The following is a 57,671-nucleotide window of genomic DNA, read 5'->3' as shown; positions in this document are numbered from 1 at the left end:
GAAGCACTTGACAATTTTAATGATAATAGAGTGATGACTCCTATCACAAGTAATCCTGATAAAATAAACATACCTTGAGTAAAGGCAACAGTTCCAAGAATCATCGGTCCTACAAAACCGCCTAATGCTGCAAATGAATTGACTAGGGCTATGCCAACTGGTGCAGTGGACTCAGTGAAGAAAAATGTCATATAGGCAAAGAAACATCCACTGAAACCGTATAACCCGAATGATGTAATCGTTAACATCAGCACCATCATAAAGACACCATCTGAAAAGCCGCACCCGATAAATCCGGTAACTGCTATCAGGAGACAAACAAGCAAGTGTGGTTTATGTGCATTCGTCCGATCAGAATTCCAGCCAACAAATATAACCGCAGGTATACCGACTAACGAAGGAATCATCGCTAACCAGCCTATTTCTAAATTGGTTGTTGCATTTTCCGATAAAGATTTTATGATGGTTGGCATCCAGAATGACAATCCATAGATAGATGTGTACCCAGCGAAATAAAAAAGTGACAACTTCCAGATTTTCGAATCTTTCAGCATATCAAGCTTAGTGACTTTATTCATTTTCGAGCTTACTTTTCTTTCAGCACTCAACTCCCCTTCTAACCAAACGCTTTCTTCCTTAGATAACCATTTAGCGTTAGTGGGCCTATTAGTTAAATAGAAAACAACAACAACTCCAATAATAATGGCCGGAATGCCTTCAAGGATGAACATCCATCTCCACCCTGCCATACCGAACCAGGAAATATTGTCAAGAATCCATGTCGACACAGGTGCACCAATCAATCCGCCAATCGGTAAGGCTAAAAGCAGGGCCGCTGTTGCCCGTCCTCTTTCACGGGCCCTGAACCAATATGTTAAATACAAAATTATACCAGGGAAAAATCCAGCTTCGGCGACACCTAATAAAAAACGAAGAATGTATAAATGCATCGTTGTTTGCGCAAAACCTGTTAATATGACAACAAGTCCCCACGAAATCATTATACGGGCAATCCATATCCGAGCTCCCACTTTATGCATGATCATGTTGCTTGGAACTTCAAAGAAGAAATAGCCAATAAAGAAAATACCGGAAAGCAATCCAAAAACCTCAGCGGATAAGGCTAATTCTGCGTTCATTTGTAAAGCAGCATAGCCTAAATTGACCCTGTCCAAGTATGCAATGCTATAAAGGATCAAGATAAATGGAAGAATGCGTCTCATCGTTTTATTAATCGTTCTTTTCTCTATTTCACCACTGAAATGATTCATGATTATTTCCTCCCTTTTCAAGCTACCCTTTCCCAAAAAACATACGATTATAGCGGACCTTTCCTTGCTCCCCGACTCTCTGGTTCAATCCCGATACCACCAAATTCAATACCACCTCCCCTCCATTTACATTCATTGAACCCAACAATATTATTAAACGAGTCCATATCCACAGGATGAAATAACCCTTCGTTCATGAAAGTTACTGATTGGATAGAGATCTTTAGGAAACTTTAACCACCCTTTTCACCCATTTTTAGAAAAACCTCTTGATTTCATTGGATTAACATCCCCTCATACATGATCCGGAACGTTCGAAAGCGCTTTCATAATGTCCCAAATGAAATGAAGGAAGCGTTGTGATTATTCATAATTTACGATAGATTAAATAGACTATCCGCTCACTAACTAGATTGTAGTCTGATATTAAACTATATAGGAATATTCTGTCAATTATCCCTCGGATATTTTTCCATGATTGATCCAAGTAAGAAACAGCATAGGGGAGAAAAGACTCGTGAAGAAATTTTAAAAATATCCTTAAAGCTATTTAGCGAAAAAGGTTATGATAAAGTTACAGTTGACGAAATCGTGAAAAAAGCCGCACGTCAAAAGGGTCATTTTACCAACACTTTTCAGCAAAATCGGATATTTTTTTAGTAGGGTTCACAGAAGTCCATGAATACTATTGCGAAGTCTTCCATTCTTTCCCGGATGATACGGAAATTGATGTGTTTTTCTGGAAGAAGAAAATGAAAGTGATTTACTTGTCCGCATTAGATAAAACAGCTGACTGTTAAATGAATATTAATCCTAGCAATCTCACTGAACGGTGTGGTAACTCCATTATTCTATAAAGTTCATACATTTTTATTATTTCACTTGAGTGTCATACAGATTTAACGAGGAGTCGAAAGCTAGTTATATGAAACGATTTTTCTTTATCATCCTATATGCAATATTATTTGGTTTTTCCCTGCAGGCCTTCCATTTCAAGCTTGACCACCCTATTGCAGAAGATATCAGCCGGCTGATGCCAGTTAAAATGAAAGCGATAAATGCAGAAGATAGTGAAGAAGCAATCAAAAAGGTCGTTTTGGAAGCTGCAAAAAATGATGATCCCATTTCCATTGCCGGTATGCAGCATAGCCAAGGGGGACAGACACTAAATCCAAAAGGCATCCTGCTTGATATGAAGCAATATGATAAGATCCTTGATTTGGATGTAAAAGAAAAACGCATCACGGTAGAAAGCGGAGCAACCTGGGCTGATCTACAGAGATATATCAACCCATATGGACTTGCACTGAAGGTCAGTCAATCCCAAAACATTTTTACCATAGGAGGTTCTTTGAGCGTTAATGTCCATGGCCGCGATATCCGTCATCATGCCTTGATAGAAACCGTGGAATCTTTTAGATTGCTTAACGCGAAAGGACAAATCCTGACGGTGAGCCGCGAAGAAAATCCTGAGCTCTTCTCTTCGGTTATTGGCGGATACGGTTTATTTGGAGTGATACTTGATGTGACACTCCACCTTACCGATGACGAACTTTATAAAATTAAAACTAAATCACTCCATTATGATGAATATACATCGTATTTTAAAAGAGATGTTCTTCAAAACGATGATGTCAAAATGCATCTGGCAAGAATATCTGTTGCTCCTGGCTCCTATTTGGACGAAATGTATGTAACGGATTATTATAGGGCAAATGACCAAGCACAGCTATCAAACTACAATACTCTCAAACGGGAAACGATCGTTGCCGTGCCTAAATTCTTTCTTGGTCTATCGCGTTATAATGACTGGGGTAAAAAAAGGTTTTGGGAAACTCAGGAGACTTACACGGCCAATATTGATGGTAACTTGGTTTCCAGGAACAATGTGATGCGGTCGGATTCTGCCTTTATGGATTACAGCAATCCCTCCAAAACTGAAGTGCTGCAAGAATACTTCGTTCCGATTGATCAATTTGCTGATTATATCGATGATCTAAGAAAAACTTTATTCGATGAAAAAGATTTTAATTTATTAAATATTACAATTCGTTATGTGGAACATAATGATGAATCACTCATGTCCTATGCCAAAGATGATATGTTCGCTCTTGTAATGCTCATCAATCAAGGGACAGATAACGAAAGTAAGGAAAATACGGGAAGGGTCATCCGCGACATGATCAATGTGACGCTTGACCAAAATGGCAGCTACTATTTGCCCTATTACGGGTATCCAACCAAGACACAATTATTTGAAGCCTATCCGCGTACTAAGGAATTCTTTCAATTAAAAAAGAAATATGATCCTGATAACCGCTTCATGAATCTTTTCTATGAGGAGTACCATCCATGAATTATAAACGTTTCGTTTTTTACCAAGGCACTGTTGGAATGGCTGCCAGCATGATCTTCCCTTTTTATATTTTGCTAATCAAAAATGTAGGTACCAGCTATTCGCAATTCGGATGGGCATATGGCATATTCTCACTGACTGCAGCACTTAGTTACCCTTTAATCGGAAAATTAACGGATAAAGCCGGTGACAAAGCATTTCTCCTTATCTATTCATGGGGGATGGCACTTATCCTTCTTGCCTTTCCTCTCGCATATGAAATTTGGCATGTCTATCTCCTGCAGATTATTATGGGGGTTCTTGGGGCTGTTCAAAAAAATACTGAAAAAACGGTACTTGCAAGGTATGTTAGGAAAACAACTGCGGGTAAGGAAATTGGAAACTACCATGTTTGGACATCCATTGGTGCTGCAGCTGCCGTGATTGCAACCGGATATTTAGTCGACTTTTTAACGATTGGAAGCATCTTTTATCTTGCATCCTTAATGTTTGCCTGGAGTGGATTTATTATAATGAAGATGGAGAAAAAAGCTTCACTATCTAATGAAGAATAAATAAAAACATAAGGATTTATTGCTGGTTAGCGATAATAACTTTTTAGTAAAAGAAGCATCTGCTTAAACCTCAGCAGATGTCTCTTCCACAAAATTGAAGTAACTTAATAGCGTCTATACAGAATCTAGTTTTCATAAAAAGGCTTTTAGTTCTGATGCTGTCTCTATCAATCATTCCATTTTACAAAGATAAATTAAACCTGCTTCCCTTTAATCACTTTCGCATCGCCATTTTTACGAATTCTAAAAGTACTGCGTTTATTTGTACAAAGCTAACGGACCAGAGCATATATAATAAAATACTACTTTCTTATCAACTTTTTCATTAATTTTTTGTCTAAAAAAACTAATGACATCATAATTATACCCATTCCAATCAACTGATTAATAGACAACGCTTCATGTAAAAAGTAAAAGCCTAAAATCATTCCGATGACAGGCACTATATAATTACTAAATGAAGTAAATAAAGCGCCTTCTTGCCGAATCAGCCTATTAAATAATGCATAAACAACACCCGCATGGAATATGCCTAAAATCGCTAAGTAGATGGATTGAGATCGTTCTATATCCAATTTGAAAGATTGCTCAAACAAAAGGGACATGGGGATTAGAAATGCACTGGCAATCAGTAAAACATTTCTCATATGAATAACGGAAGACCCCTCGTTTAATTTCTCCATGATAATCAATGATAATCCAAAACTCATGGCAGCCAATATCAATAGGATACTACCCTGAATACTGTTAAAAAAGTCTTGGAATCCTTGTGTTGGCCAGGATAGGAAAGCAATACCTGCAAATCCGAATAGGATACTTGTAATCTCCCCCCTTGTGCTTTTTCTTTTGAAAAATGCTATTAAAAAGAGGATGGTAAAGACAGGAACCATTCCAATCAGCATCGCTGCGATACTGCTAGGCACCGTTTTCTGCCCCTGTGCAATAAACGCGAATGGCAGTACAACTTCGAAAACCGCAATGATTATATACCATTTATAATAACTCCTATTTACTCTGCGCTCTTCTTTTGATAAAAAAAACCCAATGAAGAGTAAACAGATACCACCGATACATGCTTTGAAGGCTGACAAAGTAATAACCCCAACATCATCTATAACTAATGCAATAAAGAAGAATTGAGATCCCCATATACCACTAATCAAGAGTAACAACACATATTTATTCATTCACTTTACCCCCCTTTTCATCAATGGCTCGGCAATAGCCTTACTAATATGCTTTGACCGATTTCCACCAAAATAGTTCGTGCCGATTACACCAACAAGAATAATCATTGCACCTACAACGTGATAATAGTGAATGGTTTCATGTAAGAAAATTACCCCAGCTATGATCGTAATCAATGTCGCTAAATTACTAAAAACGCTCATTTTAGAGGCAGGTAATATAGATAATGCATAGTTTGATAAAAAACCAGTAAGCAGTGACGATAATGCACCAAGATATACGATTGAAATAAGAAATGAACTACTTGTTAAGGGTAAAAAAAAGCTACTAATTGATTGATTAATTATATGGTTGATGATGGCCATACTATTAAAAGCAACAAAACCAAAGAACGTCATCACATAAGTTAATGTAAATAGTGAATATTGCTTTGTTAATGTCCTTGCTACCACATTATAGAGAGCGGCAGCAATCGAGGATAATAAGATCAGGATCGTTCCTTCCAAACTATGAGCCTCAAGTTGCAAGTCGTTCATGACAAAGATAAAGATGACCCCCATCACTGAAAAATAAAGGAAAAATTTTTGACTTTTACCCGCATATTCTTTCAAAAATAATGAAGCTGATAATAACGTGAAAATTGGTATAGTCGCTTGGATAATACCCGCCTCTGAAGATGAGGTATATACGAGACCAAACACTTGAAAGGTAAAGAATGAAATTGGATAAAGGAGCACCAACGGAAGAATTTTCAAAGTATCCTTTGCACTCATTTTCACTGATGTCCTCCGATACAGCTTATAAATTATCGCGGTCAAAAAAGCCATCGTAAATCGATGCGCCAATATATCTAGCGGACTCGCTTCCATTAATGATATTTTTGTGAAAATAAATGAAAATCCAATAATAAAAGCATATAGTATCGCCGCAAAATAGGCTTTTTTTTGTTCTGGCATATTGAGTAAATCCTCCTTTTTAACACCCGGCCGGTTGTTAATATCGTATTAAAAGCTTCACTACGATACAATACAAATAAGAAGCATCTGTAACGGTACAGTTTTTAGGAGGAATTCATGTTAAAATACGAAGCTTTGTTTAATGAATTTGAATCTCTGATCCAAAATGGACAGCTCAAAGCGGGCTTTAAACTCCCATCGATTCGTCGATTAAGCGAACAACATCAATGTAGTAAAAGTACAGTCTTGAAAGCCCTGCAAGAATTGGAAAAGAGGCATTTAATCTACGCGGTTCCTAAAAGTGGATATTATGTCGTTCAAAAAGAATTTGATGGTAAAAGTGAACCAACAGCGGAAATCGATTTTGTTACCTCCGCTCCCTCTTGGCATCAATTTCCGTATCATGACTTTCAACATTGTATCAACAAAGCCATCGATACCTATCAGCAAGAATTGTTTATCTATGGCACCCCAAAAGGACTACCCTCTTTAATTAAAGTGATACAAAAACAATTAGAGCAGTATCAGGTTTTCGCAAAAGAAGAACAGATTTTCATTACTTCTGGCGTGCAACAAGCCCTTTCCTTATTAACGTTCATCCCATTTCCTAATGAACGTACCCATATACTTGTTGAACAGCCTAGTTATCATCTGTTTGTGGAGCAATTGAAAGCGTACAAGATTTCCGTGCTAGGAATCCAACGAACAGCAGCAGGTATTGATTTTGGGGAATTAGAGCGGATTTTTAGCAGTCAGAAAATTAAATTCTTTTATACGATGCCCCGTTTCCATAATCCGTTAGGGACTTCTTACTCTAAAAAGGACAGAGAAGAGATACTAAAACTTGCTGTAAAGTATGGTGTCTATATTGTAGAAGATGATTATTTAGCAGATTTCGAAGAGAATATGAAGGTAGACCCCATTTTTTCCGGGGATACTCATCACATGGTCATTTATTTAAAAAGCTTCTCTAAAATAATGTTTCCAGGATTGCGCATAGGTGTTGCCGTATTGCCTAAACCATTAGCGGTCAGCTTTCAACTATATAAAAGAACAGCGGATATTGATAGTTCAATGATTTCACAAGCAGCATTGGAAATCTATATAAATAGCGGTATGTTTGAACGCCATAGAAACAAAGTACGTCTGTCCTATCTAGGGCGTGCAAAATTGCTATATGATGCTCTAGAAAAGCACTCTGCTCAAGGCTTTTATCGCCCATCATCCATATGTATGAACGCTCATATCGTACTGCCTCATCGTTTAAATAGTGCTTACCTCATCAAAAACTTACAAAATCAACAAGTACTGGTAGAGACGATAGGTCAAAATTATATAGATGGTTTTCACCAGGAAAAAATAGTAAAGATAAACGTGTCCAATACAAATATACAAAAACTTGACCAAGGAATAGCTCTCATTTTTAAAGAATTGAATAACAAGCAAAATTATTACTTATAGAACTTTTACAAATGTATAGTCACTTTATAGCAAAAAATAGTGGAAATTTATTTTTTGCTATTGTAATAATGAAAACATGGGCAAATGAGCACAAACAAAAGAGAGCCAATCAGAATTGGCTCTCAACAATGTTTATCTTATCAGTCCACTTTATTTATAAAATTTTATACGATCCTCAAGTGGTTTGAACTCTTTATCACCCGGTTGAGCTGTTGGATTTCCAAATGGCATTTGCGCAATCAATTTCCAGTTACTTGGAACATCCCATTCTTTTTTCACTTCCTCATCAATTAGAGGATTATAATGCTGTAAAGTTGCTCCCAATCCTTCTGCTTCGAGTGCAGTCCAAACAACTAATTGATGCATGCCTGATGTTTGTTGTGACCAGATTGGGAAGTTATCGGCATAGGTTGCAAATTGTTCTTGAAGTGATTTCACCACAGATTCATCTTCAAAGAATAATACTGACCCATATCCCGCTTTAAAGGAATCCATTTTTTGTTGAGTACCAGAGAAATCTCTATCTCCAACAGCTTTCCTTAAAGCTTGCGTCGTAATATCCCATAATTTATCATGTGCCGAGCCTGTCAAAACAACAAGGCGGGAGGATTGGGAATTAAAAGCCGATGGTGTGTGTTTTACCGCAAATTCAACTATTTCTTTAATTTTCTCATCCGATACTTGGACTTCTTTATTGATTCCATAATATGATCGTCTCTCTTTAATCGCGGTGTAAAAATCTTTTGTCATGATTCATTCCTCCAGAGCATTTTTTCTATTTCAAATGATTATTCCATTTTTTATTTCTACCTATTTTAGTATGGGCATAAACCAATATATAATTCGCAAAAGGCTATCATTTATTCTTTAATGAATTCCTTGGTGCTTCTTACTGTATCAATGGGACGGACCAACTTTTCGATTTGATCCCTTTTCGGTTCTAAGAACGGTGGTAAAGATAACTTTTCCCCAAGCGTTTCATATGGCTCATCCCCCATAAATCCAGGACCATCAGTGGCAAACTCGAATAAAATTTGCGGCGCCACTCGCACGTAAAGCGACTCAAAAAAGTGACGATCAACATAACCGGAAGTATGAAATTGGAAGCTTTCCATTCTTTTGATCCATTCTTCAAGAACGGAACGGTCTTCTACACGGAAGGCTGTATGGTGAACAGTCCCAAAACCCTGCCGTGCCTGAGGAAGGATCGAATTATGTTCGACAATTACTTGTGCACCATTCCCACCTTCCCCTACTTCGAATAAATGAAATGATCCTTCAGTGTCTATTTCTTTGAATAATAGGACTTTTTCCATCATTTCTTTAAAGTATTCGAAGTTGGCGATGCGAATGAAAATTGGTCCTAATCCTGTAATTGCATACTCCAGGGGAATCGGTCCTTTTTGCCAAGGGATTCCAGCTGCAATCCCTTCATTGTTTTCATCTGAGATCAATTGATATTGCTGATCATCAAAATCAACAAAAGAAATGATCTTTTTACCAAATTGTTCTTGGATTCCTGTATTCCCCACTTCTAATCGATCGAAGCGCTTAACCCAATAATCTAATGCTGCATCATTCGGTACACGGAAGGATGTTTTTGAAATCTCATTAGTCCCATGCACTCCTTTTGGAATACCAGGAAAGTCGAAGAAAGTCATGTCAGTACCTGGACCGCCTACATCGTCAGCAAAAAACAGGTGATACGTTTGGATATCATCTTGGTTAACTGTTTTCTTGACTAAACGCATGCCTAATATATTTGTGAAAAATTCATAATTCTTTTCTGCACTGCTTGTTATGGCCGTTACGTGGTGTATTCCTTTTAATCCGTTCATATTTTATTCCTCCCATTAAAACAATTCAACTTTTGGATGTTCAGCTTCTTTCTTAATTCCCTACATTTTTCCTTCAATAAGAGTGGCCTATTCATTAAAGGAGGTTTATTATCTCGAATTAATATATCTTTATTTAAAGATAATTTATCATGAATAACATTTGTTGTCAACAACATTACCTCAAATTAATATATCTCAACTTCAAAATAATTTAAGGCAAAAAAAAACGCCCTTGTCCATTTTCATTTCTATAATTTCCCCTAAAGCAAATACCATTTTTGAATATAGGTTACTGCTATAGCTATAAGTCGCGGCAAAGACGATCCATCACTTCTTTGGCAAAATTGAATCAGAATTAAATGTGTTTTAATACGAAAGCCCCCAGGAAAAAACAAATCCTTTACGTGAGGGCTATTTCGTTTTGTTTTTTTATTTTACTTGACGCAATTCCCCTTGTTTTTCGGATGAAGAATTTGTACCATCATTTACTTTTGACTTCTTAGAAGAAAGATAAACTCCTGCGAAAATAATAAGCAGGCCAATAATTACATTAGGATTAATCGCTTCTCCCAGCAGGACATAGCCCCAAACCATAGCGGTTGCAGGAATAAGATATGTGACCGTTGCGGCTAACTCTGGGCTGCCATTTTTATTGATGTAGAAATAGATCAGCTGTCCTAGCCCAGAGCCAAAGCACCCAAGTCCGACTATGGATAAAACCGTTAGCGGTTCCAACAACATCACTGGCTTAATCGGCTCTGTTATCAGCATCCCGATCAAACCGATAACGGCACCCGTGAGCAGCGTAAACGTCGTAATGACCAATATGCTGGTATTGGAAAGAAATCTTTTCGTAAATTGGCCGGCAAAACCATAACAGGTGGACGCTAGCAGCATTGTCCCAATCCCAATGAATTCCTTGCCGAAAAGCTGACCGACTTGAAAATCCATCAATACTAGAATTCCGAAAAAACCGATAAGAATGCCCACCCATTGTCGGGCGGTTAAAACATATGAAAAAATGATAAATCCGATGATCCCCGTCCAGATCGGAGTGGTTGCATTAAGAATCGATGCCGTGCTGCTGTTAATCTCTGTTTCACTTAAAGCTATTAATCCCCATGCTAATCCACAATTGAAGATTCCGACAACGACCAGTGCTTTCCACGGCAATTTCCAATTGATATTCCTGCGCTTCAACCATAAAATGGGAAGCAGCATAACAGCACCTGCCAAACAGCGGAGAAAAACAATTCCCCAAATGCCCGCTGGCGGGAGCAGCCACTTCATAAAAACAAACGATAAACCCCATATCAAACTAAGGCCGATTAAAGCCCCGTATAATCGAAGCATGATGTTCCCCCTTCCTACTTTCTTATTATGACAAACATTGTTATGGATTTCATATAAAATATAAGATGAACTTGAAATTTATTTTCTGCCAAAATCGGTATAGAGCAGGATAAAAATGCCACAGATTTCGAATCAAATAAATGTTTTTTCATATCATAAAAAACTAAAGAAGCTGGAGCTCATTAAAGAAGGCAAGCCAGTCTATAGGCTTGCCTTTATCTGAAAAATAAAGTAAAAAAACTTAACATGTTATTTCGTTTCTTCTTCCTACCGCCCGTTTAAATTCTGTGCTAAGTTTTGAGGTAATACTTTACATGTTCACCCATCACTGTGCCGGTACAACATTTAAAAATTCACAATATTCATTGCTAATATATCGAATTTATCGACAATTACAATTCCATAATATGTACTTTCAAATACCATATCTAATAGTTTATTATTGGAGAATTGTCCATTAAGTCTCCTTTACCCAGAATCATTTACCATATAATGCCGCGCTTTTGTTCAATACATCCTTACAAAATGAAAATTTTTCAAAAAATTACTGCGAAATAAAGTGTTTTTAAAAAAATCGGGCGAGATATTATATGCCCTCTCTAGCGTAATCAAATAGATTATTTTTTCACGCTTCTATGGTTTTTATTTATCGCAAAAAAAGTCTGGCAAACTTTTTTATAGTTGCTAGACTTACGTTCATTTTTAAGATTCACCCCCGATATAAACGATATAAACGGCAGATTTTGATGATTACTGATCTGTATTATATGAACTATAAATGGATGGTATTGAAAGTAATAATAATTTATGAAATAGTCACTTGTTCGAACATTACTCTTCAGGTGCTTGGTCTATACTCGCTGTAGCCTCGTCTCCAATAAATACAAGGTAAAAGTTTATTATTTGCCCGACTTGCTGCAACGTATAAGATCCGAGAAAATTCTAAGGTCGTTTGACGATAGACTCAACTTGAAGGGTGGTATTCTGTGGATGATTGATTATCCCCATTGGCTGAATGGAACAGAAAGCACCTGTTTTATTGATTGTTAATGTACCCTTCTCCCATATCTTCAGGTTTCACCTTACCTGTTCGGACTTTTTGGGCAAGTTCACGGACATCCTTGGCAATTTCCTTAATTGATTTTTCATCGGAATGATTAATAACGGAAATACAAGGTTCGTTCCTCCGTGCCCATCATTTAATAGGCTGCCAGGTCCCGCAGTGCCTTTTCGACTTTTTCAGGATTCACCATGAAGGATTTCTCCAATGCTGGGGAATATGGCATCGCTGGAACATCCGGGCCTGCCAGTCTCATGATTGGAGCATCCAGATCGAAGAGGCAGTTTTCTGCAATAATTGCCGATACTTCACCAATGATGCTCCCCTCCTTATTATCTTCAGTAATCAATAGGACCTTTCCTGTTTTCGATGCAGCTTCAATAATGGCTTCTTGATCCAATGGATAAACGGTTCGCAGATCAAGTATATGAACGGATATGCCATCACTGGCAAGTCTTTCAGCTGCCTGAAGCGCAAAATGAACACAAAGGCCGTAAGTAATCACGGTAACGTCCTCGCCCTCACGTTTTACATCCGCTTTACCAATGGGTAAAACATAATCATCAGTCGGCACTTCTTCTTTAATAAGGCGATAGGCACGTTTATGTTCAAAGAAAAGGACTGGGTCCTCATCCCGAATTGCCGCTTTCAATAACCCTTTCACATCATAGGGCGTAGATGGCATGACAATTTTAAGTCCTGGCTGATTGGCAAAAATGGCTTCAACAGATTGTGAATGGTATAACGCGCCATGTACTCCCCCGCCGTATGGAGCCCTGATGACGATAGGGCATTGCCAGTCATTATTGGAGCGATAACGAATTTTTGCAGCTTCTGAAATGATTTGGTTGATTGCAGGCATGATAAAATCAGCAAATTGCATTTCTGCAATCGGCCTCATCCCATACATGGCCGCGCCAATGCCCACTCCTGCGATTGCTGATTCAGCAAGCGGGGTATCAATGACCCGCTGTTCCCCGAATTGTTCGTATAAACCAGATGTCGCTTTAAAAACGCCGCCTTTTTTCCCTACGTCCTCCCCTAAGACAAATACACGGGAATCACGTTCCATTTCTTCTCGCATAGCCATTATAACGGCATCTATATAAGATATCACTGCCATCTTCTTTCCTCCTTACTTATCTGCATAAACGTATTTTGAAAGCGTGTCTTCATTTGCAAATGGAGCATTTTCCGCATAATCCGTCGCTTCGTTCACAACTTCCATTATTTCCTCGTTCATTTGTTTCTCTAGTTGATCATCCATGATCCCTACAGCTTTTAAATAGGCCCCGAATGTAATGATTGAATCTATTTTTTTTGCCTCCGATACTTCTTCAGGCGACCTGTATTGACTATCATCATCGTCGCTTGAATGGGGTGTCAACCTGTATGAAACCGTTTCAATCAAGCTTGGTCCTTCACCACGCCTTCCCCTCTCAGCCGCTTCTTTCACCACCCGGTATACTTCGATCGGATCATTTCCATCAACCGTCACCCCTGGCATGCCATAACCAATGGCTCGGTCCGACACTTTGCTGCAAGCCAATTGTTTTTCGATAGGGACGGAAATGGCATATTGATTATTCTCGCACATCAAGATAACCGGAAGTTTATGTACACCTGCAAAATTCGCTCCTTCATGGAAATCACCTTGGTTTGATGACCCTTCACCAAATGTAACGAATGAAACGATATCTTTTCCTTCCATTTTTGCAGCGAGTGCAATCCCCACTGCATGCGGCACTTGAGTAGTAACTGGCGAAGATCCCGTTACGATGCGATTCTTTTTTTGCCCAAAATGCCCAGGCATTTGCCTTCCGCCTGAATTCGGATCTTCCGCTTTTGCAAAACTGGATAACATTAAATCTCTGGCGGTCATCCCAAATGCAAGCACTACCCCAAGATCCCGGTAATAGGGAAGGATATAATCCTTTTCACGATTTAAAGCAAACGCAGCACCCACTTGAGCTGCTTCTTGTCCTTGACAAGAAACGACGAATGGAATTTTTCCAGATCTGTTCAACAGCCACATCCGTTCATCTATACGTCTTGCCAACAACATCACTTTATACATCTCTAGCACATTTTCATCACTCAGACCTGCTTGCAGATGACGGTTTTCAACCATATGTCATCATCCCTCCTAATAATCAGAACATTTTACTTTAAAACCCAAATGCTGGTCCTCATACTGGCACCCTTTTCAAACGGGAGTGCTGTATCACGAAACACTATTGTTTCTCTTTAGCTATCTCTTTGTCTCGCAAACTAAATTCGCTTATGTTTTCTCGAAGGAAGAAAAATCTCCATTATGTAAACATGCTTTCTATTTAACACCCATACATTCTCATTTACGTTATCATCTAGTATTATTACCTGGTACTAATCCAATTCAATATTATCCTAACACTTTTTATCACATATTTTCAACTAATTTCACTTTGTAAAACAGATCAATTTTCTTGTCTAGTGAATTAAGAACATGAAAAAATGTGTTGTTTGAATTTCCTAAACGACTTTGCCTGAAGTACAAAGCCTATTTATGTACGAACCAAAGTCAAGAAAAACACCGGAATGATGAAAGCGTTTTTTTTGTTGACTAAGTTGAAAAATAGATGTAAATTAAAATAATTCATAAAAATAAATGTTCAGTTTGGAACAGTTTAATAAAGAAAGAATGGTGATGTTGAGTGAAGAATGAAAAACAAATAATTCGATCAGTACAACTATTGCGTTCATTTTGGAACGTGCAGAAAAATATCATGCGATTCGTTCAAAAGACAGCGGCAGAAAATGATTTAACAGTTCCGCAATACTCCATTTTGATGACCATTTCCCCTCATAAGGAGACCACTCAAAAAATAGTTGGGGAGAAAACGTTTCTTCCAAAAAGCACACTGAGTCAAGCGGTCGATGGCCTTGTTCGGGCAGGCATGCTCCAACGAGAGCATGTGGAGGGCAACCGGCGTGAGATTCAGTTGTCAATCACCGAAAAGGGGAAAAATACATTAAAAATGATTCATTTTCAAGAAAGCAGTATCCACCAAATATTTCAATCGGCGATTGAATTGCTTTCTGAAGAACAGTTTGAAGAGTTGCTTGAAACGCATCTTCAAATTACAAACTTTTTAGAAGCTCAAGCAACAGAAAAAGGAGAGTGTACAAAATGATAAAAATACTGAAAAATTTATCCGTTTATAAGTGGATTATTTCAGCAGTTATCGGTCTGGTTTTTATTCAATCGATGTCGGACCTCTTTTTACCTACACTCATGGCGGATATTATTGATAAAGGCGTCGTTCGAGGTGACACTCCTTACATTTGGAAAATCGGTGGTTTGATGCTGTTGGTTTCAGCACTTGGCGCTTGTGCTTCCATAATCGCAAGCTACTATTCGTCCAAAGCAGCAATGGGAATGGGACGGGATCTCCGGCTGAGAGTCTTTAATCATGTAGAAAAATTTTCGTTACAAGAATTTGACGAAGTCGGTACCGCGTCATTGATTACACGGACGACCAATGATATAACACAAGTCCAGCAAGTGGTTATCATGATGCTACGTATGGTAATCAGTGCACCCATCATGTTAGTCGGTGGAGTGATCATGGCAGTATCCATGGATGCAAAATTATCCCTTGTCATTGTCGTCACTATGCCTTTTTTGATTGGTTCCATCCTGCTTATTCTATCCAAAGGTGTACCTCTTTTTCAAAAGGTGCAAAAACGATTAGACCGGTTAAACCTTGTATTAAGAGAAAATTTAACTGGAATTCGTGTCATTCGTGCCTTCAATCGTGAAACACAAGAAAAAGAACGTCTTAAGAAAGCAAATAAAGAATTGACAGATGTCTCGATCAAAGTCAATAAAATCATGGCGTTCATGATGCCTGTAATGATGCTTGTCATGAACTTGACGGTTGTTGGTATCATTTGGTTCGGAGGAGTTCGTATTGATAACGGCGGCATGCAGATCGGGGACTTAATGGCCTTTATCCAATATGTAATGCAAATTATGTTCGCCCTTGTAATGGCATCCATGATGTTCGTTATGGTTCCACGCGCGGCCGTATCCGCAACGAGGATAAACGAGGTCCTTGACATGAAACCTTCATTCTTAGATGAAGGGACAGAAAAGGCAGATCGTGAACACGGTACACTTGAATTTGAACATGTGACCTTCAGTTACCCAGGGGCAGAAGAGCCTGCATTATCGGATATCAGTTTTTCTGCAAGACCTGGTGAAATCACCGCAATAATCGGTGGAACTGGTTCAGGGAAAACGACGCTCGTCAATTTGATCCCTCGCTTCTATGATACTTTAAGTGGGACAATTCGCGTCAATGGTGTTGATATTCGTAATTCATCACAAGATGAAGTTCGGTCAAAAATTGGCTTTGTACCACAAAAGGCTGTCCTCTTTACAGGTACCATTGCTGAAAACATTCGCTTTGGAAAACAAACCGCCACACAAGATGAAATTGAGCATGCTGCCCGTATCGCGCAAGCTGAAGATTTTATCAGTAACATGAAAGACGGCTATCATGCAGAAATAGAACAAGGAGGCTCAAACCTATCAGGAGGGCAAAAGCAACGGCTTTCGATTGCACGGGCACTCATTAGGAAACCTGATATTTATATATTTGATGATAGTTTTTCTGCACTAGACTTCAAGACAGATGCCAACCTTCGTGCAGCCTTGAAAGATGAAACGAAAAATGCGACGGTACTACTCGTTGCACAGCGGGTCAGTACGGTCGTTGACGCTGACCGAATCATTGTATTGGACGAAGGACACATTGCGGGTATGGGAACACACCAAGAATTGCTAAGTACAAACGACATATACCGTGAAATCGCCTTATCACAGCTCTCAGAGGAGGAAATTGCATGAGTAATCAAAAAAAACCTCAAAGCGGCGGTCAGATGGGGCATGGTCCTGGTGGCGGTAACATGATGATGATGGGTCAAAAAGCAAAAGATTTTAAAGGAACACTAAGACGTCTCTTGGCCTATTTAAAACCGCGGCGCAACAAATTGATTGCCGTGTTCTTCGCTGCAATCATGAGTACGATTTTCATGATTGTCGGACCAAAAATCATGGGAACGGCGATTACGGAATTATTCGAAGGGGCTTACGGGAAATTTCAAGGAATACCTGGAGCAGCTATTAATTTTGATAAAATTGGCCAGATTCTTCTACTACTTGCTGGACTGTATGTCTTAAGCAGCCTTTTCAACTATGTACAACAATACATTATGTCCAGTGTTGCACAAGAAACGGTATATGATCTACGGGAAGATGTTAATAAAAAGCTCGAGAAACTTCCTCTCAAATATTTTGAAGGACGTCCTAACGGGGAAACACTTAGCCGAATGACAAATGATATTGATACAATCGGGAGCACCCTTCAACAAAGCTTAACGCAGTTCATCACATCAATCGTCACGATTTTGGGGATTATCATCATGATGCTTTCCATTAGCCCGTTATTGACATTAATCTCGATAGTCAGCTTACCTTTGTCAATATTTGCAATCCGGCCTATTTTAAAAAGATCCCAAAAACATTTTGCCGATCAACAGCGTACACTTGGGCAATTAAATGGGCACATTGAAGAGATGTACACTGGCCATCAAGTCGTTAAAGCATTCGGACATGAAAAAAAGGCAAGTGCCCAGTTTACTAAGGTTAATGAAGAATTGTATAAAGCGGGAAGAAAGGCACAGTTTATATCTGGAATCATCATGCCCATGATGTTTTTTATCGGAAATTTGAGCTATGTCCTCATCAGCGTTGTCGGCGGAATATTGGTAACGCAACGTTCGATCTCAATTGGTGATATTCAAGCATTCATCACATATTCAAAGCAGTTCACCCAGCCGATCACACAAACAGCCAACATCGCAAACATTATTCAGTCAACGGTTGCAGCAGCTGAGCGTGTCTTTGAGCTACTTGATGAAGAAGAGGAAATGAAAGAAAAAACCACAGCTAAAATAAGGAGAGCAAATGGTGCTGTCACTTTTGAACATGTCGACTTTGGATATGGGGAAGAAATGTTAATTAAAGATATGAACATCGATGTTTCGTCTGGACAGACGGTCGCAATTGTTGGACCGACTGGTGCTGGAAAAACGACTATGATAAATCTCTTGATGAGATTTTATGAACTAAATGGCGGAAAGATTAAAATTGATGGTCTGGATACACGGAATATGTCCAGGAATGATCTTCGTAAGAACTTTGGGATGGTGCTTCAAGATACCTGGCTCTTTAATGGCACGATTAAGGATAATATTGCATATGGAAAAAATGGAGCAACAGATGAAGAAATTTTTACAGCTGCTCGGACGGCACATGCCGACCATTTCATTCGGACACTGCCAGATGGTTATGAGACAGTTTTGAACGAAGAAGCTTCGAACATCTCACAAGGACAAAAGCAGCTTTTGACAATCGCACGAGCTGTTCTTGCAGATCCACCAATCATGATATTGGATGAAGCTACGTCGAGTGTGGACACTCGGACCGAAGTCTTTATCCAAAAGGCGATGAACAGACTGATGGAAGGACGGACTAGCTTTGTCATTGCCCATCGTCTCTCAACGATTAAGGATGCAGATTTAATTCTCGTTATGGATCAAGGAAAAGTGATTGAGCAAGGAACGCATTCGGAACTATTAGAAGTAAATGGTTTCTACGCAGAACTTTACAATAGTCAGTTTACTGAAAATGTAGCTGGTTAATAAGAAAGAGGCTCGATTTCCATTCGGAATCGAGCCTCTCTTTATAATATTCTTACCCACAACCACTCCATGCTTACACCGATTAGTCACCCATAAATAAGCGAAAACTTATAAGCTGTATCAATATCCCCTTTTATTTCCCTTTTTCATAAATTCCCAATCTACCTTAATATTTTTTCTGACCCTTTGAAGAAGATGAAACACCGCTTCCGTTTCTTCCAAAGAAAATCCAGATAATGCAACCTTGTCGGTATACTCCCCTTCTTTCTGTAAAAAGGGATAGACCTTTTCACCTTTATCAGTAGGATATAACTTTTTATTTTTTTTGTTGCCCTCATCATTTTTCTTTTCGATAAAACCTAGAATTTCAAGTTTTTAAATGGCACGAGCTGCTGTCGTTCGGTGACCTTTATCATTTCTGCTAACTTTTCTTGAATGATTCCTGGATTTTCACATATTCGGACAAAATACAAATACTGCCCTTTTGTAAGGTCAAATTCTTTAAATTCGATATTACTTATAGAGTCCAATGCCCTTGCTATCATTCCAATTTCACGGAGTATTTCCTTCATTCAAAAAGCCTCTGACTTTTTGTTGTATTTTCAACAAAAATAATTTCATTTATACTATAAAAAGGATATACATTTATTATGACTTGTCTTATTAAATAAATCTAGAAAAGGGATGAAGAACATTGGATTCAAAAAGAATAACTACTGAAAATGATTTAAAAATAGCCTTTCATATCAGAAAAGAAGTATTTGTCGAGGAACAAGGTTTCCCATTAGAATTTGAATTTGATGAATTTGATACACTTATTGCTTTATCTGAACACATATTAGTCTATTATAATGAACAACCAGTCGGAACTGGAAGGTTAAGAGTTGTTGATGGTTTAGGTAAATTGGAGAGAATTTGCATCTTGGAGCCTTACCGTAAATTTGGTCTAGGGAAAATAATACTTAAAACGTTGGAAGAAATTGCAAAAGAACAAGGTATTACTCAGGTTAAATTACATGGGCAAACACAGGCAGAGGGCTTTTATAAAAAACTCGGCTATCAAACTTCATCCGATGTCTTTATGGAAGATGGCGGTCCACATCTTTTAATGAAAAAAGAATTAATTAATGAATAAGTATGTTAAATGTAAGTAAAACAAAAATTAACCTCTATCTGATGGGGATCAGACTATTAACCCTTGGTTGTTCTTTAACTATCCAATCAGACCTTGGAACATCACCATTTGGCGCCCTTTTGGACGGGCTTTCCATACAAGTCTACCTTACTGTCGGAAGCTGGGAATTCATAATAGCCTTTATCATGATATTTTTAAATTCGCTTTTAAAAAGGCAAAGACCAGAATTTTTGGTCTGCAGACAGCTTTTATAACAGGTCTTGGTAATTGAATATGGCTTTGGTACAGCCAGAACAAATACTCAATAAACTTGTCTGTTTAGCTGTTGGGTTAACTGTTATAGGACTAGGAACGGCTATCTACTTACATGCAAATTTTGCTCCTATAGACCGTTTGATGTTGATCATTCAAGATTTAACTGGAATGATTATATTTTCAAAAACATTAATTTATCTTGTTTTGGTAATCACATTCAATGGATCAATTGGTATCAGGACTCTATTAACCGGTTGTTTAGGAGGGCCTTTTCTCAATTACTTTATCCCATTAACTAGTAGTTTATTAAATAACCCCATTCCATCAGCAAATAGAGATAAAGATAAAGATAAAGATAAAGATAAAAACCATTCTATATAGGACGGTTTTTATCTTTATTTTTCAGTTTCATTCCACAATCTGTCCCTTTTATGAAGCAACTAAAGCTTAATTTCTCACTTTCCATCGAGGAAATAGGCTTATTTATATTTGGATTTCCTTAACGTTGTAAATCCGCGTATTTCCGGTTCAAGCTAAGGAACCGTAATAACTTCAAGCCCTTTATAACACGAAATGTTATAAAGGGCTCCGCCTTTTCATTACACAACGGGTGCTTTTTCATGAACAAGCGGGTGAAGCGCTTGAGTCTCATCAATGTAAACAAAAGCATCATATCTATTTGACAATACAGAAGGTACATAGTTTCCATATTGTTCATATTCCGGTCTGTATACAACCCCAATCGCCCGATGTCCAATCCTATCTTGGAATAGCTGCCGATTTTCATCATTGAAAATGAGCAACTTATCATACGCCCCCGAAAGGTGCATAGCCTCCTCCCAACTTCCCTTCATTGCCGGGGGTACTGTTTTTATTTCAAAATCCATGCCCCACTCGTCTGCTGCAATTACAGTTCCCCTGTAGGTTCCGAAACCTGTGATAAATACATCTTCAGTTGGGTTTTGCTCACGAATGACCTGGCCGACATTAATCATCCCGGAATCTCTCATATCAGTAGCACTGGCATCGCCAACATGGGTATTATGTTCCCACACAATCGCCTTGCCTTCAGAACCGTAAAAATCCATAATTTCATTAAGTACATCCACCATATGCATATCTCGAATATTCCATGATCTATCGTCATGAACTACCATTGTCCTGTAATAATTTTCTGCATTATACGCCACCAGTGCATTCACTTGAAGATTCAAATTCAATTCTTCGTGATGGGGGTATTTTTCTTTTTTTCGCTGAATAGTTGTCAGTAATTCGGCTACTTCCTCTATACAGTCTTCCGAATAAATGCCTGCCGAAACTGCGTACTCTTCGTTATTCCGATTGAATGGCTCAAAACATGTGAACGCCTGTCTGGCAGCATCGAGGTCAGGTGAATCAATTTGCTTTAAGTAATGGATGACTTCATCCATGGATTCCCAAAGACTATAGATATCGATTCCATAAAATCCAATTTTCGTTTGATTTTGTCCAGACTCATTGTATTGTTTCATCCATTCGATCAAGTCGATTATTTCCTCGTTTGCCCACATCCAGGTCGGCCAGCGGTCAAAACTCTTAAGAACATCCTGTGCGGATTTAGTTTCTAGGTCATAACCTTTAACATATCTATTAATTGCCTGGCATGCGGGCCAATCGCCTTCAACGGCTACAAAGGTGAACCCTTTTTCTTTAATCAGTGTTTTTGTTATTTCAACTCGGGCCGTGTAAAACTCGGATGTTCCATGTGATGCCTCACCCAGCAAAACAAATTTTGAATTTTTAACTTGTTGAACGAGCTTATCCCAATCAGCTTCACTTGTAAGCGGGACTGAATGTTCGATTATTGACTGAACCAGATTATGATGCACTGTTTTTCCTCCTATTCTTTTCACGACCATTATCGTTTGTATTCAGCATTATAAGAATTTGAACCTGCGTGTACTGATAATAGTGTATCAGCGTATCCTACTAGACGATTTACAAGTTCATCACAAATGGAGTAAACCAGCTGAAAATTTTCTTCCTCAAATAGAGCATAGTCATCCAGAATAACCGTAGTGTTAATGAACATATCTTTGTTTCCATATAGATTGTAGTGAACTATAACCTTTCCAGCAGCGCCTCCAGTAACTGGATCCTTAAAGCCGGGAATAAAAACAAACCATTCTTCAGCAGTAGCAGACCTGAAGTTTTTTGTGAAAGACATTCGCTCGGTTACATTCTGTATCTTTTTTAAATCTTCCGGGTTTATATCCTTGATCTTATTCATTCCATAGCCACCCTTAACACCCTTGTTAATAATCATCCGTTATAGATTTTCCTTAAGGGACCAATCCTATAAATATTATTATGAAAAAATGACTTTCCCCGGAAAAAAGCACGCCTGAACCGCCTAGACTGACATAAACTTCAGGAGAACCAAATTATTTGCCATATACTTATTATTGTTCAGATTCTTCATTAATTTTAGGTAAGAATCGGTCGGTCAGAATATCACTTAATATCACTGCCCAAAAGGGGACAAACTATATTTGAAATAAGAAAGGAGATGTGAGACATGACAAAAAAATTTAATAAAGGAAGCCGAAATCAAAATTCACCGCAATTACACGGACAAGCTCCTGTTAGTGGGGACAACAGTAAAGGAAATAAAAGAAATAAAGATCAAAGTTCAAAAAGAGATAGTGGAATTTAAATGAAACAAACCGGTCATATTGAAGTGAACCCAAAAAGTTAGACACTTTATTTAATTAGACAGCCTTGAGGGCATGAACCCGGTAAACTACTGGGCTCATGCCTTTTGATTTCGCTTAGATTCGTCGGTGATTGAAGTGGATATAATCTTCTAGTTCTTGTTTAAAATGCTGTCGGTGATCGGCATTCGGAAGGGCTGAAAATTTTATGCATATTAAATCTGACCGGAAAGTGGGATTTGAAGCAGGCCTTCACAACAGGTGGCATGCCAAGTTCGCACTAATCCTATGTGGGAGCGAATAAAGGCTGTTTGCATACGGAGACATCTCCTGCGACAGTGTTTGCCGTGATTGTGATGAATGATGCTCAGGGGATTCGGCGCCATACAGGTGCTAAGCTTGTGAATGATCTTGAAGATAATCTGCGAAGTTTTCTGGAGAGTTTCCGAGTTTTGAGTTTGTGGAGCGTGAGAAAGAACTAAATGAACTGCTCGGACATTAGCCTGTGGAAGTGGGAGCTGATGAACTGCTTGGAGTTGTACTTGGGTTTATGTCGGGTAAATTGGAGGATGGCAAGCCCTCAAAAATCAAACGGCTGAAAACGGTGGATAAGCCTTCATATTCTAAATCTTGAAGTAATGTATAAAAATTTCATAACGCTTATATTAATACGTTCCTATGCTATTAAAATAGACGAACAATAACTTAAGATAATGGGTTTTTAACAGTTCAAAACCGAATAATTTATCTCAATGAATTTAGAGCCGAAAATGACCTAGGCCTCTCTGCTTATTAGAAAGGCTTAGGTCATTTCATGTCCCCAAAATCAGTTCTTCCGGGACATTTTCATAGCGAAAGAGTACATATCCGATCTGAATAATCCTTTATAATATTCTACTAAGTTACCATCAGAATCAAAAATCATCCGTTCTGTAATCAGCAAACACATCGTTTCTTTTATCCCCAAATGTTCTGCATCTTCTTTTGTTGGAAAGCCGCAGGTTATAATTTGTTCCGCTTCACAAAAGTTAATGTTCAGATCTCCTTCGAGTGCGTCATACAATACGGTGGTACTTAAATCGAATTTCGTCAATTCTTTTCCTAGGTCCAAAGAATAATAATGCAATTCAATGGCTATGGGGACATCCCCCTGTAGTCGCAGCCTTTTAATATGGTAAGATTCATCTTCAAAACCATTTGCATCAGCTATATTTTCAGGCGTCATTACACGGCCATGATCCAGTAATTCAATCCCCATGCCTTTAGTGGTTTCAGTGAAACTTATCATTTTAAGCCATTCCTGTACGGGTTTAAGGGAAACGAACGTTCCCTTCCCATGCCTTTTTTCCAATATCCCCTCACGAACCAGGATGGATACGGCTTCCCGTACAGTGCTTCTGCTGACTGAATACATATCCATTAGTTCCCTTTCACTCGGGATTTTGTCTTTATAATAACCTTCTAAAATCTGATTTTCCAATATGGTTTTTAATTGAGCGTGTAATGGGATTGGATTTTTAAAGTCTAACTCCATAAAATTTCCTCCAAACAGAAAAAGACATCGTAATGTTCGTATCAGTTCTTATATTGTAAACCAAATAGTTATAATTTTCAAACATGCCAACACTCACTTTTCCTTATATTGGGATTTGACGGATTATCCATTGTTTCTTTTCCAATACAACTCACATTCAAAAACCGTTTTCTATGAATGAATAAATAAGCCCCGATTAGTACTCGTATTCAGGGTATCCTATATGCACCCTTCACCACAAGTGGAAGATTAAACAATAAAGTACGAGATTATGGAAAGCAGCAAAGAGGTAATGGTCATGGCTAAAAGAGGACGCATGGCTTTTGTGCGCAGTGCCTGCAGGCTTACATTCAGTCCAAGACCGATCATGGCCATTGTCAATATGAAGGTAGTCGTATTGGAAATACCATCCATTACGATTGGAGACACAGTAATATAAGTTCCAAACACATAACTTCCAATTAGACTCATGATTATAAAACCAACGAGGAACCAGGGAAAATCAATTTTGGCATCATGGCCCATTTTCCCGGATGTACGTTTTTTCATCCAATACATAAAAATGAAGCATAAAGGGATAAGTAAAAAGACACGGCCCAATTTTGCGAGGAGTGCAATCGCTAGCGCATCTTCACCAGCCGGAGCTCCTGCCAATGCAACATGGGCGATTTCATGAAGACTGATTCCAGACCATATACCATAATCCAAAGCGGACATCGGTAGGATTGGACGTAAAAGGGTATAAACAATGGAGAAAAGCGTTCCCATTAAAGCGATTATCCCGACGCCTATGGCTGTATCTTCTTCCTTTGCTTTCACGATTGGAGATATTGCCGCAATAGCCGCTGCACCGCATATCCCAGTTCCAACAGCAAGAAGAAGGGAAATGGAGGCATCTGCCTTAAACCACTTTGCAATCAGGACCATCACGACTATGGCAAATGTTACTGTCCCTATGTCACGTACCAACAATGGCAAACCCTGATTGAAAATCACATCAATATTTAACTTCAATCCGTATAAAATAATGGCAAAACGCAAAAGTTTTTTAGCGGAAAATTCAATTCCCGTCCGGAATTTTTCTGGATAACCAGCGATTTGACGATAAATCACGGCAATGATGATCGAACACGCAAGAGGACCGATTCGATTGAATCCTGTAATCTTGGACAGCCCCAAGCCTAAAAGTGCTATAAAAAAGGTAAAAGCGATACCGCCCATCCATAAAAGCACCTTATTTTGAAGAGGTGAATTCGAATTTTGCTGTTCCTGACACGTTTCTTCCATTGGCTCATATTTTTCTAATTCCATACATTCCTTCCCCCTTCCCAGATAACCTGAATCATTAGGATCATCCCCTACTTTCAATCGTTTGAAAAAGATCGGTCTCTTCTATATTAGTAGGTGAATTCCCTTTGATAAAATACTCGGATTCCTTTAAAAAAGGCAAGTTCGGCTTTTGGTTTCCCCACAGTTCAGGAACGGCTAGAGTCTGGGAACGATGATATCTTAAAGCTCGGATCTTTTTCTGTAAAGTCCCTGCTATATTCACTCTTGTGATTCTGCTCAGCCCGTTTTCCTTTAACCATTCATCATAAAACACATGCCAAAGGACAAAGTACAGACTTTGAACTTTAAAAGGTGGAAATACTGGATCTGGATAAAAATCGGGATCACCGGATTTTAGAAAAGCAAATTCGGCAGCACGGCCAATCGCACAATGGTCTGGATGCCCGCCATATTTCTCATGGAATGTTACTAGTGCATTCGGTTGAACCTCACGAATCACCTTTACGATTCTCACCGCCAATAAATCGAAGCTTTCAAATTCAATCGTTTTATCCCTTACGTGTAAAAATCGCAGGTCGCTGATCCCCAATTCTTCACAAGCTCTTTTTAACTCCTCTACCCTTAGTTCAGGCAATGCCTCCCTTGTAGTAAGAATGGGATTTCCCATGCGCCTGCCCATTTCGCCTTTTGTCGCACATAGTAAAGTTATATGAACACCTCTTTCAGACATTTTGGCAATGGTTCCGCCACACAGGAATGATTCATCATCGGGATGAGCAAGAACCACCAATAACCTTTGTTGTGATTGCATATTTCCTCCTACTTCGGATTCAACAGTTTTCCCACACTGTGAGACCCAATATGAAAAAATGGACATGGGATGTCAAAACGATTAGACATATCATGCCCATCTTCAAATTCGTCTATAAATATAGCACCCTAAAGCTAATCATCTTTTATGGTTAGCATAATTCATATAAAACGGATTTAACCGTTTCTATGACAAAGCGTAAATCTTCAACGGTCGAAGATAAAGGCGGTGCAATGATCAATACATTTCCATATCCAGGAACTGTATCACCATTCCGGCCGATGATAAGGCCCTTTTCCTTGCAAGCCCCTATTATTTTACCCATGAACACATCGGAAACAGGTGTTTTTTTCTTTTTATCTTCCACTAATTCAATGCCATATAAAAATCCAACACCACGTACTTCCCCTACTTTATCCAGTGCTGTCAATTCAAAGAGCTCACTGAGTGTCGATTCACTGAGTTCAGATACTCGTTGAACGATTTTTTCATTTTCTATGATTTCAATATTCTTTAGAGCAACTGCGCAAGATGCTGGATGGCCTCCATATGTTGACACATGCCTGAAATGATTTAACTTTCCATTCTCTTTGAATTTCTCATATATCCTAGAATTCACTGCAGTTGCTCCAAGTGGAAGATAACCGCTGGTTAAACCCTTTGCCATCGTTACAATATCAGGTTGGACACCATCGGAGTGCATGAATCCAAACATTTTTCCGGTTCTTCCAAAACCTGAAACCACTTCATCCACAATCAAGAGAACATCATGCTTCTTACAGATTTCTGAAACTCTTGTTAGGTATTCTTTCGAAGGAATGAGGACCCCGCCACCAGAGATGAATGGTTCAAGAATAACACCGGCTACCGTTTCGGACCCTTCAAAATTAATTACCTGATCGATATATTCGGCTGCTAGCAAATCGGAGTTTTCAACGTTTTCCCCAAATGGGCTTCGATAACTGTACGGCGGTGGCACATGCAGGAAACCTGGAACCGCCGGGTCATATTTCACTCTCCGGTTCGCCTGTGCGGTCGCGCTTAGCGCCCCGAAAGTATTACCATGATAAGCTCTATACCTAGAGATGAATTTGTATTTACCTGGATTTCCATTTTGTGAATGATATTGCCTGGCAATCTTGAAAGCTGTCTCATTCGCCTCAGAGCCGCTGTTCGTAAAAAAAGTGGTATAGGAGCCCTTTAAATGTTCACTTATTTTTGCAGATAATTCGATTGCCGGCTTATGGCTTAACGTTAAAGGGAAGTAAGATAAGTTAATCATTTGTTCATAGGCTGCCTGCGCGATTTCTTTTCGTCCGTGACCAAGATTCAAGCACCATAAACCGGAAACCCCATCTAAATATTTATTACCTTTAGTATCTGTGAACCATGAACCGGATCCTTCTGTAGCCATCATGGGAGCATCCTTCTCATTATAGCGATGCATCGCATGCCATAAATGGTCTTTATCCATTTGAACAAGGTCTTTCGTTTCAGTTTCCATCTTCACTATTGAAACCCCCTTATTTTTCATTAATTGCAATTAAGTTAAGTTCCAATGCTGTTACAGATCTTTAGAGCGAATCGGTGATGGAACGATAACCCAAATTCAGGTCATCGCACAAGTCATATCACTCTTTTCGAACCATTATTTATCCCAGTTTTTATGATCTAAATGAGAATATTTTTCTAATAATCTAGTAGGCATTTTTAATGCATCTTTTCTAAATGGAGGAGCTAATTGTGTTCCATCCACTTGTATATCAATGACAGTCGGTTTGTTTGATTTTATTGCTTTTTCAATGACAGAACCCAATTCCTCAGGTTTTTCCACTCTAATGCCGACAGCACCCATAGATCGGGCAACTTCTGCAAAATCAGGATTTTGAATATCAGCCCCTACAAAACGGTTATTATAAAAATCGACCTGGTTCTTTTTCTCTGCGCACCATGCATTATTATTGAAGACACATGCTATGACCGGTATGTTTTCTTCTACAGCCGTACTCACTTCATGTAAGCTCATTCCCCATGCGCCATCTCCAACAATGGCTATAACAGGTGTATTTGGCTCAGCTAATTTGGCACCTAATGCGGATGGGTAAGCAAATCCCGTATTCCCGAAAGTAAGCGCAGCGATATGCCTGCGGCTCTGATTGAATTTCAAGTAAGCGTTTGCAGTTGACGATACATTACCGATATCTGTAGTAACGATGGCATTTTCGGGCAACACTTTAGTCAATTCCAATAGGGCACGACGCGGATTGATCGGGGTTCCATCAATCATCGCAAGTTTCACCAATTCTTCTTCCCATTTTTGTTTTTCATTCGTTACTTCGACAATCCGCCCTTTTTCTTGTTTTAGGTTAGGTTTACTAGCCTTCAACCGTTTCAAGATTTCACGACTCGCTTCACGGGCGTCTCCGATGATCCCGACTTCCACAGGGTGCGTCCTCGCTATTTGCCTTGGGTTAATATCTATTTGGATGATTTGCGCATCTTTAGGGAAATAATCAATGTCATAGCATGGTAACGTTCCAAATACCGATAATCTTGTACCGACCGCCAATATGACGTCCGCTTTCTTAAGTGTATTCATGGCAGCCTTTGAACCCATGTAACCGATTGGGCCGACTGACAATGGATGATCAGCAGGAAAGGCATCATTATGCATATAGGAGACAGCTACCGGAGCCGTTAAATATTCTGCAATATTCTTAATTTCCTCAATACCATCTGAATCAACCGTTCCCCTCCCGGAAATGATGACAGGATACTCAGCCTCAGCTAAAATTTCAGCTGCTCTATCCAAGGATGCAGAAGATCCGCAGCCCCTTTCATCTACGCGATATTGATGTGGCTGAAGTATTTGATCTTCCACTTCACCATAGAAGTAATCACGGGGGATATCGAATAAAACCGGTCCCCTTTCGGCATAGGCAATCCGGAATGCTGTCCTCAGGCAATCAGCGACCCGGCCTGGGTGTGTCACTCTAACCGTTTCTTTCGTGATTGCCTTGAAGATGGATACCTGATCACATTCTTGAAAACCATCCCATCCAACTGTTGGTGTACCAGCTGAAGGTGATATGACCACCATTGGAGTATGAGCTTGATTGGCCGCTGCAACAGAGGTGACCATATTCGTCATTCCAGGTCCGTTTTGCCCGATGACAACTCCTGCAACACCTGATACACGACAATACGCATCTTCCATATGTGCTGCACTTTGTTCATGGCGGACACCAATGAAACGAATGCCTGCAGTTGGCAATAAATCAAGCATATCCATGAAAGCCGATCCCAGAATTCCAGAAATATGTTTAACTCCCTCAGCCACTAATGTCTCAACGATGGCTTCACTTGGTGTCATTTTAACTTTCGTTCCTCTTAACATTTTTGTTTCGACCATAGCACATTCTCCTTAATTTTAGTTATTTCTGATAACGACGTTGCGACGTCCGTACCAGTTATAAGATGTATAATACTACCATTGGATGAAACAGTCAATAAATAAATTGAATATTTTGAATTAATTTAAAACCTTTAACTATAATAGTCACTAACTCATATATTTGAATCTTTTTTAACCAATAAATATATCCTTACTTTCTGTCAATCTGTAGTTGATCCTATCGATGATCTCCAATAAATCACCTATATCATCAATTACGAAATCGGCACCTGCATTCCAAAAACGATTTTCTGCATGTTTCATCCGTTTTTGCAGATCATATGGGCCCATTTCGTTGATTTCTGCTTCTGAAAGGCCGATTTCACTGCCGCCCTTCAATACGGCAACAGTCCACATTCCTGCAGAAATGCCTTCTTTGATGTCACTTATCGTATCGCCAACTTTAACGATTTTACTGAGTGGATACACTTGGAGATTCATCGCCGTCTTAAAGCACATCCAAGGGGCAGGCCTTCCTGTAGGCACTTCGGTAGACGCAACGATGGAATCTGGTTGATAGCCCCATTTTTCCGCCTCTTGTTTAACAACATCAATCATTTCACGAGTGTACCCTGTTGTCGAACCGATTTTTATTCCTTGCTGCCTTAAACGGCTGACTAATTCAATTACGCCCGGTATTGGCTTGGCGTTTTCCTTGAGAACCTTAAAAAGCAAAGCCTCAAAGTCCATATATAATGATTTTAGATCTCTTTCGTCCGGTTCTTTCCCGAATTTAGCAATCCATAAATTGGAGATTCGTTTCATTTTCAGGAGTTCCATTATATGATCCATTTTCAATAAACCCATAGGTTCCCTTGCTTCCTTAATGGTAATATCTATCCCCCTTATCCTGAAAATCTCGACAAATGCTTGGACTGGTGCAAAACAACCATAATCCACCGTCGTTCCTGCCCAATCAAATATCACAGCCTGAACCTCTTTGCATTCTTTTGCACTATCCAAACTATGTCCCCTCCTATCGCTTACCCCCTCCAAAATCACCGAACTTGCTAAACCTGTTAAAACCCATAAATTTCCCACTGGTGATAACCTGGGTATAAAGAGAATTTCATTTCACTTCTTCCAAAAATAACTGTAGATCTTCTTTAGTAGCTTCAGAGAGTCGTTTTATCTTTTCAAGGTCCTTATCCGGATTCCCTGACTCCCCAATTAATGGGTAAAGGTTTTTCTCAATCCGTTCATACCAATCAGGGTATTCATTCTCCACTTGCTTTTCTATCGAATCCCAAGTAGAACTGATCTCTTTTCCCATTTCTTGAATTTTCCCTGAATCCGCCTCCGTACTTATTTCTGATTCCAATCCTTTAATGGATTGAATCACATCGTCGAAACCTTTTTTAATAACCTCTGCATTTTGGGTTTCACCCGTATTTGAATCTGGATTTTCATTCATGACTGGACTATTTTCTTGTTGGGCCACGTCTGGTTCGCTTGAATTGTTGCAGCCTGACAGCAATATGGCTCCAAGGACAACCCCACTAGTAATTACACGGAAACCATTCAACATAATCCCTCCTTCATGATTTAAAGACAGATGTCACCAAGCACTTGTTGGCGCAACTCTCTTTTTCTATGGGAAATCATATTCTAGCTGATTAGTGATTGAAGAATTTTGTCTGAGGAATTCCATAGAAGTAAACGAAGCATTACCTTAAATTAAATCAATGGTATAGAGCCAAAGCTATAACTTTTCAGAATTAGGGGAACCAGAAACAATATTTAATTCATTCTCCATATACTTCGCTTTTTTTCGCCGAAGGAAAAAGAATGAACAGATAACGATCAAGCTAAATAGCATGGTAAAGATAAACTGTGGACGCTGCGAATCGATAAATGCCATTAATATTAACACGGAAATCATGGAAATTATGGTCGCATAAGTCAAATACGGGAATAACCACATCTTGATTTTGAAAACTCCGGGATTCTCTTTCTCCATTCTCTTCCTTAATCGGAGATGTGAAACCGCAATGGCCAGATAAACAAGAATTCCGACTCCACCCGAGGAATTCACTAAAAAGAAAAAGATTTTATCAGGTGAAACATAACTAAAAATGGTGCTGATAAAGGCAAATAAGGTAGAGCCGACTACAGCAAATATAGGAACGCCGTTTTTGCTCACTTTTGAAAATAACCTTGGAGCGTCGCCTTTTTGTGCAAGTGAAAATAACATGCGTGAACTCGTATATAATCCCGAATTCAAACAGGAAAGCAATGCAATGAGAATCACTAAATTCATGATCAGGGCAGCAGAAGGGATACCCATCATTTCAAGTACGGCAACAAATGGACTTTTCAGCAAAGAAGCCGAATTCCAGGGTAATAGCGTCACTAGTATGGCGATGGACCCAATATAGAAAATCAGGATTCGCCAAACTACACTATTCAATGCACTTCTAACTGACTTTACCGGATCACTGGTCTCACCAGCAGCAATCGCGGGAATCTCCACTCCAACAAAAGCATGAAAAACAATTGCGACACCAACAAGCACAGAACTTATCCCATTTGGAATAAAACCGCCAAAATTCAAAAGATTAGAAGTGCCAGGTGGTTTTATCGTTGGGATAAAACCTAATATCACTGCCACGCCCAGGAACAAAAAAAGGATGATACTGATTATTTTAATGATTGAAAACCAGTATTCGAACTCACCAAACGATTTTACGGAAAAAATATTCGTCATTTTCAATAGGATAATCAAAGATAGACTTATGACCCAGACGGGAACGGAAGGAAGCCAGCTGTGTATGATTGCAGCTCCCGCTGTTGCTTCCAAAGCGATTACGATAACCCAAAAGAACCAATATAACCAACCTGTTGTAAAACCGGCCCATTCACCAATCCCCTCTCTTGCATAAACGGCAAAAGATCCAGTATTTGGATTCACTGTGGCCATTTCCCCAAGCATCCTCATGACTAAAACAACGATCAAGCCTGCCAAAACATATGATAAAATCGCCCCGGGGCCCGTTTGACCAATAATGATACCGCTTCCTACGAATAAACCAGCCCCTATGACACCACTCAAAGATATCATCGTTAAATGTCTTTGTTTCAGACCTGGCTTCAGTTCTTCCTGTTGATGTTTCATACCCTCCACCAACTTTCAATATTTTGGGGAATCAACTAAGATAATCGCTACTTGAATGTAAAAACAAGGCTTTTCAGCTGCCTGTCCTTTACACTTTCAAAAAGATAGTGGGAACTTGGAAATGACGCTATGAACTTAAGATTCTATATCACTATTCCTCCTTCCTTAAGGCTTGAAATCCGAAGCGATACTAACATCACTACGTCATGATGTTAGTACCACTTTCTATGTGTATAATACACTCTGATTTTTTTAAAGTCAATTTAAAAATCAGAATATTTAGATAACAAAATGAAAATTTAAATAAATGGTGGTCCTTAATTCAAGAATCACTACTAACCTTTAATTTTTTCATTTTACTTCTTTCACACTGGAGGCTTCATCGAACGCACTATCCCTTCCTATCTTTAAGGCCTTTTGCTTCCTATCCAGCATTTTCTTTAAAAGAAATGAAAAAAACAATGTAAACGCAATTCCCTTAACAATCGATGTATAACCGTAAACTAGAAGGCCCAATATCAGTACGATAAGATTAATAATCCTTATTGTCGCTGCAATATCTATTTTTTCATTCTTATGATGTAATATTAAGGCGATCACGTCAAAGCCAACAGTGGAGGCATTTGCTGTTATACATAAATAGTATCCTATCGCTATCAAAATCGATGAAATAAGAATCACTAGAACGATATTCACATCAAAATCAATATTCAATGAATAAAAAAAATTGAAGAACAGCATATAGCTAAGGGAACTTACAATTGACTTAAAAAAGTACTCTTTCCCCAGAAAAACTAAACAAATGATTAACAGTAATCCTGAAACTAAATTGGCGAGCATGGCAATATTATAACCTGATAATGCATGCAATAATAATGCCGAGCTAGTTACGCCTCCATTAATAATTTCATTGGGAACAATTAAATAAGCATAGGCAAAGGTCATGGAAATGTTTCCTGCGATAATTTTCATTAAATCCCTCATAAATTTCTCACCACCCCTTTCAATATTTTGATAATGCTTTCCTCCCTAGATATATATTTATACTTGAACGATGCAATCAACATTCATTTCTCCATCCAATTTTTCCGAATCATTCAGCTTTACAATCACATTGATTTTATAATGCTTCCTTTGGAATGACCCCTTACCTTATTCATGTTGGGGTTTCTTGTATTAATGGTATTTTGTTTAAAATGATTGGGTGAAATTAAAATAGGTTGGTTTATGTCAAGTGATTACAATTATTCGCTAACCATAATCCCCTCTCCTTCTAATAAATAAAATAAAACATGCCACCTATAATCATTTAGGGATTGCAGGCCTTTTGTCCAACTATGTAACTTATGATTTCCTTGAAACAATATACAGAGTCTTTGATTTACCTAAACGAATATGATTCCAAAAAATGATTTGAATTTTCAATTCCCGTACTTTTTACAGGTTATATTACAAGTTATAGGAAATGTATATACCGGTTTTTACCTGAAAGGTCAGACACTTTTCACGAAGGACTTTACATTGTAAAGAGCCGTATTAACCTTCACTCATTCTAATGATTGCCTCCATTGACTTAGTTCTGATTCCCACAGCTGTTAAATGAGATGGGGGAACCTGACAAAAAATGGATTAGAAAGTGATCCAGCAAATATTATTCCGCAATAAAAAAGTTAAGGGAATTATGTCCCTCAACTTTTTAGTGTTCCATTGGCTATTTCCCAAGAAATGTTTTTTTCAATAGCAGCTAACCATTTCATGTTACAGGTAATGATGACTCATCTTTCATAAGCCTTTTTCGATAAACCATATTGGACAGCTGCACACTCACTTCATAAAGCACAAGCAAAGGGACGATAACCAAAATGTCCGAAATCATATCAGGAGGCGTAATCAGGATAGAGATGATGACCAGGACGAAATAAGAAATCTTACGAGACTTTTTCAACACTGTTGGATTGATGATTCCCAATCTGGTCAGGAACATGACCACAAGCGGCATTTCGAATAAAATCCCAAATGGTAGGATCAAATTAATCATGAACCGAAAATACTTTTCAGCTGTGAACATCATCTCGAATTGCCCGGCTGATAGGGAAGTGAGGAAACCAAGCACTATTGGAAACAACACAAAATATCCAAATGAGATACCTGTGATGAATAAGATGAACAGCCCAGGAATGAACCGGAATGTAACTCTTCTCTCTTTCGGTTTCAATGCAGGAGCCACAAAGCGCCATAACTGATAGGCTGCTAGCGGAATCATTGCAGCTATTGCGCAAACCGCAGCAATTATCATATATACCCACAGGATGTCACTTGGACCGAGCACGGCAAGCTTCCCATCTAAATCCTTAATGAGCAGTTCATAAATATCCTGTACGAATATGAAACTCACTATAAAAAAAACGAGAAAACCCATCAGTGTTTTAATAATTCTGCTTCGGAGTTCCTCCATATGCTCAATAACGTGTAAATCCTTGCTCTCCACTTTCACTCCTCCTTTTTGACAATTTACAAGCCATATATAAGTATTAGAATTGCTAAATCCAATATCCCTCGAACTCTTCTCATGAAAAGAAGCAGGCGAGTCTTTCCGCCCGCTCTATCCCATTAAATTCATCCCTCTTTTTTAACGGCTTTTAACGCAGCTTTATTCTCGTTTTCATCCTCTTTATCTGAATCATTCACCAATCCTTTGGTTGCACTTTTGAATTCGGATAAAGTTCGACCAAATGCACGGCCGATTTCCGGCAGCTTGGACGGTCCAAAAATAATCAGTGCAATCACGAGGACGATGACCAGGCCAGGTATCCCTATATTAGAAAGCATTCTCATTCACTCCAATCAAGTATAATTATTTTTCCATTCACATTTCCTTGTCTTTCTATCAATTAGTGACTTTCCTCTGCCTGTTCATTCTTTGTTTTTCATGTGCGCGATTATGGGCCCGTGTCCGATCTTCCTCGACTTCTTTCGTTTTTTGGATACCTTCCGTAACCGATGCTGACGCAACCTTTCTTAGTCCAGTTTGATCCTTATCAAACACAAAGGATGCTCTTGTTGATATATCCGCTCCTGGATCTGTCACGAAAGGAACTACACGGTAATCCGCCTTCCATTGTTCTGGTGTTACTTTGCATCGGACATACCCACGGTAATCATTAAAGAACTTGATATGTGGATTCTGGCTTAGTATTTTATCCGTATCCGCACGCTTATCTGCTCCGTTTCCACCGGATGTGATGGATGTGCCGACAAACTCCACACCGAAAGTCCTTGAATTTGGATCATTGAAATCCGTCTTTAAATTGGCTGCCCAGCTTGCATGTACATCACCGGTCAACACGACCAAATTTTCTATATTATTACTTTTAATTACATCAATCAAACGATCACGTGCAGCCGGGTAACCATCCCAAGAATCCATGCTGAATTTGGGAGCGGTAGGTGTTCCATAATTCCGTTGTGCAAAGAAAATCTGCTGTGGGAGCACATTCCACTTCGTTTTTGATTTCAAAAGATTATCAGTTAGCCACTGTTCCTGCTCTCGACCTAGTAATGTACGATTTGGATCAAGTGACTCAGGCGTTTGCGGTGAACTGACATCGCCATTTGCCTGATCATCCCTGTATTGGCGTGAATCCAATACGAAGAAAGAGGCCAGGTCGCCATAAGTGAAATTTCGGTATAACCGCATATCCGCTCCCTTTGGCAAGGAAGATTTACGAAGGGGCATATGCTCATAATAAGCCTGATAAGCGGCTGCCCTTCTCTTGATGAATGCTTCAACCGATTGTCCTTTTTCCGGAATGACATTTGCATAATTGTTTTCAACTTCATGATCATCCCAAGTCACGACCCATGGGAAAGCAGCGTGTGCCGCTTTTAAATGAGTATCAGAGCGGTATTGTGCGTATCTATTTCGATAATCCAAAAGAGTAATGATTTCCGGACTGTTATGTACACGGACATTACCTGTAGAAGCAACATATTCATTTGGCCCGTACTCATATATGTAATCGCCAAGGTGAAAGACAAGATCCAAATCTTCTTTTGCCAAATGTTTATAGGCCGTATAATAACCATGCTCAAATTGCTGGCATGAAACAAAAGCGAATGACAGGCTTGAAACACTTGAACCGATTGGCGGAAGTGTTTTCGTTTTCCCAGTCTGACTTACTTCCCCTCCACTTTTAAAACGGTAAAAATAGACCATATCCGGTTTTAACCCGCTTACTTCCACATGAACGGAATGGCCAAGTTCAGGCCTGGCTATTTCCTTGCCTTGTTGTACAATCTGTCTGAAATTTTCATCCTTTGCCACTTCCCATTTAACGGATATGGCTTCTTGTGGCATACCTCCTCCATTTAACGGATCAGGTGCCAGCCTTGTCCATAAAACAACACTATCCGAGAGCGGATCACCGGAAGCTACACCAAGAGTAAATGGAAAATCACTGAATTTCGGGGCAGCATTTACTTCAATCCCGCCCATTGATTGAGCAAGGGCAAGACCTAATGAAAGTCCGGCAAGTTTACTTGCTCCCTGGATAAAGTTTCGGCGGTCCATATTCTTACCTAATTCGCTCCAATTCTTAATTAAATCATCCATTGCTCTTTCATTATTCATTGATCTTTCCCTCCTATTATTTGAATCTGGTTCAAGTATAGTATGGCCCTTTTAAAGGTGTATGAATAAGTGTAAATCAACAAATTTCCAATTAGGGATTTCCGTGCAGGACTTATGGGTCTCTTTAAACAATAAAACAGATCTGATTCACTCATGCATTTACATAGACCTACAAACTTTCATCTACAACATCATTCTTTCAACCTATTCTTCTTAATGAATCATTTATTTAATCGTTACAAATAACTGCTATGGGCTATTTTTACAATAAACCTTTAAAACTATAAAAGCCTAAAGAAGCCAGCGAAATAATGGAATAAAAGAAAGATCGCCATCACTTGGTTGGATCCCACCGCAGTAAGGAAACCTTGATTCAAAGGAAGGTTTAGAAATCATCATAGTTTTCTAAAATCGGACTAAAAATGCTTCAGTAATAATTTTATAAGTCAATACTCACCTTTGGTTTAAAAACATCCTAATTTATGTAATAATAGTTTCATAACAAAAAAAGAAAGCACTTGAGGATTCTGCATTGGAGAGTATGGAAGCATTATTTGAAAAAATTGAGATATTGAGGAAAGAACTAATAAACACCGGATTGATTTATGGATTTACTGCCCCAAAAACATTACATAAAAGCCAGGAACTAGATGAACTGTTGAATTTACTTACAAATGAAAAAGAACCAAATGATTTAGAATATGTCTAAAAAGCGGAATGAACTAATACTTCATGGATCTTTCTTGGACTTTTACCTATTGCTTCCTAGTATAGTTTTCTACCTTATTTCGTGTAGAATTCGCCATGGGACTAGAACATAAAAAAGTTATAATAGAAAGATAACCAGACATCAAGGGGGACGTACAATGGATAGTAATGATAAATCTAAAGATTTTTTAATGCAGGAGTTACTAAAGCTAAAACTTTCACTAAGACATGAATTAAATCGTGTCACTCAAATAATAGATCATTTAAACCCGGATCAAGAGGCTGTACTTCCTTTAAAAGATGTGTCAATACATAATGAATTGTTGGACGATAAAGATATATTCTCCCTTGTTAAATTACAAATGCAGAAAAAGATCTCTAAACCGAGCTATGAGACTTGGATGAAAGATGTGTACTTTTCTTCTATTGAAAGTGACCAAATGACATTAGTTGTACCTAATGTATTCGCTCGAGATTGGCTTGAGGAAAGGTACGCAGAATTAATTAAATTCTTGCTGAAGAGTATCAATGGAAAAGATTATACGATTCGATTTATTATGAAATAAGGGAACTCTTAACCAACCAAACGAAGAAGCTATAAAGGCTCCTTCGTTCGTTATAAGAAAATAATAAAGTACATGTTATGTGCCTAAAGCTTTAGTCTGAGATAATATGAAGTAAATAGGCAGCCAACTGGCTGTTTTTTCGTCCGGAATTTCCCAATTTCATAAGTTTAGCGTTTTCTAAGCATTCATTTTCCTATATCTTACGGTCATATCAACGATTGTCAATAATAAAACAAACCATAACATAGGATTATTCAAAGAAATTCCTACAGTAGATTTTCCGCCCATTACCGTTAATAATCCTATTAGCACTAACATATAAAAAATAAATACTGCTTCTCCAATTAATGCATTTTCACAATCTTTTTCAGTCTTTCGATTAATGACAATATAGACAACCGCTAATGAGATCATTCCAATTGTCAGTGCAGTTTTAGGAATGTCTTTGAGAACGAGATGAGGGAAATAATCAAAAATCATAAGAAAAGAAAATAATAAAAAGATACCTATTCTCAATAATATTTTCAAATTCATCTTATTCCCCATTTCCTCGATTTATTATTTCCCAAACCAGTAATTGCATTGGAAATATTGAACTGATTTAGGTGATGTGTAATTACTTTTGCCATAATGAACCACTGTCGCATAATTTCTTTTCTTTTCTGCAGTGCTATATGAACTTGATACCCAAGAACCCACGTAAGTTGGACTAATTTTGGACCAGCTATTTAACTTTACAAAAAGCCAATTAGCGAATACACTATCTGTCAGTTTTTTAGGAATCTTTTTCATCATATATGCAAAAATTAGATTTTTGGCTTCATTTACACCGGTATTTTTGTAGGTTCTATAAATAGGAGCTATTTCAGTTATTGTTGACCCACCTGAAATAGGTCCATATGCAGTTATACCACCAGAGTTAAGTGTATTAATACTCATAACTTCATTATATAGATTTTCAATCTCTTGCTCCGGTAAAATTGTATTACTTATTATTTCTAGTTCCTAAAAGAATAGGCATGTTCGTTTACTTCTTGTTGTGTCGATGTCTCGTTGCTAACTTCTATACTTGCAAATGAAGGAGCTACAAAACTAAATAAAATAATCAACGATAATGAAAAGGCAAATATATTTTTCATATTCTATTCCCCTTCTAGTAGATTTTTTCTTAACATTTTTCCTACATTTAAGAAATAAATTCTCTCATAGAAGATGCTGTTTATGGAGTGATCTAAGTAGAGGCTGAAGGACAAAGGTTTAAGGCTGAAGGCTGAGGCGGGAACAATTCCGATTTCTATATCTGTTTATAAAATCCTCTCAATTCCATGGTTAGGTATTATCTACCATTTTACATTAACATTAGTATGAAAATATAACTAGATTTATTTTATTTTATAAATATATATATAAAAAAGGGTCTGAAGAATCATTATCCAAATTATCGTTACCTCTTTTAGAAGCTGTGGGATTTTATGACTTCATTCAAGACTTGGAATATGTCTCAGTCAAGATTTTTTTCGAAAGAAGTAGTTTTTTATGTTCGGTCAATTCTTTGACTGGTTCACATAGACATCGTAAAAGATACTATTTATTAAGTCATCTAATAATTTTTAAAAGTCTCATTTCCTCATACATTTAAATGCTTTTATAATATTTGTTAAGCAATATCAAAATAATATATTATATTAATTTTTTATGATTGTAATTCCACTTATTGCTTTTGAATGAAACGATTGGTTCGTTCATTCAATAAGAAAAAGAGCCGTTGTAACAGCTCCTTGTCCCCTCTTTCCCCCCTTTTGGACCGAATGATAGAGGAATGTTTCTCCTACTCTTTTTTGACTCTTTGCAAGCGTTTGACCTTATATTGTTCAAAATCCCACTTCGACAAAAATTCTTTTGCAGAAGTATAGCCTGATTTATAGAGAAAGTCGATTTCATCCTCATTCAGTTCAAAATCCGTTGCGTTGATGCCGCCAGTAGGAATTTGAATCGTGCGTTCAATCGTTTCTTTGTTCATATAACGTAAATCATGGGCTTGAAGCATCGTTTTAAATATATTTTTGAAAAGGTGGATTGGCGTTGGTATAACCGCATCTATGTTAACTTCATCTTTCACAAAATGGAATCCGAATGTTGGAAAGCGAGGATTGTCTGTATCAAAAATCCATATTGGGAAGTTACTAAGTAAACCACCATCTAAAATGTAGGATTTTTTCCGGTCTTTTGATTTCCAAATAACCGGACGGAAGAAAAATGGTAAGGAGGCACTCATCATTACGGCAGTTGATACTTTTAAATCAGCAGGAGTCATCCCATAGCGATCCAAATCATCTGGCAAAATAAGCATCTGGCCATTCGAAACATCCGAAGCAATTATCTTCAACTTTCCATCTGGAAGATCCGCGAATGTCTTAATCCCTTTTTCTGAAAGAAGAGAATCCACCCATGTTTCCAAATAATCGTTTTTGTAAATCCCGAGATGAACCATAAGCTCCAAAAAGAATCCACAAATGGGAATTCGATTCAGAATTGTCCTGCCTCGAAGCTTTGAGTAATTGATTTCACTATACCGTTCTTTAATTTCATGGCTTTTATAGCCACTAGCCAAAAGAGCAGCTATTACTGCTCCTGCTGATGTCCCAGCAAGTCTTTCCCATTCTACTTTTTCCTCTTCCATTGCTTGAATCGCTCCAATAAAAGCAATTCCCCTGACCCCTCCACCTTCAAAAACGGCATCTGCTTTCATTTTTTCCCACCTCTCGATAAGAGTTATTATTATTAACGATAATTTCTAATAGAAAGAATTTTTCACACTCTTGAATCCTGAAAATCAGCCCAAGCCAGTTTTAGGATAAACTAGTCCGCTTGCCATCCATGATTGGAATATATGACGGTTCTATTTTCTCTAACAAATTAATTCGGAAACAGTATCAAGACTCTTATGAGTTTAAAAGATTGTGTTTTTCAATCTGTAACACAACTTCTGTATAGTCACGTTCTTTGAACTTCCAGATTTTCAAGTCGTTCGCATGGTTAATGATACTTCTAATCTCTGTTTATGCAGTTCAACCCTGATTGACAAATTGGTTGCCTATCACCTTTATTATTTCTTCATGTCTGTGACATTGCCCACTTGAGAAACCCTTAATCATTACTCTGTCTCTACTGCAAGAATATTAATAGTGGAAGACCCCCTTAACAGTGGTCAACGCAATATTGATGGATCAGCCGTAATGGCAATAGTAGGATAGCATCTTTTATCATGGTATGTATATAACGAGGCATTTGCATGGGACAAATTATCAGATACCTTCTAAAAAATTTAATTGAATCAAAATATTGTTTATATTATTGAACAAACGCCTCAAATCTTCCTTTTTTAGGGTAAGTCATTTATTTAAACTAACAGAATAACCACCAGTCGCTAGTGAGGGAAAACTTCTTGACAAAAGCATTTCTTTCCCAAAACATCAAACCGAATTTTGGCAATGCACTATTTGGATATGTTTTCTATAAAATGTCAACGTGGTCAAAAGCCTAGGTTTGTCTTAATATAGTTCATCTAAATTAAGCTGGGCATGGAGTTCCCTTCATATCCATTTTTCCATTTTTCGGGACATATAGTAGCAAAAGGAACAGTTGTCTACATGGGCATTTTTTTTCCCGGGATGGTCAGCCATCGCATACTGACTTTATTAGCTTAGAAAAAAGTTTTAGCGTTAAACGCTTAACCCACAAAGTGCCCAGGATTCATCTTCTTTTGATTCTGACTTTTTTTCTATCATAAAAAATAGGAAAGACTGATGCCTTGGCCTACACTTCTAATAATAGTATATTTTGAAAAAATAAAGCTATAACAACGGTTATCTAACTAGAGAAAACACCTACCGCTTTTTAGTGCGTTTTTTTCTGATTTCCCCCGCCCAAGACAAGAATTACGTCATTCTGATGGAGATTGATTTTTTTGAATAAAAGGAAACTTTTGTAATTATAGATCGTAATAAATTAATAGGAATATAAATCTTATTGGAGGTATTGAGATGGACTATGGTTTATTGATCATTGGTATAGCTTTTTTATTAATTTCCTATTTAGTGGGAATCAAAAAGCAAATATGGCTGTTAGCTGGATTTAATGAAAAGATGATTAAAAATAAATCTTTATTGGGGATAGTGACAGGCAGCGGCTTTTTTCTTCCATTAGGCTTATTAATGATTATAAACAGCATGATCGACTATCATTATGAAGGTAAAATTCTTATCCTAGCCATATTTGTCTTTTTAACAATTATATACGTGTTTATCAATAGAAAGTTACTGGATTAATATTTGAGCATATTCAGAATAAAACCGTAGGATTAGAAATGGGAACTATGAGGAATGTTTGGCATCAGGAACACTCAGCATTCCTTTTACTTTTTCAGGAAAATTCCCCTCTTTAATATCAAGACTTTTAGCAGGATTTGATAAAGGTATTCTTTAATTATTGTCGAAATGGGTTAAGTAACAATAGAAGGAGTGAGAAAAATGGAAAAGAACCGTGCCACGAAAATGTATGATTACCACGTTTGGGCTAATCAGCAAGTTTTCCAGAACTTAAAACAATTACCTGACGGAGTCTATGTCGACACGATAAAAAGTGTCTTTCCATCCATTAAGGACGTCCTGGTTCACCTTTACGCAACAGATATCACATGGTTGGAGATAATGAAAGGAAGCACCATTCAAGATACTTTTAAGAAAGTTGAACGGCGGCGGGAAGAAGTGGTTGGAGTTTCAATAAATGAACTAGAATCGTGCTATGATGCACTTGCAAAGTATTATTATGATTTTCTTGCTACGCAGCCTGATCTGGAACGGACCATTGTAACCGAACACCCCAAAAAGGGGGTTTGTGAGTTTGTACTTGCCGACCTCATCCATCATGTAGTGAACCATGGGACCTATCACCGGGGTAATGTGTCAGCGATGCTCCATCAACACGGCGAGCGTGGCGTACCTACAGATTTTGTATTTTACTGTTTAAAATAAGCTTGGCATGGCAACCTCGATAATAAAGGAACATCAAGCAGGAGTCGTTGTAAATATACTAAAGTTCATTTTCCAGATGAATGCCGATTGTCCCCTTGCCAAGGATTTATCGGCTTTTTATATGTAATGGCAAATCCAACTCTCAAGTCATTTAGTCATTAAGATAGAAAAAGGCATTGAAAAATTACCAATGCCTTCTTTTTATAGTTATATGATTTTTTATAGCTTTACCCGTTGAAGGCGCAGTGCATTTAAAACGACTGATACAGAACTGAAAGCCATGGCAGCACCCGCTAACCACGGGGCAAGCAGTCCGATTGCCGCAATTGGTATTCCGATTACGTTATAAGCAAATGCCCAGAATAGGTTTTGTTTGATATTTCGCATCGTTTTCCTGCTCATGAGGATTGCATCTGCAATACTGTTCAAATCACCTCGGATCAAAGTGATATCGGCAGCTTCCATGGCTACGTCCGTCCCGGTTCCGATAGCCATTCCTATATCAGCAAGTGCAAGTGCTGGTGCATCATTTATCCCATCCCCGACCATTGCCACTTTTTTACCGGCGGCCTGCAGTTTTTCAACTTCCTCTGCTTTCCCTTCAGGAAGTACTTCTGCAATCACTTGGTCAATGCCCACTTGATTGCCGATGGCATTTGCTGTCCTTTGATTATCCCCTGTTATCATGATGACATGGATATCCATTGCTTTTAACCTTTTAATAGCCGTTAGCGAGGTATCTTTTATCGTATCCGCAACAGCAATGAGGCCTGCATATTCACCCTCAATGCTAGCGAGCATTGCGGTTTTCCCTTGCTGTTCAAGTTCTTCCATCGCTGTTAGCGCCTTTGTTATATCCACGTTATTTTGCTTCATCAATTTTCGCGTTCCGACGAATAGCTCTTTTTGATCCACTACAGCTCTCACCCCATAACCAGGTATCGCTTCGAATTCCCCAACCTCTGCAAGTGATACCTGTCTTGCTTGAATTCCTTGAACGATGGATTGGGCAAGAGGGTGTTCGGATTGTTTTTCAACTGCACCAATAAGAGATAAAAACTGATCTTCTTCCATTCCATTCTCGATGATGACATCGGTTAACACAGGGGTACCATTTGTTACCGTTCCCGTTTTATCCAAAATGACCGTATCAATATGGTGAGTGGTTTCCAAATGCTCCCCGCCTTTAAATAAAATACCGAATTCTGCAGCCCGCCCTGATCCTGCCATGATGGATGTGGGGGTGGCCAGACCTAAAGCACATGGACAAGCTATGACTAGCACTGCAATCATCGCTTCAAAAGCAGGTAGGAATTCTCCAGGGCTAACCCCTATAATCCAAACAAGAAAAGTTAAAAGGGCGATTCCGACAACGATAGGAACGAAGACACCGGAAATTTGGTCAGCAAGCCTTTGAATCGGAGCTTTGGACCCTTGAGCATCTTCGACGACTTTAATGATTTGAGAAAGAGCTGTATCCTTTCCGATCTTCGTCGCATTCATTTGGAGAAAACCATTCTTATTCAATGTTGAACCTATCACAGTATCCCCGATTGTTTTATCTACCGGAATGCTCTCACCCGTTAACATGGATTCATCGACTGCAGAGTTCCCTTCAACCACTACTCCATCGACAGGGATCTTTTCACCCGGCTTCACCAAAACCGTATCCCCTACAATGACCTCTTCAAGAGGTATGTCACGCTCTTCACCATTCCTTAACACCAATGCCGTTTTGGCCTGAAGCCCCATCAATTTTTTGATGGCCTCGGAAGAACGTCCTTTTGCTTTTGCTTCAAAAAGCTTCCCTAAAAGAATGAGGGTGATAAGAATCGAACTTGTTTCGAAATAAAGTTGTGCCGTATTGTGATGGGATCCAATCGAAATGATCGCCTGATAGACACTGTAAAAATAGGCAGCGGATGTTCCCATTGCGACCAATACATCCATATTGGCGCTTTTATTTTTCAAGGCTTTATAAGCACCAACATAAAACTGCTTTCCAATGATGAATTGCACGGGGGTGGCAAATGCCATTTGCACCCAAGGATTCATGAGGAAATCAGGCATATAGATAAACGAAGTAAAACTAAAATGGCTAACCATTGCCCATAACAATGGAAAAGATAAAATGACGGAAAAGATGAATTTATTCTTTTGTTTTTGAATTTCTTTCTGACGGAAATCCACTGAATCCATATTATCTTCCTTGATGATCGCCCCATACCCCAACTTCTCCACTCGTTGAATGATATCAACTGGGGACGCTTCGGAAGGATCATATTCGACGGTCGCATTTTCAAGCGCCAGATTCACATTAGCCAGGCTCACTCCATCCAACTTATTTAACCCTTTTTCAATTCGGGTAGCACAGGCTGCACAGGTCATGCCAGTAATCGTAAATTCCTTTTTCTCTTTCACTACACCATAGCCAAGATCTTGAATTTTCTTTTCAAAGTCCTTGTTGCTTAATTTTTCTGAATCATATTTAATGACTGATTTCTCAAGAGCCAAATTAACGGTGGCTTCCTCCACGCCTTCCATTCTGTTTAACCCTTTTTCAATCCTGGTTGCACAGGCAGCGCAAGTCATGCCTGAAATCTGCACACTTGTTTCTTTTATATGGCTGCTCACATCATCCCGCCTTCCCATACCGCTATGGGGTATATTTTTTTGTAAAAAAGAAGTGCCTTAGAAGCACTTTTTTCGTCTACTCGACATCGTAGCCTTGATCATCGATTGTTTCTTTTATTTTTTCAAGTGATACTCTTTCTTTATCAAAAGCTACATCTACTTTGCCTGCTTCCAAATGCACCTTTACGCTTTCAACACCTGCCAGTTTTCCTACATTACCTTCTACAGCATTCACACAATGACCACAAGACATTCCACTGACATTCAATGTTACATTTTCCATTTAAAACCACTTCTCCTTTACTTCTTCATTAATTTTTGTATCGTTACAAGCACTTCATCTATAACCGCCGTATCCCCATCATTCAGCCGTTCAACCACACAATTCCTAAGATGGCCTTCCAATAAAATCTTGGCCACACTATTCATCGCACTTTGAGTAGCAGCTATTTGGGTAATCACATCGTCACAGTACGTATCTTTTTCAATAAGACCCTTTATACCGCGAATTTGACCTTCGATGCGATTTAACCGGGTCGTTAAATTCTTTTTTACTGAATCCGAGTGATGACTCTTTCGGCCGTGGGAAGAGGTCGTACAGCATTCATCTTCGTTCATCGAATCATGCCCATTCATTATTTCATCCATTTTCCATCCCTCCTAGAAATTAATATACCATACCCTCCTACCCTATGCAAAGAATGAGATTTACGTTCTTTATTTATTTACTATTCGTTTTTTACCATTTTCTATTCTTTAGTTAGGAAACTCATATTTTGGGAGTTACCAGCCAAGGTCCTCTTTGCCTAAGAAATGCGAGAAGTCAGGATGTTTTATTAATACATTAACCCAAACTAAACGCTGAAGGTTGTAAAAATTCGAACGTTGATTGGAACGTTGGGCACTCGCTTTCTGCGGGCGGTCGGGGGTTCTCCCCTAGACGCCCTTTTCTAAGCAGGAGTCTCGACACTCGCTCCAATCAACTTTGTTTTAACAATTAGATAGAACCGCTTTTGCCTAAAGTCTTTTTTGTTTTAAAATAGGAGTATAAAACCTTGAGGTGATGACGATGCTTTCGAAACATCATTCTATTCAGCGAGATCAACTTGAAATGATTACTTTGGATCAACTGGTGCCAGCGAACCATTTGGTTCGAAAAATGGAGGCCGCCACTGACTTCTCATTCATATATGACTTGGTGAAAGATATGTATTCAGAGATAGGGCGCCCAAGAATGGCTTAATATAGTGGGCTCGTAGAGGCCCCATCTCTTAATCTTGAGAAAAATTCAAAGGGGATTTCAAAAGGGGTCCGGAATTAAAACATTCCGAACCCCTTTTGTCTACAAACTGCGCTAGAGGCTACTCATGTATCCTCAGCGTATTTATTTTCATTTAATTTATGATTCCAATGTGATGATTACTGTTCTTTTGAAATATTATTATCATTATTCCTTTTCTTTTTCACTAAAAGAATGATGCCAATGATAAAAGCTATTACGCTATATATCCAGGTGAACATAATAGCAAGGCCCAATCCGATATTCGCGTCCAAGTAATCGCTGGTCGCATGATCAATGGCTAGATATAGAAGCGGCGCTCCTCCAATGATGAACAGGATAACCAAGAGAGCATTCTTTTTCCCATTCCTGGCCGATAAAAACATGATGATGAAGGATAGCAAGAGAAACGCTTCTGAAGCTATCGTCAAAGTTACAAAATTGCTCATGATAATTCACTCCTGATCATGGTTGCATAAATGGAATTCATTTTACATGTGTTCCCTTATATCTATGTTCCTTTTTGCACCTTTTTCATAAATCCCAAATTTTTTTTTATTAACTGTGTAAACTGCTATAGAAACTACTGCGGCACACACGCGTAATGACGGCGAACCTGGAAACCTCCAACAGGAAATGAAGGATCCAGGTTTCATGTTAATTTTTCTTTGATAATTGCAAGGCATTTTTAATGCTTTTCAGTGATTTTGAGCTTCCGTACATCAAGACTCCACCACGATAGATTTTTGATCCGATTATACCAAGTAAAACAATGGTTAGGATCAACACTGAAATGCTGATGGCGATTTCCCAGAATGGAACATCAAGCATGCCTACGCGCAAGAACATGATCATTGGCGTGAAAAATGGAATGAATGATGTAATCGTAATATAATTGGCTGACGGATTCCCTAGTCCAAACATCGCAATCATGAAGGCAATGACAACTAACATGGTCATCGGTGAAATCATTTGCTGGACATCTTCAATTTTGCTGACAACGGACCCCAGACATGCAGCCAGAGTCGCATAAAGAAGATAACCAAGCAAAGCGAAGATGATTGCATAAATGATCGTTGAGATATTGATGTTGCCGAATCCAAAAAACGAGAAGAATCCTTCATCCATACCTGTCAAGTTTTGTTTAATCGAGAAATAACCCACGCCAAAAAATAAAAGCATTTGAGTAAGACTAAGCAAAGCTACCCCCATTATTTTGGCGAACATCTGCGTGACTGGCGGGACACTTGAAATCAGGATTTCCATGACCCGTGAAGTCTTTTCAGTAGCTACTTCCATTGCAATCATCGTTGCATACATCAACACACCGAAGTAAATGACGAATAAGAGCACATACACAAGACCGCGAGCTTGATTGAGGTCTTCTTCTGTTTTTGCATTTTTCTGAAGCGCAATCGTTTCAAATGCTGGCGGCGTATTCAATTGTGCGATTTGCTGCTCTGTCAATTTCAATTCCTTCGCTGTTATTTGGCCCTTCAATTGGGTAAGCGCGAGAAGCAAATCATTACTTACCATTGAATCTGAAATTTGATTCGCTTTATACGTTCCCTTGAAGCCGAGGGTCTCATCCTTTTTGATCAACAGATACCCAACGATTTCTTCTTTGCTGACCATTTCCTCCGCTGCTTTTTCATCCTGGGCGGATATTACCGAAATGCCCTTGTTCACACCTGCTACCGCATTTTTATAAGAATCAAATATGCCATCTTCAGTCTGATCGATGACAGCAACCTTTTCCTGATCATCACTATCGAATGAATCTATAAGTTTCGAAATATTCGTAAGGACAAGAATCAAGGCCATCATAATGATTGTAGAAATGATAAAGGATTTCGTTTTTAATTTTGATAGATATGTATGGGAAAGGACAATCCAAAATTTATTCATAGACGGCACCTACTTTTTCAATGAAAATATCCGTAAGCGAAGGTTCTTCCAATTCAAATTTTCGAACGAAACCTCTTGGAACGAGATCACGAATCATGTTCTCAGCTACATCTTCACCAGTGACTTGAAGGATTTTCCCCTCCATCGTGTTCTTAATTTTTGTTACACCTGAATAAGTATCCAGGAAAGATAAATCAAAATCGGCTTTTATTGAAACATTCTTTTTACCAAAAGAACGCTTAATTTCTTTTAATTTTCCAGCCACAACCGGGGAACCTTTATGCATGATGCAAAGATGCTCACACATCTCCTCAACATGCTCCATGCGATGGCTCGAGAAAACGATCGTCGTGCCGCTGTCCCTTAAGTCGATGACCGCTTTCTTCAGTATTTCCACATTAACCGGATCCAGCCCGCTGAATGGTTCGTCAAGGATAAGTAATTCAGGTTTATGAATCATGGAGGCGATCAGCTGGATTTTTTGCTGATTCCCCTTTGAAAGCTCTTCTACCCGCTTATCGATGTACTCGGGCACCATAAAGCGGTCTAGCCAATACTCCAACTCTTTCAAAGCATCTCGTTTGTTCATCCCTCTTAATCTAGCCAAATACACAATTTGATCGCGTACCTTCAGTTTAGGATATAGCCCGCGTTCCTCTGGAAGATAGCCAATCAATGAGCTGGTCGTATAATCGATTTTCTTACCATCCCAGATCACTTCCCCTTCAGTGGGGTCAAGCAGGCCGAGTATCATCCGGAACGTTGTCGTTTTCCCCGCCCCGTTCCCACCTAAAAAACCGAACATTTCTTTCTCGGGGATCGTTAAATCAAGCTGATTGACAGCTGTGAAATCCCCGAATTTTTTCGTAACTTCTTTGATTTGTAAAGCCAATGTACAACCTCCTAATATATGATTCTATTCCATGTTAACGGAAAGGTTTTCCAATTTCAACTGCCGAGGTGATCTAAAGAACTCTTCTCCCCCACCATTATATGCAAAGTTCTAGAAACAAATTTTCACTATCTAGAGCCACTTGAAAAGTACAAACGCTTTTAGCGTTTTGGGTTTGCTAAGTACTCAACAAGCATTTTTTCTGCGAATCTTAGTAAAAATACCCCTTTCCTCCGATAGGTGATATCAATGAGGATGCTTTCGATAGAATCAATTTTAAAGAAACCGCTCCATATAGGCTGACTTTTTTATACTATTTTATTAGCAGTAACCAACATATCCGTAACCGCCTCCGGATCAACCCAACACAACTGCTTCATCAACGAAACGGACCAAATCTGAAACCTCCACCGAATCCAAAACCGCCGTCACAACCTGACATATAGAATATCTCCTTTATTAAAAAGAGGAATTTAAGTGGGTTAAATCATTTTTCGTCCAATCAGGAAAGTGATATGACTTTCACAATTAAGCTTTCGTTCAAGTTGACTATATGGACAGGGGTTTTCACACAGAAAATAGGGGATAACCTTTTGGACTATTCTTTCGCTTTAGTACATTTGGACTTTTGCTTCTTTTTAAAACAAACGATTCCAAAAGAGTGGATTGGGTACAATATGAACAGAACTGGTCCATAATAATATTTTGCCCAACAGTACATTAAATATTTTGAAACATAAGGAGGAAGTTTTTATGATTAATGAAAAAGTCGCCTTGATATTAGAAGATAAAATTAACGTTATTAAAGGTGATGAAAAATCCATTTATTTAGTCGGACCTATCAAATTACCCGTTAACTTAGATGGCGAAACAACTATATTCCAATGGTATTGCTGGTTACGATGTGATAATATGGCAGGTCATTTTTGTAATGAAGGCTCTTATAATATGGAAAAGATCATTGAAACTTTAGCCTCTTCCAATTTAGCGGAAATGCAGCAATCCAGTGTGTTGCTGTATGGAGATTTTCAAAATTCCGCGGATGCTCTTATCCGGATGCATAGCATTTGTCATACTGGTGATATATTTGGCAGCAAACGATGTGATTGTGGCTTTCAACTAAAACATGCTATGAAAATGATTGCTGCTCAAGGAACCGGTGCTTTATTTTATTTAGCGAATCACGAAGGAAGAGGCATCGGATTATTTAGTAAAGCCATGGCTTATGTTCTGCAAGAAGAAGGATTGGATACGGTGGAAGCGAATTTAGAGCTTGGATTTGTGGATGATGCACGTAACTATGATGACGCCATTCGAGTGTTAAAAAAACTGCGCTCCAATCCAGTGACACTTATCACCAACAATCCGAGAAAATTAGAAGCCCTTCAAAATTCAGGTGCCAATGTTGCAGGCAGAATTCCGTTATGGGGAGATACCTCCGAGTTTAATGAAAAATATTTAGAAACTAAAGTCGTACGTTCCGGTCATTTAAAAGATGTTAAACAAAATGAATGATTCATTTGTTTTATATGAAATTGGCTTTACCCCATAAGGTAAAACCGAACTAATTCCCCTTGTTAGATATGTTTACCGAATGTTTGCGAATTGTTGGAATAAGAAAGCATTTTTTAGCGGGGGAACCACATGAATCATGAATGTAATATCATATTTATATTGTTAATAAAATGACTTGTTATGGAAAACAGGCAACTAAATAAACTACGGGAAAACCAATTAATACAATCAATGAAAGAAATAACCCTAATTATGTGTCCTTTTTCACTTTGCTCCCTCCTTTCACTAAATTTATTCTGTGTTTTTAATATGCCTTCTTGCATTATTCATACTCTTATATCTACGAATTATTATAGAGATTTTTAATGCTTAATGTTGAACAAAACAACCCCGTTAGCACAAAATATAAAGCGATCTTCATTGAAAAATCGCACCCGTCCGTACAATAAGAACTCCTTATTAGGCATAATAATTTTATATAACAATTTCCTCAATGATTGAACTGCCTTCAGTTACTTCAGCGTCAAGCCATTTCCAATTTTAATATGGGCCTAATTCGCACATCTGGTAAGACTTTTAGGAGTAGAAACACATTTCCTCCTAATTTCAATTTTGCTATTAACATGGTCATACCTTAACCTCTAAGCAACTATCCTCTTTTACAATTCCAATCATTGTTCCTTGTATGATTTGTCCCCACTATATGTTACTGAGATTATATGTCCTTCGTGGTTATATTTAAAAATAGTCCTTAAAGAAACTTCTCCGTTAGTCTCAAGTGGGCATTGTAACGGTATTGTCTTTGTGCTGTAATACCATATCTTAACATTATTAATATATATGATTAATAATATAGATATTTAGTTTTGTTATATTTAACTTGCTGTCCTAAGGGATAGTAATCATAAATATATAGGAGGAAAAGCTACGTGAAAAAAAACTCAAAAAAATTGATTTCAGTTGCCCTGACTCTAAGCATTGTGGGTGGGTATGGCAGTACTCTCTCTTTGGCAGCAGCTGATTCAAATCCAGTTGTTAGTAAAGTGACCGTTACATTTAATGGCAATTCTACTAATTCTAAAGGATTCACTTGGTACACTTCACTGGATTCCAAGAACAGTGATTTACAGGTTGTGAAAAAGACGGGCGTTAAGAAGCCTGATTTTAAGAAAGCCTTAAAATTTTCAGGTACTCAAAACATTTCTACAAATTCTCAAAAAGAGTATGTACATAAAGCAAAAGCAACTGGACTTAAGGCAGATACTGAATACTACTACCGTGTTGGAGATGCATCATTAAACAATTGGAGTGAAGTAGGTACGTTTACAACAGCACCCAAAAATGGTGCTTTTACCTTTATTGACTTGACCGATACTCAAGCTAAAACGGAAGATGAGGCGATCCTTTCGTCCGAAACCATTTCAAAAGCTTTAGATACTGTCCCTAACGCCGAGTTCATGGTTCATAATGGCGACTTAGTTGACGATGGAGTCAAAGAGGAACAATGGGATTGGCTACTAGGGCACTCTCAGGAAAGCTTGCTAAACACGACGTTTGCACCATCCGCGGGGAATCACGAGGATGAAAGTTATGCTTTTATCGACCATTTTAACCTGGATGTGCCTGAAAACTCAGCTACCGAAACAGGTGCTTATTATTCTTACGATTACAGTAACGCTCACTTTGTTGTCCTCAATAGCAACGAGGATTCTGAGAAATATGCGAACTTTTCGGAAAATCAAATTGAATGGTTGAAGGAAGATGTAAAAGCAGCCAAAGCTAATGGATCTAAATGGGTTATTGTTAATATTCACAAGGGACCTTATACGACTTCTAACCATGCAACGGATGATGATATCATGGATCCGAACGGAGTGAGAAACCAGGTGGCACCACTCATGGCGGAGCTTGACATTGACTTTGTCCTTCAAGGACATGACCATATTTATGCACGTACGAAACCGATCACGAGTAATGGTACGGCTTCAGAAACTGAAAAAATTACGGAAACTAAAAAAGGACAAACAGTTGAATATACCGTTAATCCAGATGGCGCTATTTATTTGATCCCTGCAACAGCTGGACCAAAAGTATATTACAAAAATCAAGATCCCGTACTTGGAGAAGCTTTCTATAATCTTTTCGAAGTAGCCGATGAAAATCATTCAGCGATCTATGGCCCAGACCCAAGCAATAACACCCGTCCAGTACGCGGCCAAATTCAAAACTTCGTTGGTATCAGCATGGATAAAGAAAAACTGACTGCCGTAACTTATGAGATTGATCAAAACAAGAATAATGCAGAACCTTATATTATTGATCAATTTGGTATCATCAAGAAATAACAGCTTTTCGAAAAGCCAACAAAGCATATTGTTAGGGAGATCTTCAGGGTCTCCCTTTCCTTTTGTTTCACCCCCATTATTTTTCTTCTGGGGACACGGGGGCGGAACCTCCATTTACCTCATTTCACTAAATTTTGAACACGTTGATCCTTGTTTAAAAGATGACCTGTGAGGGATTCAAACACGCCCCCTTCCCTGTCAAAACTAATTCCATTGTAATAAAATTGTATCAACCAAACTTTTGGCGCTTAATCGAGTATGGATTATTTAAGGTGCCAAGAGCAGGATTCTCATACACTTGACTTGCCCAGGTCTCACTTTACCAAGCACTCTACTATGATAAATCCTTTTTCATAGAAGTATCTTATATAACTACCGAAAGAGAATATAATCATTTTTGCGGTTCGTGCATATCCCAATGAAATTTATATGAGTTATTAAAAATAAGTTCAATATATTTTTAAATTATGGTATTTGCTGTATTATACATTCTAGCAGGTACCACAGCATAGCCTTAGTATGTTGGAAAGTCTTCTCCAACAGTAGAATCTATACTCCACTAAACAATACCAGGACTGTATTACTTTTTCTCACCGTTTTTCGCATTGCTAACCTCATTTTTTTCAGCCCTTTTTGTTCTCCGTCCCTATAATCCAGTTGGAAATTCTTCTAATATACTTTCTATTGCACTTCTTTTGCAGGGACTAAGTAAATATAGTGTCTAACTTTTTGGGTTCACTTCAGTATTCCAGACCTCTTTCATAATCACATCCGATGCGTGAATCAACTACCTTTTGGATTTATCTTTTATAGTTTTTGCTATTGCTAAAAAAATAATGATGTTAATATAGAAGTAGCTATTAAAAAAAATTATAGGAGTGAAGGATAATGAGTGTACATAAAGCCCTTACGTTACATGCTCAAAAACAAAATCAACTTTTTACTGAATTTTCCCTATTAGACCAACAACGTGAAGATTATATTCAAAGAGCTATAGAATTATGTAAGGCTGAAAAGGATTTTACAACAGACCATATTAATCAAATCACTATGCAAATCAATGTTCTTGCAAACCAAAGGCTAATACCTACTCGTAAATTAGTTACCCCAGAAATGGTTCATTCATATGTGGAGTCATTAAAGTAAAATAATTTACTGATCTCTTAGTCGTAAGAAAAAGCACCGAATATCGGTGTTAACCCTCGACCTCCTAATCAAATATTAAAGATAATTTATAGCCCCCAGAAATGAGGGCTCTTTTTCTTTTAATCTAATAAAAAGAGTTAATTTTGAAAAAATACTTTCGTTGGTTTTCTTGTAATTTATGTTGTTAGCTTGATGGGCATGCCAGCAAAACGCGGATTTACAACGCTAAGGAGTGTGTAAAAAATAACCGGTTTTCACCACGGTAAGGGTGTAACCGGTACTTATTACTATTATTGGTTGTTCCACGTTCGTAATGATTCTAAGGTAGTAACCCTTTTTTGATCAAATCGATACTCTAAAAGTTATATTTTGTTAACTTTGTTTCGCTATTTTATCTCTAATCTCCGCAATGGATAAGCCAGATTTCTTTAAGCTTTTAATAGTCTCAACTCTTTCCACTGCTGCTTCTCGAGGGTAACGACGTGTTAAGTTTTCATCTAATTGTTCAAATGGAATTAAATTAGCTTCGGTATAATATTTTAATGTACTGTATCTCAAATCAGTTATTCGAGCCAGTTCACCGATAGATATATACTCAGATTTCAAAATATCTTCTAATGAACGTCTCCTTGACACTTAAATCCCCCCTTATGAACCTGCCGAAGCAGAAGCAATGATTGTAGTAATTGTGTGTGATAACGCATCAATCATTGCAAAAATTTCTTTGTTAGCCGTATCATTGCGAAGCATAGATAATTTATCATTAAGGTCTTCTTCCTCGAATTTACTGAAATAGTTCTTCAACATACGACTGCCTATTAACAAACTTGAAAGAACAACTGTATCGGTTGAAACTGGTCCCTCTTCTAATAATTCTGCACGAATTTGTTCTACAATTAATTTTTTAGCACCTTCACTGGGTATAAAGTGGTTGGATCGTCCTAATAAGCCAGCATTTGTTTTGGAGACCAAATCCAATTCCACTAAAGAATCACCGACTGCGTTGAATAATTCCTTGAATAAATTTCGTTTAGTAACTATTCCTCTTGCTAATTTTTTCAGGGATATTGAATTATCTTCGGAAATCATATTATAGATTGAACCCAAATACCCTTTATTACTTGGTAAATCTTGTTTTAATGTCACTTGATTCTCCGAAAACGAAACAATATCTTCTGCTATAAGTTCTAAAATTCCACTGGCAACCATAAAAGCACGAACCCTCATACTACCAATAGCAGCAACACTGCCTTTATCATTTAGTGCTAATAATAAATATTTTTGCGAAATTTCCATATCCTTCATAAAAAACACCTCTCATTAGTTTTAGTCCAATTCAATAATGTGACTTACCGTTTATCACTTATTACTTATCACTTATTACTTACCACTTATTACTTATCACTTACTACTTATGATTTAAACTATGCATTTTATTTCTTTTTGTGTCAAGTAAATTTAATATTTGGGAGCAAAAAATGGGCTGTCTCAAAATCATTTTTTCACGATTTTGAGGCAGCCCCTTCTTTTTTGATATTAAGGCTTAGTGACAGGGTTCTTGCTGTAGACCGCAAAGTAAATTAAGAAATAATAAAACACCCCTTTTTTTTTATTTCTTCAAGCTTCCTTCTATTGACTGCCCTATATAAGGAGCATTGAGATATTCCAGTTGCTGAGACTATCTCCTTTATAGAATATTCTTTACCATCATTCATCCGTAGAGCAACAGTAAGCTTTTCTTTATCCAACTTGGGTCTACCTAATGGTTTTTGGTACTGGTATGCATTAGCATGGTAATAGGTTATTCAGCAATCGGGCCATATTGAGCTTTTATGGGCTTACTAAAATTTAATTTCGGTAAAATAATAAGGCTCTTTTCGTAAAGATTGTTGTTTTTAAAACGAAACTATTTAAGGTTGATTGGAGCGGAAGTGCGAGACT

49 protein-coding genes and 6 pseudogenes (1 of these 55 running past the window's edge) are annotated in these 57,671 nt (G+C 38.3%); 19 read left to right on the top strand and 36 right to left on the bottom strand.

Translation table 11 applies throughout. The annotated features are described in order from the left end of the window. Positions 1 to 1,271, bottom strand: partial view of an MFS transporter gene (locus N9I19_RS13805; protein ID WP_317778110.1) — the 5' portion only. The gene continues 49 nt to the left of window position 1, outside the view; 1,271 of the gene's 1,320 nt are visible here — the first part of the coding sequence; the start codon lies at positions 1,269 to 1,271; its stop codon lies beyond the left edge, outside the window. A 474-nt stretch (positions 1,272 to 1,745) separates the two neighbouring features. Between N9I19_RS13805 and N9I19_RS13800 the strand changes: the two genes are divergently transcribed. From N9I19_RS13800 to N9I19_RS13790, 3 genes are all read left to right on the top strand, one after another. Then, positions 1,746 to 1,931: a TetR/AcrR family transcriptional regulator gene (locus tag N9I19_RS13800; protein ID WP_317778109.1), complete on the top strand. Its 186-nt coding sequence runs from the start codon at positions 1,746 to 1,748 to the stop codon at positions 1,929 to 1,931. A 265-nt stretch (positions 1,932 to 2,196) separates the two neighbouring features. After that, positions 2,197 to 3,627: an FAD-binding protein gene (locus tag N9I19_RS13795; protein WP_317778108.1), complete on the top strand. Its 1,431-nt coding sequence runs from the start codon at positions 2,197 to 2,199 to the stop codon at positions 3,625 to 3,627. Next, positions 3,624 to 4,181 carry an MFS transporter gene (locus N9I19_RS13790; protein ID WP_317778107.1) on the top strand — a complete coding sequence of 186 codons (558 nt, stop codon included), beginning with the start codon at positions 3,624 to 3,626 and terminating at the stop codon, positions 4,179 to 4,181. Before N9I19_RS13795 ends, N9I19_RS13790 begins: the two co-directional genes overlap by 4 nt. A gap of 302 nt (positions 4,182 to 4,483) precedes the next feature. On the opposite strand, the gene N9I19_RS13785 is transcribed toward N9I19_RS13790, so the two are convergent. Together N9I19_RS13785 and N9I19_RS13780 are read right to left on the bottom strand one after the other, a co-directional pair. Further along, entirely contained in the window at positions 4,484 to 5,368 is an 885-nt protein-coding gene (locus N9I19_RS13785) for a DMT family transporter (RefSeq protein ID WP_317778106.1), read from the bottom strand. Continuing rightward, positions 5,369 to 6,325: a DMT family transporter gene (locus N9I19_RS13780; RefSeq protein ID WP_317778105.1), complete on the bottom strand. Its 957-nt coding sequence runs from the start codon at positions 6,323 to 6,325 to the stop codon at positions 5,369 to 5,371. A gap of 117 nt (positions 6,326 to 6,442) precedes the next feature. Here N9I19_RS13780 and N9I19_RS13775 point away from each other — a divergent pair, with 117 nt between their 5' ends. Next, on the top strand, positions 6,443 to 7,786 hold the full coding sequence (locus tag N9I19_RS13775; RefSeq protein ID WP_317778104.1) for an aminotransferase-like domain-containing protein: 1,344 nt from the start codon (positions 6,443 to 6,445) through the stop codon (positions 7,784 to 7,786). 150 nt (positions 7,787 to 7,936) lie between these two features. Here N9I19_RS13775 and N9I19_RS13770 read toward each other — a convergent pair whose 3' ends face one another. The 6 genes and pseudogenes from N9I19_RS13770 to N9I19_RS13745 form a co-directional block, all read right to left on the bottom strand. Continuing rightward, the gene (locus tag N9I19_RS13770) at positions 7,937 to 8,536 is read right to left on the bottom strand and encodes a nitroreductase family protein (protein ID WP_317778103.1); all 600 of its coding nucleotides are present in this window, start codon (positions 8,534 to 8,536) and stop codon (positions 7,937 to 7,939) included. A gap of 110 nt (positions 8,537 to 8,646) precedes the next feature. After that, the gene (locus N9I19_RS13765; RefSeq protein ID WP_061462838.1) at positions 8,647 to 9,624 is read right to left on the bottom strand and encodes a ring-cleaving dioxygenase; all 978 of its coding nucleotides are present in this window, start codon (positions 9,622 to 9,624) and stop codon (positions 8,647 to 8,649) included. 429 nt (positions 9,625 to 10,053) lie between these two features. Next, a complete protein-coding gene (locus N9I19_RS13760; RefSeq protein ID WP_061462837.1) occupies positions 10,054 to 10,977 on the bottom strand; it encodes a DMT family transporter in 924 nt (307 codons plus the stop codon). 945 nt (positions 10,978 to 11,922) lie between these two features. Further along, positions 11,923 to 12,142, bottom strand: a pseudogene (locus N9I19_RS13755) (2-oxo acid dehydrogenase subunit E2); the annotation flags it as partial. 34 nt (positions 12,143 to 12,176) lie between these two features. Then, the gene (locus tag N9I19_RS13750; RefSeq protein WP_317778102.1) at positions 12,177 to 13,160 is read right to left on the bottom strand and encodes an alpha-ketoacid dehydrogenase subunit beta; all 984 of its coding nucleotides are present in this window, start codon (positions 13,158 to 13,160) and stop codon (positions 12,177 to 12,179) included. 12 nt (positions 13,161 to 13,172) lie between these two features. Continuing rightward, entirely contained in the window at positions 13,173 to 14,168 is a 996-nt protein-coding gene (locus N9I19_RS13745; RefSeq protein WP_061462835.1) for a thiamine pyrophosphate-dependent dehydrogenase E1 component subunit alpha, read from the bottom strand. Positions 14,169 to 14,730: 562 nt separating this feature from the next. Here N9I19_RS13745 and N9I19_RS13740 point away from each other — a divergent pair. The 3 genes from N9I19_RS13740 to N9I19_RS13730 are packed head-to-tail and all read left to right on the top strand — an operon-like array spanning position 14,731 to position 18,787. Next, on the top strand, positions 14,731 to 15,210 hold the full coding sequence (locus N9I19_RS13740; RefSeq protein WP_317778101.1) for a MarR family winged helix-turn-helix transcriptional regulator: 480 nt from the start codon (positions 14,731 to 14,733) through the stop codon (positions 15,208 to 15,210). Beyond that, entirely contained in the window at positions 15,207 to 16,931 is a 1,725-nt protein-coding gene (locus N9I19_RS13735; protein WP_317778100.1) for an ABC transporter ATP-binding protein, read from the top strand. Before N9I19_RS13740 ends, N9I19_RS13735 begins: the two co-directional genes overlap by 4 nt. Then, positions 16,928 to 18,787 carry an ABC transporter ATP-binding protein gene (locus N9I19_RS13730; protein WP_317778099.1) on the top strand — a complete coding sequence of 620 codons (1,860 nt, stop codon included), beginning with the start codon at positions 16,928 to 16,930 and terminating at the stop codon, positions 18,785 to 18,787. The genes N9I19_RS13735 and N9I19_RS13730 overlap by 4 nt, the downstream gene beginning before the upstream one ends. Positions 18,788 to 18,907: 120 nt before the next feature. Here N9I19_RS13730 and N9I19_RS13725 read toward each other — a convergent pair. After that, a pseudogene (locus N9I19_RS13725) lies at positions 18,908 to 19,359 on the bottom strand (MarR family winged helix-turn-helix transcriptional regulator). A gap of 122 nt (positions 19,360 to 19,481) precedes the next feature. Between N9I19_RS13725 and N9I19_RS13720 the strand changes: the two are divergent. Together N9I19_RS13720 and N9I19_RS13715 are read left to right on the top strand one after the other, a co-directional pair. Beyond that, positions 19,482 to 19,922, top strand: coding sequence for a GNAT family N-acetyltransferase (locus tag N9I19_RS13720; protein ID WP_317778098.1), 441 nt, complete (start codon positions 19,482 to 19,484; stop codon positions 19,920 to 19,922). 2 nt (positions 19,923 to 19,924) lie between these two features. Continuing rightward, positions 19,925 to 20,558 (top strand): annotated as a pseudogene (locus tag N9I19_RS13715) (YczE/YyaS/YitT family protein). Between the two features lie 218 nt (positions 20,559 to 20,776). On the opposite strand, the gene N9I19_RS13710 reads toward N9I19_RS13715, so the two are convergent. Together N9I19_RS13710 and N9I19_RS13705 are read right to left on the bottom strand one after the other, a co-directional pair. Further along, a complete protein-coding gene (locus N9I19_RS13710; RefSeq protein WP_317778097.1) occupies positions 20,777 to 22,045 on the bottom strand; it encodes an erythromycin esterase family protein in 1,269 nt (422 codons plus the stop codon). 29 nt (positions 22,046 to 22,074) lie between these two features. Further along, a complete protein-coding gene (locus tag N9I19_RS13705) occupies positions 22,075 to 22,446 on the bottom strand; it encodes a hypothetical protein (protein ID WP_089363320.1) in 372 nt (123 codons plus the stop codon). A 288-nt stretch (positions 22,447 to 22,734) separates the two neighbouring features. Here N9I19_RS13705 and N9I19_RS13700 point away from each other — a divergent pair, with 288 nt between their 5' ends. Next, positions 22,735 to 22,872, top strand: a complete 138-nt coding sequence (locus tag N9I19_RS13700) for a hypothetical protein (protein ID WP_167555979.1) — start codon at positions 22,735 to 22,737, stop codon at positions 22,870 to 22,872. Positions 22,873 to 23,067: 195 nt separating this feature from the next. Further along, positions 23,068 to 23,504 (top strand): annotated as a pseudogene (locus N9I19_RS25250) (divergent PAP2 family protein). Between the two features lie 192 nt (positions 23,505 to 23,696). On the opposite strand, the gene N9I19_RS13690 reads toward N9I19_RS25250, so the two are convergent. From N9I19_RS13690 to N9I19_RS13635, 12 genes are all read right to left on the bottom strand, one after another. After that, a complete protein-coding gene (locus tag N9I19_RS13690) occupies positions 23,697 to 24,404 on the bottom strand; it encodes a GntR family transcriptional regulator (RefSeq protein WP_089363302.1) in 708 nt (235 codons plus the stop codon). A 249-nt stretch (positions 24,405 to 24,653) separates the two neighbouring features. After that, complete coding sequence (locus tag N9I19_RS13685; protein WP_284472084.1) at positions 24,654 to 25,691, bottom strand: YeiH family protein; 1,038 nt, start codon at positions 25,689 to 25,691, stop codon at positions 24,654 to 24,656. A 64-nt stretch (positions 25,692 to 25,755) separates the two neighbouring features. Then, a complete protein-coding gene (locus N9I19_RS13680) occupies positions 25,756 to 26,505 on the bottom strand; it encodes a PIG-L deacetylase family protein (protein WP_317778095.1) in 750 nt (249 codons plus the stop codon). Positions 26,506 to 26,656: 151 nt separating this feature from the next. Continuing rightward, a complete protein-coding gene (locus tag N9I19_RS13675) occupies positions 26,657 to 28,009 on the bottom strand; it encodes an aminotransferase (RefSeq protein WP_317778112.1) in 1,353 nt (450 codons plus the stop codon). Between the two features lie 144 nt (positions 28,010 to 28,153). After that, complete coding sequence (gene xsc, locus N9I19_RS13670) at positions 28,154 to 29,917, bottom strand: sulfoacetaldehyde acetyltransferase (protein WP_061462826.1); 1,764 nt, start codon at positions 29,915 to 29,917, stop codon at positions 28,154 to 28,156. Positions 29,918 to 30,091: 174 nt separating this feature from the next. After that, positions 30,092 to 30,922, bottom strand: coding sequence for a phosphonoacetaldehyde hydrolase (gene phnX / locus N9I19_RS13665; RefSeq protein WP_317778094.1), 831 nt, complete (start codon positions 30,920 to 30,922; stop codon positions 30,092 to 30,094). Positions 30,923 to 31,028: 106 nt separating this feature from the next. Next, positions 31,029 to 31,487, bottom strand: a complete 459-nt coding sequence (locus tag N9I19_RS13660; protein WP_317778093.1) for a hypothetical protein — start codon at positions 31,485 to 31,487, stop codon at positions 31,029 to 31,031. Between the two features lie 174 nt (positions 31,488 to 31,661). Further along, positions 31,662 to 33,074 carry an amino acid permease gene (locus tag N9I19_RS13655; RefSeq protein WP_089363297.1) on the bottom strand — a complete coding sequence of 471 codons (1,413 nt, stop codon included), beginning with the start codon at positions 33,072 to 33,074 and terminating at the stop codon, positions 31,662 to 31,664. Between the two features lie 351 nt (positions 33,075 to 33,425). Beyond that, positions 33,426 to 34,046, bottom strand: coding sequence for a YitT family protein (locus N9I19_RS13650; RefSeq protein WP_317778092.1), 621 nt, complete (start codon positions 34,044 to 34,046; stop codon positions 33,426 to 33,428). A 781-nt stretch (positions 34,047 to 34,827) separates the two neighbouring features. Continuing rightward, positions 34,828 to 35,529 carry a twin-arginine translocase subunit TatC gene (tatC, locus tag N9I19_RS13645; RefSeq protein ID WP_411730444.1) on the bottom strand — a complete coding sequence of 234 codons (702 nt, stop codon included), beginning with the start codon at positions 35,527 to 35,529 and terminating at the stop codon, positions 34,828 to 34,830. 161 nt (positions 35,530 to 35,690) lie between these two features. Beyond that, positions 35,691 to 35,903: a twin-arginine translocase TatA/TatE family subunit gene (locus N9I19_RS13640; protein ID WP_061462820.1), complete on the bottom strand. Its 213-nt coding sequence runs from the start codon at positions 35,901 to 35,903 to the stop codon at positions 35,691 to 35,693. Between the two features lie 58 nt (positions 35,904 to 35,961). After that, positions 35,962 to 37,704, bottom strand: coding sequence for an alkaline phosphatase D family protein (locus tag N9I19_RS13635; protein WP_317778090.1), 1,743 nt, complete (start codon positions 37,702 to 37,704; stop codon positions 35,962 to 35,964). Positions 37,705 to 38,245: 541 nt separating this feature from the next. On the opposite strand from N9I19_RS13635, the gene N9I19_RS13630 reads away from it, so the two are divergent. Both N9I19_RS13630 and N9I19_RS13625 read left to right on the top strand, forming a co-directional pair. Continuing rightward, positions 38,246 to 38,413, top strand: coding sequence for an aspartyl-phosphate phosphatase Spo0E family protein (locus N9I19_RS13630; protein WP_089363293.1), 168 nt, complete (start codon positions 38,246 to 38,248; stop codon positions 38,411 to 38,413). A 157-nt stretch (positions 38,414 to 38,570) separates the two neighbouring features. Continuing rightward, positions 38,571 to 38,978, top strand: coding sequence for a DnaA N-terminal domain-containing protein (locus N9I19_RS13625; protein ID WP_317778089.1), 408 nt, complete (start codon positions 38,571 to 38,573; stop codon positions 38,976 to 38,978). A gap of 177 nt (positions 38,979 to 39,155) precedes the next feature. Here the strand turns inward: N9I19_RS13625 and N9I19_RS13620 are convergent, their stop codons facing one another. The 3 genes from N9I19_RS13620 to N9I19_RS13610 form a co-directional block, all read right to left on the bottom strand. Next, positions 39,156 to 39,512, bottom strand: coding sequence for a hypothetical protein (locus N9I19_RS13620; RefSeq protein ID WP_034312748.1), 357 nt, complete (start codon positions 39,510 to 39,512; stop codon positions 39,156 to 39,158). 24 nt (positions 39,513 to 39,536) lie between these two features. Then, positions 39,537 to 39,917 (bottom strand): hypothetical protein, encoded by a 381-nt coding sequence (locus N9I19_RS13615; RefSeq protein WP_317778088.1) that lies wholly within the window; start codon positions 39,915 to 39,917, stop codon positions 39,537 to 39,539. 889 nt (positions 39,918 to 40,806) lie between these two features. Beyond that, complete coding sequence (locus N9I19_RS13610) at positions 40,807 to 41,727, bottom strand: patatin-like phospholipase family protein (protein ID WP_089363290.1); 921 nt, start codon at positions 41,725 to 41,727, stop codon at positions 40,807 to 40,809. 1,294 nt (positions 41,728 to 43,021) lie between these two features. Here N9I19_RS13610 and N9I19_RS13605 point away from each other — a divergent pair. Both N9I19_RS13605 and N9I19_RS13600 read left to right on the top strand, forming a co-directional pair. Further along, positions 43,022 to 43,306, top strand: coding sequence for a DUF3784 domain-containing protein (locus tag N9I19_RS13605; RefSeq protein ID WP_317778087.1), 285 nt, complete (start codon positions 43,022 to 43,024; stop codon positions 43,304 to 43,306). 201 nt (positions 43,307 to 43,507) lie between these two features. Then, positions 43,508 to 44,011, top strand: coding sequence for a DinB family protein (locus tag N9I19_RS13600; RefSeq protein WP_317778086.1), 504 nt, complete (start codon positions 43,508 to 43,510; stop codon positions 44,009 to 44,011). 219 nt (positions 44,012 to 44,230) lie between these two features. On the opposite strand, the gene N9I19_RS13595 is transcribed toward N9I19_RS13600, so the two are convergent. The 3 genes from N9I19_RS13595 to N9I19_RS13585 all read right to left on the bottom strand — a co-directional run bounded on the left by N9I19_RS13595 (position 44,231) and on the right by N9I19_RS13585 (position 47,281). Beyond that, complete coding sequence (locus tag N9I19_RS13595; protein ID WP_317778085.1) at positions 44,231 to 46,645, bottom strand: heavy metal translocating P-type ATPase; 2,415 nt, start codon at positions 46,643 to 46,645, stop codon at positions 44,231 to 44,233. Positions 46,646 to 46,721: 76 nt separating this feature from the next. Then, a complete protein-coding gene (copZ, locus tag N9I19_RS13590; RefSeq protein WP_061462811.1) occupies positions 46,722 to 46,928 on the bottom strand; it encodes a copper chaperone CopZ in 207 nt (68 codons plus the stop codon). Between the two features lie 17 nt (positions 46,929 to 46,945). Further along, on the bottom strand, positions 46,946 to 47,281 hold the full coding sequence (locus tag N9I19_RS13585; RefSeq protein WP_089363317.1) for a metal-sensitive transcriptional regulator: 336 nt from the start codon (positions 47,279 to 47,281) through the stop codon (positions 46,946 to 46,948). A gap of 433 nt (positions 47,282 to 47,714) precedes the next feature. Here N9I19_RS13585 and N9I19_RS13580 point away from each other — a divergent pair. Beyond that, positions 47,715 to 47,876 (top strand): annotated as a pseudogene (locus N9I19_RS13580) (transposase); the annotation flags it as partial. Positions 47,877 to 48,064: 188 nt separating this feature from the next. Here N9I19_RS13580 and N9I19_RS13575 read toward each other — a convergent pair. From N9I19_RS13575 to N9I19_RS13565, 3 genes are all read right to left on the bottom strand, one after another. Continuing rightward, entirely contained in the window at positions 48,065 to 48,373 is a 309-nt protein-coding gene (locus N9I19_RS13575) for a hypothetical protein (protein WP_317778084.1), read from the bottom strand. A gap of 208 nt (positions 48,374 to 48,581) precedes the next feature. After that, positions 48,582 to 49,832, bottom strand: coding sequence for an ABC transporter permease (locus N9I19_RS13570; protein WP_317778083.1), 1,251 nt, complete (start codon positions 49,830 to 49,832; stop codon positions 48,582 to 48,584). Next, entirely contained in the window at positions 49,825 to 50,724 is a 900-nt protein-coding gene (locus N9I19_RS13565) for an ABC transporter ATP-binding protein (RefSeq protein WP_061462806.1), read from the bottom strand. Before N9I19_RS13565 ends, N9I19_RS13570 begins: the two co-directional genes overlap by 8 nt. Before the next feature lie 753 nt (positions 50,725 to 51,477). Here N9I19_RS13565 and N9I19_RS13560 point away from each other — a divergent pair. From N9I19_RS13560 to N9I19_RS13550, 3 genes are all read left to right on the top strand, one after another. Further along, positions 51,478 to 52,239 carry a GTP cyclohydrolase II gene (locus N9I19_RS13560; protein ID WP_089363283.1) on the top strand — a complete coding sequence of 254 codons (762 nt, stop codon included), beginning with the start codon at positions 51,478 to 51,480 and terminating at the stop codon, positions 52,237 to 52,239. Between the two features lie 977 nt (positions 52,240 to 53,216). After that, complete coding sequence (locus N9I19_RS13555) at positions 53,217 to 54,584, top strand: purple acid phosphatase family protein (protein ID WP_411730443.1); 1,368 nt, start codon at positions 53,217 to 53,219, stop codon at positions 54,582 to 54,584. Positions 54,585 to 55,472: 888 nt separating this feature from the next. Continuing rightward, complete coding sequence (locus tag N9I19_RS13550; RefSeq protein WP_089363281.1) at positions 55,473 to 55,730, top strand: DUF2533 family protein; 258 nt, start codon at positions 55,473 to 55,475, stop codon at positions 55,728 to 55,730. Positions 55,731 to 56,102: 372 nt separating this feature from the next. Here the strand turns inward: N9I19_RS13550 and N9I19_RS13545 are convergent, their stop codons facing one another. The 3 genes and pseudogenes from N9I19_RS13545 to N9I19_RS13535 form a co-directional block, all read right to left on the bottom strand. After that, a complete protein-coding gene (locus tag N9I19_RS13545) occupies positions 56,103 to 56,366 on the bottom strand; it encodes a MerR family transcriptional regulator (protein WP_089363280.1) in 264 nt (87 codons plus the stop codon). A 12-nt stretch (positions 56,367 to 56,378) separates the two neighbouring features. After that, on the bottom strand, positions 56,379 to 57,035 hold the full coding sequence (locus N9I19_RS13540) for a GPP34 family phosphoprotein (RefSeq protein WP_089363279.1): 657 nt from the start codon (positions 57,033 to 57,035) through the stop codon (positions 56,379 to 56,381). Positions 57,036 to 57,310: 275 nt separating this feature from the next. Further along, a pseudogene (locus tag N9I19_RS13535) lies at positions 57,311 to 57,499 on the bottom strand (helix-turn-helix domain-containing protein); the annotation flags it as partial. Between the last annotated feature and the right edge of the window lie 172 nt (positions 57,500 to 57,671).

This window comes from Peribacillus sp. CSMR9, from assembly GCF_033141925.1.
Taxonomy (GTDB): domain Bacteria; phylum Bacillota; class Bacilli; order Bacillales; family DSM-1321; genus Peribacillus; species Peribacillus simplex_A.
This window is presented reverse-complemented; position numbering and strand designations above follow the sequence as displayed.

Bases quoted from the DNA above. Each gene is read 5' to 3' on its own strand.
- N9I19_RS13680 (WP_317778095.1), bottom strand. From the start codon at position 26,505: ATGCAATCACAACAAAGGTTATTGGTGGTTCTTGCTCATCCCGATGAT.
- N9I19_RS13630 (WP_089363293.1), top strand. From the start codon at position 38,246: ATGGAAGCATTATTTGAAAAAATTGAGATATTGAGGAAAGAACTAATA.
- N9I19_RS13570 (WP_317778083.1), bottom strand. From the start codon at position 49,832: ATGAATAAATTTTGGATTGTCCTTTCCCATACATATCTATCAAAATTA.
- N9I19_RS13550 (WP_089363281.1), top strand. From the start codon at position 55,473: ATGAGTGTACATAAAGCCCTTACGTTACATGCTCAAAAACAAAATCAA.
- N9I19_RS13685 (WP_284472084.1), bottom strand. From the start codon at position 25,691: ATGGAAGAAACGTGTCAGGAACAGCAAAATTCGAATTCACCTCTTCAA.
- N9I19_RS13700 (WP_167555979.1), top strand. From the start codon at position 22,735: ATGACAAAAAAATTTAATAAAGGAAGCCGAAATCAAAATTCACCGCAA.
- N9I19_RS13560 (WP_089363283.1), top strand. From the start codon at position 51,478: ATGATTAATGAAAAAGTCGCCTTGATATTAGAAGATAAAATTAACGTT.
- N9I19_RS13575 (WP_317778084.1), bottom strand. From the start codon at position 48,373: ATGAGCAATTTTGTAACTTTGACGATAGCTTCAGAAGCGTTTCTCTTG.
- N9I19_RS13780 (WP_317778105.1), bottom strand. From the start codon at position 6,325: ATGCCAGAACAAAAAAAAGCCTATTTTGCGGCGATACTATATGCTTTT.
- N9I19_RS13800 (WP_317778109.1), top strand. From the start codon at position 1,746: ATGATTGATCCAAGTAAGAAACAGCATAGGGGAGAAAAGACTCGTGAA.
- N9I19_RS13765 (WP_061462838.1), bottom strand. From the start codon at position 9,624: ATGAACGGATTAAAAGGAATACACCACGTAACGGCCATAACAAGCAGT.
- N9I19_RS13585 (WP_089363317.1), bottom strand. From the start codon at position 47,281: ATGAATGGGCATGATTCGATGAACGAAGATGAATGCTGTACGACCTCT.
- N9I19_RS13790 (WP_317778107.1), top strand. From the start codon at position 3,624: ATGAATTATAAACGTTTCGTTTTTTACCAAGGCACTGTTGGAATGGCT.
- N9I19_RS13655 (WP_089363297.1), bottom strand. From the start codon at position 33,074: ATGAAACATCAACAGGAAGAACTGAAGCCAGGTCTGAAACAAAGACAT.
- N9I19_RS13795 (WP_317778108.1), top strand. From the start codon at position 2,197: ATGAAACGATTTTTCTTTATCATCCTATATGCAATATTATTTGGTTTT.
- N9I19_RS13760 (WP_061462837.1), bottom strand. From the start codon at position 10,977: ATGCTTCGATTATACGGGGCTTTAATCGGCCTTAGTTTGATATGGGGT.
- N9I19_RS13775 (WP_317778104.1), top strand. From the start codon at position 6,443: ATGTTAAAATACGAAGCTTTGTTTAATGAATTTGAATCTCTGATCCAA.
- N9I19_RS13635 (WP_317778090.1), bottom strand. From the start codon at position 37,704: ATGAATAATGAAAGAGCAATGGATGATTTAATTAAGAATTGGAGCGAA.
- N9I19_RS13750 (WP_317778102.1), bottom strand. From the start codon at position 13,160: ATGGCAGTGATATCTTATATAGATGCCGTTATAATGGCTATGCGAGAA.
- N9I19_RS13610 (WP_089363290.1), bottom strand. From the start codon at position 41,727: ATGAAAGCAGATGCCGTTTTTGAAGGTGGAGGGGTCAGGGGAATTGCT.
- N9I19_RS13770 (WP_317778103.1), bottom strand. From the start codon at position 8,536: ATGACAAAAGATTTTTACACCGCGATTAAAGAGAGACGATCATATTAT.
- N9I19_RS13605 (WP_317778087.1), top strand. From the start codon at position 43,022: ATGGACTATGGTTTATTGATCATTGGTATAGCTTTTTTATTAATTTCC.
- copZ (WP_061462811.1), bottom strand. From the start codon at position 46,928: ATGGAAAATGTAACATTGAATGTCAGTGGAATGTCTTGTGGTCATTGT.
- N9I19_RS13540 (WP_089363279.1), bottom strand. From the start codon at position 57,035: ATGAAGGATATGGAAATTTCGCAAAAATATTTATTATTAGCACTAAAT.
- N9I19_RS13735 (WP_317778100.1), top strand. From the start codon at position 15,207: ATGATAAAAATACTGAAAAATTTATCCGTTTATAAGTGGATTATTTCA.
- N9I19_RS13640 (WP_061462820.1), bottom strand. From the start codon at position 35,903: ATGCTTTCTAATATAGGGATACCTGGCCTGGTCATCGTCCTCGTGATT.
- xsc (WP_061462826.1), bottom strand. From the start codon at position 29,917: ATGGTCGAAACAAAAATGTTAAGAGGAACGAAAGTTAAAATGACACCA.
- N9I19_RS13730 (WP_317778099.1), top strand. From the start codon at position 16,928: ATGAGTAATCAAAAAAAACCTCAAAGCGGCGGTCAGATGGGGCATGGT.
- N9I19_RS13690 (WP_089363302.1), bottom strand. From the start codon at position 24,404: ATGGAGTTAGACTTTAAAAATCCAATCCCATTACACGCTCAATTAAAA.
- N9I19_RS13705 (WP_089363320.1), bottom strand. From the start codon at position 22,446: ATGAATAAGATCAAGGATATAAACCCGGAAGATTTAAAAAAGATACAG.
- tatC (WP_411730444.1), bottom strand. From the start codon at position 35,529: ATGGAGGAACTCCGAAGCAGAATTATTAAAACACTGATGGGTTTTCTC.
- N9I19_RS13675 (WP_317778112.1), bottom strand. From the start codon at position 28,009: ATGGAAACTGAAACGAAAGACCTTGTTCAAATGGATAAAGACCATTTA.
- N9I19_RS13650 (WP_317778092.1), bottom strand. From the start codon at position 34,046: ATGAAAATTATCGCAGGAAACATTTCCATGACCTTTGCCTATGCTTAT.
- N9I19_RS13600 (WP_317778086.1), top strand. From the start codon at position 43,508: ATGGAAAAGAACCGTGCCACGAAAATGTATGATTACCACGTTTGGGCT.
- N9I19_RS13660 (WP_317778093.1), bottom strand. From the start codon at position 31,487: ATGTTGAATGGTTTCCGTGTAATTACTAGTGGGGTTGTCCTTGGAGCC.
- N9I19_RS13785 (WP_317778106.1), bottom strand. From the start codon at position 5,368: ATGAATAAATATGTGTTGTTACTCTTGATTAGTGGTATATGGGGATCT.
- N9I19_RS13620 (WP_034312748.1), bottom strand. From the start codon at position 39,512: ATGAATTTGAAAATATTATTGAGAATAGGTATCTTTTTATTATTTTCT.
- N9I19_RS13615 (WP_317778088.1), bottom strand. From the start codon at position 39,917: ATGAGTATTAATACACTTAACTCTGGTGGTATAACTGCATATGGACCT.
- N9I19_RS13625 (WP_317778089.1), top strand. From the start codon at position 38,571: ATGGATAGTAATGATAAATCTAAAGATTTTTTAATGCAGGAGTTACTA.
- N9I19_RS13745 (WP_061462835.1), bottom strand. From the start codon at position 14,168: ATGGTTGAAAACCGTCATCTGCAAGCAGGTCTGAGTGATGAAAATGTG.